This is a genomic window from Rubripirellula reticaptiva, assembly GCF_007860175.1.
Lineage (GTDB): Bacteria > Planctomycetota > Planctomycetia > Pirellulales > Pirellulaceae > Rubripirellula > Rubripirellula reticaptiva.
The window spans coordinates 173,015-230,685 of the sequence record NZ_SJPX01000004.1 but is presented as its reverse complement, the minus strand read 5'-3'; the positions used below and the strand labels follow the sequence as shown (position 1 = coordinate 230,685).

General features: G+C 54.8%; 34 protein-coding genes. 18 read left to right on the top strand and 16 right to left on the bottom strand.

Features of this window, described 5'->3' with window-relative positions:
- Positions 1 to 130 precede the first annotated feature (130 nt).
- The 3 genes from Poly59_RS17895 to Poly59_RS17885 all read left to right on the top strand — a co-directional run bounded on the left by Poly59_RS17895 (position 131) and on the right by Poly59_RS17885 (position 3,628).
- Positions 131 to 1,450, top strand: coding sequence for a CpaF family protein (locus Poly59_RS17895; RefSeq protein WP_146535495.1), 1,320 nt, complete (start codon positions 131 to 133; stop codon positions 1,448 to 1,450).
- A 124-nt stretch (positions 1,451 to 1,574) separates the two neighbouring features.
- The gene (locus Poly59_RS17890) at positions 1,575 to 2,543 is read left to right on the top strand and encodes a type II secretion system F family protein (RefSeq protein ID WP_146535494.1); all 969 of its coding nucleotides are present in this window, start codon (positions 1,575 to 1,577) and stop codon (positions 2,541 to 2,543) included.
- Positions 2,544 to 2,647: 104 nt separating this feature from the next.
- A complete protein-coding gene (locus Poly59_RS17885; RefSeq protein WP_146535493.1) occupies positions 2,648 to 3,628 on the top strand; it encodes a type II secretion system F family protein in 981 nt (326 codons plus the stop codon).
- Positions 3,629 to 3,675: 47 nt separating this feature from the next.
- On the opposite strand, the gene Poly59_RS17880 is transcribed toward Poly59_RS17885, so the two are convergent.
- Positions 3,676 to 4,581, bottom strand: coding sequence for an isoaspartyl peptidase/L-asparaginase family protein (locus tag Poly59_RS17880; protein WP_146535492.1), 906 nt, complete (start codon positions 4,579 to 4,581; stop codon positions 3,676 to 3,678).
- Complete coding sequence (locus tag Poly59_RS17875) at positions 4,574 to 5,803, bottom strand: GTPase (RefSeq protein ID WP_146535491.1); 1,230 nt, start codon at positions 5,801 to 5,803, stop codon at positions 4,574 to 4,576. The genes Poly59_RS17880 and Poly59_RS17875 overlap by 8 nt, the downstream gene beginning before the upstream one ends.
- A gap of 182 nt (positions 5,804 to 5,985) precedes the next feature.
- On the opposite strand from Poly59_RS17875, the gene Poly59_RS17870 reads away from it, so the two are divergent.
- From Poly59_RS17870 to Poly59_RS17855, 4 genes are read left to right on the top strand one after another with little or no spacing between them, the layout of a single operon-like run.
- On the top strand, positions 5,986 to 6,426 hold the full coding sequence (locus Poly59_RS17870; protein ID WP_146535490.1) for a GntR family transcriptional regulator: 441 nt from the start codon (positions 5,986 to 5,988) through the stop codon (positions 6,424 to 6,426).
- Between the two features lie 4 nt (positions 6,427 to 6,430).
- Positions 6,431 to 7,372 carry an ABC transporter ATP-binding protein gene (locus tag Poly59_RS17865; protein WP_146535489.1) on the top strand — a complete coding sequence of 314 codons (942 nt, stop codon included), beginning with the start codon at positions 6,431 to 6,433 and terminating at the stop codon, positions 7,370 to 7,372.
- Complete coding sequence (locus Poly59_RS17860; protein ID WP_146535488.1) at positions 7,369 to 9,840, top strand: hypothetical protein; 2,472 nt, start codon at positions 7,369 to 7,371, stop codon at positions 9,838 to 9,840. Before Poly59_RS17865 ends, Poly59_RS17860 begins: the two co-directional genes overlap by 4 nt.
- Positions 9,837 to 11,201: a hypothetical protein gene (locus tag Poly59_RS17855; protein WP_146535487.1), complete on the top strand. Its 1,365-nt coding sequence runs from the start codon at positions 9,837 to 9,839 to the stop codon at positions 11,199 to 11,201. Before Poly59_RS17860 ends, Poly59_RS17855 begins: the two co-directional genes overlap by 4 nt.
- A 117-nt stretch (positions 11,202 to 11,318) precedes the next feature.
- Here the strand turns inward: Poly59_RS17855 and Poly59_RS17850 are convergent, their stop codons facing one another.
- From Poly59_RS17850 to Poly59_RS17835, 4 genes are all read right to left on the bottom strand, one after another.
- Entirely contained in the window at positions 11,319 to 12,008 is a 690-nt protein-coding gene (locus Poly59_RS17850) for an FKBP-type peptidyl-prolyl cis-trans isomerase (protein ID WP_246151748.1), read from the bottom strand.
- Between the two features lie 175 nt (positions 12,009 to 12,183).
- Positions 12,184 to 13,218, bottom strand: a complete 1,035-nt coding sequence (locus Poly59_RS17845; RefSeq protein ID WP_146535486.1) for a serine/threonine protein kinase — start codon at positions 13,216 to 13,218, stop codon at positions 12,184 to 12,186.
- A gap of 229 nt (positions 13,219 to 13,447) precedes the next feature.
- Positions 13,448 to 13,762, bottom strand: coding sequence for a 50S ribosomal protein L21 (gene rplU, locus Poly59_RS17840; protein WP_146535485.1), 315 nt, complete (start codon positions 13,760 to 13,762; stop codon positions 13,448 to 13,450).
- 250 nt (positions 13,763 to 14,012) lie between these two features.
- The gene (locus Poly59_RS17835; protein WP_186776360.1) at positions 14,013 to 16,511 is read right to left on the bottom strand and encodes a S9 family peptidase; all 2,499 of its coding nucleotides are present in this window, start codon (positions 16,509 to 16,511) and stop codon (positions 14,013 to 14,015) included.
- 67 nt (positions 16,512 to 16,578) lie between these two features.
- Here Poly59_RS17835 and Poly59_RS17830 point away from each other — a divergent pair, with 67 nt between their 5' ends.
- Positions 16,579 to 18,480, top strand: coding sequence for a sulfatase family protein (locus tag Poly59_RS17830; protein ID WP_246151747.1), 1,902 nt, complete (start codon positions 16,579 to 16,581; stop codon positions 18,478 to 18,480).
- Positions 18,481 to 18,517: 37 nt separating this feature from the next.
- Positions 18,518 to 19,432 (top strand): DMT family transporter, encoded by a 915-nt coding sequence (locus Poly59_RS17825; protein WP_146535483.1) that lies wholly within the window; start codon positions 18,518 to 18,520, stop codon positions 19,430 to 19,432.
- A 60-nt stretch (positions 19,433 to 19,492) separates the two neighbouring features.
- On the opposite strand, the gene Poly59_RS17820 is transcribed toward Poly59_RS17825, so the two are convergent.
- From Poly59_RS17820 to Poly59_RS17810, 3 genes are all read right to left on the bottom strand, one after another.
- Positions 19,493 to 20,278, bottom strand: coding sequence for an enoyl-CoA hydratase/isomerase family protein (locus Poly59_RS17820; protein ID WP_146535482.1), 786 nt, complete (start codon positions 20,276 to 20,278; stop codon positions 19,493 to 19,495).
- A 231-nt stretch (positions 20,279 to 20,509) separates the two neighbouring features.
- On the bottom strand, positions 20,510 to 23,047 hold the full coding sequence (locus tag Poly59_RS17815; RefSeq protein ID WP_146536074.1) for a hypothetical protein: 2,538 nt from the start codon (positions 23,045 to 23,047) through the stop codon (positions 20,510 to 20,512).
- Between the two features lie 287 nt (positions 23,048 to 23,334).
- A complete protein-coding gene (locus Poly59_RS17810; protein WP_146535481.1) occupies positions 23,335 to 23,541 on the bottom strand; it encodes a hypothetical protein in 207 nt (68 codons plus the stop codon).
- A 728-nt stretch (positions 23,542 to 24,269) separates the two neighbouring features.
- Here Poly59_RS17810 and Poly59_RS17805 point away from each other — a divergent pair.
- Positions 24,270 to 26,063 carry a hybrid sensor histidine kinase/response regulator gene (locus Poly59_RS17805; protein WP_146535480.1) on the top strand — a complete coding sequence of 598 codons (1,794 nt, stop codon included), beginning with the start codon at positions 24,270 to 24,272 and terminating at the stop codon, positions 26,061 to 26,063.
- 66 nt (positions 26,064 to 26,129) lie between these two features.
- Here the strand turns inward: Poly59_RS17805 and Poly59_RS17800 are convergent, their stop codons facing one another.
- Both Poly59_RS17800 and Poly59_RS17795 read right to left on the bottom strand, forming a co-directional pair.
- Positions 26,130 to 26,558, bottom strand: coding sequence for a response regulator (locus Poly59_RS17800; protein ID WP_146535479.1), 429 nt, complete (start codon positions 26,556 to 26,558; stop codon positions 26,130 to 26,132).
- Positions 26,559 to 26,673: 115 nt separating this feature from the next.
- Positions 26,674 to 27,939: a serine hydroxymethyltransferase gene (locus tag Poly59_RS17795; RefSeq protein ID WP_146535478.1), complete on the bottom strand. Its 1,266-nt coding sequence runs from the start codon at positions 27,937 to 27,939 to the stop codon at positions 26,674 to 26,676.
- 361 nt (positions 27,940 to 28,300) lie between these two features.
- Between Poly59_RS17795 and Poly59_RS17790 the strand changes: the two genes are divergently transcribed.
- The 5 genes from Poly59_RS17790 to Poly59_RS17770 all read left to right on the top strand — a co-directional run bounded on the left by Poly59_RS17790 (position 28,301) and on the right by Poly59_RS17770 (position 36,960).
- A complete protein-coding gene (locus tag Poly59_RS17790; RefSeq protein WP_390621493.1) occupies positions 28,301 to 31,309 on the top strand; it encodes a zinc-dependent metalloprotease in 3,009 nt (1,002 codons plus the stop codon).
- A 616-nt stretch (positions 31,310 to 31,925) separates the two neighbouring features.
- Entirely contained in the window at positions 31,926 to 33,416 is a 1,491-nt protein-coding gene (locus Poly59_RS17785; protein WP_146535476.1) for an aldehyde dehydrogenase family protein, read from the top strand.
- Positions 33,417 to 33,521: 105 nt separating this feature from the next.
- Complete coding sequence (locus Poly59_RS17780; RefSeq protein WP_146535475.1) at positions 33,522 to 34,814, top strand: class II aldolase/adducin family protein; 1,293 nt, start codon at positions 33,522 to 33,524, stop codon at positions 34,812 to 34,814.
- Position 34,815: 1 nt separating this feature from the next.
- Complete coding sequence (mqo, locus tag Poly59_RS17775) at positions 34,816 to 36,306, top strand: malate dehydrogenase (quinone) (RefSeq protein ID WP_146535474.1); 1,491 nt, start codon at positions 34,816 to 34,818, stop codon at positions 36,304 to 36,306.
- Positions 36,307 to 36,711: 405 nt separating this feature from the next.
- Complete coding sequence (locus tag Poly59_RS17770) at positions 36,712 to 36,960, top strand: hypothetical protein (RefSeq protein ID WP_146535473.1); 249 nt, start codon at positions 36,712 to 36,714, stop codon at positions 36,958 to 36,960.
- A gap of 186 nt (positions 36,961 to 37,146) precedes the next feature.
- On the opposite strand, the gene Poly59_RS17765 is transcribed toward Poly59_RS17770, so the two are convergent.
- From Poly59_RS17765 to Poly59_RS17745, 5 genes are all read right to left on the bottom strand, one after another.
- Positions 37,147 to 43,332 (bottom strand): Calx-beta domain-containing protein, encoded by a 6,186-nt coding sequence (locus tag Poly59_RS17765; RefSeq protein ID WP_146535472.1) that lies wholly within the window; start codon positions 43,330 to 43,332, stop codon positions 37,147 to 37,149.
- Between the two features lie 437 nt (positions 43,333 to 43,769).
- Positions 43,770 to 47,078, bottom strand: a complete 3,309-nt coding sequence (locus Poly59_RS17760; RefSeq protein WP_146535471.1) for a protein kinase domain-containing protein — start codon at positions 47,076 to 47,078, stop codon at positions 43,770 to 43,772.
- Positions 47,068 to 47,667: an ECF-type sigma factor gene (locus Poly59_RS17755; RefSeq protein WP_146535470.1), complete on the bottom strand. Its 600-nt coding sequence runs from the start codon at positions 47,665 to 47,667 to the stop codon at positions 47,068 to 47,070. The genes Poly59_RS17760 and Poly59_RS17755 overlap by 11 nt, the downstream gene beginning before the upstream one ends.
- 897 nt (positions 47,668 to 48,564) lie before the next feature.
- The gene (locus tag Poly59_RS17750) at positions 48,565 to 52,929 is read right to left on the bottom strand and encodes a PVC-type heme-binding CxxCH protein (protein WP_246151745.1); all 4,365 of its coding nucleotides are present in this window, start codon (positions 52,927 to 52,929) and stop codon (positions 48,565 to 48,567) included.
- A gap of 115 nt (positions 52,930 to 53,044) precedes the next feature.
- On the bottom strand, positions 53,045 to 54,181 hold the full coding sequence (locus tag Poly59_RS17745; RefSeq protein ID WP_146535468.1) for a Gfo/Idh/MocA family protein: 1,137 nt from the start codon (positions 54,179 to 54,181) through the stop codon (positions 53,045 to 53,047).
- A gap of 186 nt (positions 54,182 to 54,367) precedes the next feature.
- Between Poly59_RS17745 and Poly59_RS17740 the strand changes: the two genes are divergently transcribed.
- From Poly59_RS17740 to Poly59_RS17735, 3 genes are all read left to right on the top strand, one after another.
- Positions 54,368 to 55,534 carry an AraC family transcriptional regulator gene (locus Poly59_RS17740; protein WP_146535467.1) on the top strand — a complete coding sequence of 389 codons (1,167 nt, stop codon included), beginning with the start codon at positions 54,368 to 54,370 and terminating at the stop codon, positions 55,532 to 55,534.
- A 477-nt stretch (positions 55,535 to 56,011) separates the two neighbouring features.
- Positions 56,012 to 56,173, top strand: coding sequence for a hypothetical protein (locus Poly59_RS29650; RefSeq protein ID WP_186776359.1), 162 nt, complete (start codon positions 56,012 to 56,014; stop codon positions 56,171 to 56,173).
- 79 nt (positions 56,174 to 56,252) lie between these two features.
- Entirely contained in the window at positions 56,253 to 57,497 is a 1,245-nt protein-coding gene (locus tag Poly59_RS17735) for a DUF1559 domain-containing protein (RefSeq protein ID WP_146535466.1), read from the top strand.
- Positions 57,498 to 57,671: the final 174 nt, after the last annotated feature.

Below are 57,671 nucleotides of genomic sequence, written 5' to 3'. Positions count from 1 at the left end.
TGTGGCGAGGAAACGCAGCATCCCAAGCGGTATGACCCGAAAAATCGCTCCGCCGCCATCATGTCGGTTTGGCAGCGAGCGAACCAATGCACGGGATTTAACGGTTATCACAACCAAGGGAAAAACTGCGATGCGAACTGGCACCCCACAAGCAAAACCTGACGCCGGCCGTCAACAACAATTCGAAGACATCAAGCGTCGCATCCACGGCAAGTTGGTTGACAAACTTGACCTGTCACGTGTCGGCGATTTGAAAGGCGATACGCTCAAACGCGAAATCCGCATGGTGGTCGAACACCTTTGCGACGCCGAAGACACTTTGCTTAACCGTCAAGAACGCGAACGAATCGTTGACGAAGTCATCGACGAAGTGCTGGGACTTGGCCCGCTCGAGTTGATTCTGAAAGACCCCTTGGTCAGCGATATTCTGATCAACGGTCCAAAGAACATCTACGTCGAAAAAGGCGGCCAGATGCAGAAGTCGGAAGTCGAATTCCGCGACAACAAACACTTGCTGCAAATCATCGACCGTATCGTCAGTAAAGTCGGCCGTCGTGTCGACGAAACCTCGCCGATGGTCGACGCGCGGTTGGAAGACGGTTCACGGGTCAACGCGATTATCCCGCCACTGGCTCTCGACGGGGCAGCCGTTTCGATTCGTCGATTCGGTTCGAACCCGCTGAAGCTAGAAGACCTGCTCAACTACAAAGCATTCACACCCGAAATGGTGATGTTGCTAGAAGGCTGTATTAAGGCACGATTGAACTGCATCATCGCTGGTGGTACGGGTTCGGGTAAAACGACCCTGCTGAACACCTTGTCTTCGTTCATCAATCACCATGACCGGATCGTAACGATCGAAGACGCGGCTGAATTGCAATTGCAACAAGATCACGTCGTTCGCTTGGAAACTCGGCCACCGAATATCGAAGGCAGTGGTGCCGTCACCGCAACGGACTTGGTCAAGAACGCCCTGCGAATGCGTCCCGAACGAATCATCATCGGCGAATGCCGTGGTGGTGAAACGTTGGACATGTTGCAGGCGATGAACACCGGTCACGACGGTTCGATGACAACGGTTCACGCCAATACGCCTCGTGACGCGATCGCTCGATTGGAAACGCTGGTCATGATGTCGGGTTTCGATCTTCCGGTGAAGGCGATTCGCCAACAAGTTTCTGGTGCAGTCGATGTGCTAATTCAAGCCAACCGTTTGCAAGGTGGTCCTCGCCGTGTGACCGCAATCACCGAAGTCGTCGGTATGGAACAAGACACCGTCATCCTGCAAGACATCTATCGCTATGTCCAAAAGGGCATCAACGAAGAAGGCAAGGCGTTCGGCCACTTTGAGTGCACCGGCGTCCGCCCGAGCTTCATGGAAAAACTAGAAGCTGCAGGCGTGCGTTTGCCCGCCAGCGCCTTCCGCGAACGAGTCATGATGCAAGCTTAGAGGCGTAAATCGCAGGTGTCAGGGATCAGGTTTCAGGTGTCCACCGAAACCAACCATGACACCTTCAAACTTGCCCCTTCGACTTACCTGAAACCTGTAACCTGCAAACTGAAACCTACCTGCCATGTCCGGATTAGTCATTGCCCTAGTGATCGGCATCGTTGTCGCTTCACTTGTCGCGTTCGCCGTGAACGTCTTGATGCCAGCGGATGATTCCACCGCCACCGAAGACCGTCTTGCTGCGATGGCGTCGCGCCGTCGAGGTGGCAAAACCGAGGAAGTCGCGCAAGCATCGTTGATGCGACTCGACGGCGACGATGGAACCAGCCTCATGTCGCGTTTGACGGCGGGAATGCCGGCGATTTCGGACTACTTGGAACAGGCGGACCTACCGCTAACACCGGCCAAGTTCGGATTCATTTGCGTTGGATTCTTTGGCGCTGGGGTGATGGCATGTGTGCTGTCTCCCATTCCCGTTCTACTCGCTCCCATCCTGGGCGCTCTGCTAATGGGATTGCCGATTGGTTGGCTGATGATGAAACGCAAGCGTCGCCTAAGCGCCTTCGGCAACCAAATGCCACAAGCATTGGAATTGCTAAGCCGTTCGCTCCGCGCCGGACACTCACTCAACGCTGGTTTCGGTTTGGTCGCATCTGAAATGGACGCGCCGCTGGCCACTGAGTTCCGTCGCTGCTTCGAAGAACAAAACTTGGGTATTCCCTTGGACGAAGCGATCGACGACATGGCCTTACGAATCCCAAATATGGACCTGCGATTCTTTGCCACCGCCGTCATTTTGCAACGACAAACCGGTGGTGACTTATCCGAAATCCTCGAAAAGATCGGTCACCTTGTTCGCGAACGCCTGATGATTTTGGGAACCATCCAAGCATTGACTGGCGAAGGTCGAATGAGTGGTGCCGTGTTGCTGGCGTTACCGCCTGTGTTGTTCGTGGTGATGCTGAAATTGAACTACGAGTACGTGATGATGTTGTTCACCGACGAAATTGGTCGCTACATGCTTGGCATCGCTTTAGTCACACAATTAATCGGTGCGTTGGTGATCAAGAAGATCATTACCATCAAAGTTTAACGCTCTGTTTGAACCTGTTTCATTTCGACGACTCCCCAACAATCATCACGCGAAACGCCCGTCACGCATTTGTCGACTAAAGACACTTGCAAGGAATAAACTTTATGATCACTTCGCTAACTCTTGTCGCCGCACTTGGCCCCGCCACCATCGCATCCATCGCTGTGTTTGTCGCCGTCACTGCAGGTGCGTGGTTCGCAATTTCACGTGTCAGCGGTGACGACAAACCGACCGCTGAAAGTCGACTCGATGCACTTCGCAGCGGCCGAACTTCAGGTGGAAACAATGAAGAATCAGAGAAAAACCGCAAAAAGGGCGAAGCCTTAGCCGCAGCTCTCGAAAAGGCCACCTCGCCGCTTGAAAAAACCGTTTCGGGTAACGAAAAGGAAATGAGCGACCTGCGTGAAAAGCTAGTGAACGCTGGCTTTCGACGCGAAACGGCACCCGTTGTCTTCAAAGGCATCCAGTTCATCCTAGCCGGTACGGGCTTATTCCTAGGCGGGGCAGTTGGCTTGATTTCGGACGGCTTCACCCAAGGAATGCTGATGAAACTTGCTGGCGGCGTTGTCGTCGGTTTTGGTTTGCCCACAGTCATTTTGGGGCACTTGGCAAAACGTCGACGCGAGAAAATCTTCTTGGGTCTTCCCGATGCGCTCGACTTGATGGTTGTCTGCGTGGAAGCCGGTCTGGGGATGGACCAAGCCCTGCGTAAAGTGGCCGAAGAAATGATGAAGAGCCACAAAGACATCGGTGAAGAATTTGGTATCGCCAACCAACAACTACAATTCGGACGAACTCGCAGCGAAGTGTTGCAAGCACTCGGTTTTCGCAGCGGTGTGGATGACTTGAAACAACTGGCATCGATTCTGATCCAAGCCGACAAGTTCGGATCGAGTGTTGCCAACGCACTTCGCGTGCAAAGTGATTCAATGCGAGTCAAACGACGTCAGATTGCCGAAGAAAAGGCGGCCAAGACAGCCGTCAAGATGATCTTTCCGCTTGTGTTGTTCATTTTCCCAGGCATCTTCGTGGTTCTGGTTGGACCTGCGGGCATCAATATGTATCGCAACATGCTGTCGAAGTAGTCACTCACCGGCCACTTGTCCCCAGACGATCATCTGGGAACAGACGGCTATTCGGGTCGGCCACCACCGGGAAGCGAAAACGCGGTCGTCATCCGACCGCTGCTGTCGGCCATGCCACAGTTCATTCCGGGTGTGTTGTGCTGCATCACAACTTGGCCGTCACGCGAAACCGCAATCAAGCCCCCGTCGTTGGGCTTCAGTCGCGCGGTCATGATTTCCGTCACGGCTTCGGTGAGCGATCGCCCCGCATACCGCATTTGAGCGACCACATCGTAGGCGACCGCCGCACGAATGTACTCTTCGCCAAGTCCGGTACATGAAACCGCACAGGCATCGTTGGCCGCAAACGTTCCGGCTCCGATGATGGGTGAATCACCCACGCGGCCCGGCAATTTCTTTGAGGTTCCACCCGTGCTGGTCCCAGCAGCAAGGTTTCCATGCGAATCTCGCACGACACATCCGACCGTTCCAAAGTGCGGAGGAGCGTTGTCGTCGGCCGACTGCTTTGTCAGAAAGTACTCCGGTGAAACCAGCTGCACCTTCTGTTGCTCGGCGAACAAGTCCGCACCTGGGCCGACCAACAAAACATGCGGCGTCTGGGTCATCACTAGTCGAGCTAGCGAAATAGGGTTTTTGACTTTGGTGACTCCCGCGATCGCCCCACAACCTAGCGTCTTTCCGTCCATGATCGACGCATCCAGTTCGGCGGTACCATTTTCGGTCAGCACAGCGCCGCGTCCCGCGTTGAAGTTGGCATCGTCTTCAAAAACAACGACCACGGCTTCAACGACATCAATCGCGTCGGCACCGTGTTTGAGCAATTCGATACCGGTTTGCAGGGCACGCTCGAGACCGTTTTTTCGCGCAGCCGCCTTACCCGCTTCCCATCGCTCGGGTCCGCCACCGGCACCGCCGTGAATCGCAATGGACCACTCGATCTTCGTTTCAATCATCAGATTCTCTTTGGTCAATGGACGGGAAATCAATCAAACTTTCCAGCAACCTGGTCGCTTGGTGTGCATCAACAGCTTCGGCAATCTCAGCCACACATTTCGCTTGTCGATTGTTGATCGCGACCGGCTGATCCACCGGTGGCATCACCCCAATCAACGACGCCGAAATCCGTCGCATCAGTTCGCCAACACCTTCGCCGGTTGTGGCGACCGTGCAAAGCACCTTGGTCGCCGATCGCTCAGTCTCACTTAAACGATCGGCCTTGTTCAGCACATCAATCAAAGCGGTCGCGGCAAATTTGTCGCTCGTAGGCACCCCAGGTTCAGAAACGCGAATCACCAGGTCTGCTTGACCAGCCGCATCATGGGCACGAGAGATACCTTCGCGTTCAATCGGTTCGTTGCTAACACGAATGCCCGCCGTGTCGCTGATTCGAATCGGCAACCCATCGATCACCGTTTCCGCATGCAACACATCTCGAGTCGTTCCTGCAATGTCCATGGTGATGCTGCGGTTATAGCCGACAATGGCATTGAGCAAGCTACTTTTCCCAACATTTGGTGGCCCCACCAAGACAACACGAAAAGGTTGATCCAAACGTGTTGTAACGTCAGCAAAACGATGAATCGCCGCTGCCTGTTGCTTGACTTCGTCGAGCTGGCAAGTGTTTTCACTTGCCAAATCTTTGCTTACAGAGTGTGCGTGTAGCCGCACGATCGCATCGCTGGCCCAATTGCAGAGCACGCCGCGCACTTGCGCCATGGCGATTGCCGCGGTCCGCGCGGTCACGCATCGCGTTAGAACTTCGGTGGCTTCCGCGACGATTCGAGACGACGAAGCCTGATCGCAATACTGCGACGAACTGATTTCGACGGCACCAGCCGCGGTCAGGTCGGCAAGAACTCGCATTGTCGCCGCACGTCCGCCATGACAATGGACTTCGAAGTCCAGCGAACCAATCGGGGTGACGACCACCGACTCACCGGCCGCGCCTGCGGTTCCGTTACCACGGGTCACCCCATGCCAAACGCCATAGCGAATCTGCCCCGGACAAAAGTCGCCGTTTGTCGCAGGACCAAAACACCGCTGGATGATCTCCGCGGCACGCGGGCCGCAAAGTGAAACAACTGCCACCGCGCTGCGTCCCACGCCTGTGATGACTGCGGCGACCGTAGCCTGCGGCGATCGTGTGCGTCCATCCGATAAAAATGCATTGTCCAAGAGCGTTTCCGAACCAGTAAATGATCGAGCGAATCAGCAGAACAGATTAACGACAAAGCACCCCGATCGAATACCGGCCAACGGATTCAGAAACATGGGCGAAATCGCTTGACGTCACCCACAGACCGAGTGTACTATCTAACTAGTGAACCAAGCGACCTAGTCTCTTGCCCGAGTGTGCCATGTTTTTATCGATCGATTTTCATTCCGACGTCGCGATCTATTTACAGATCGTACGACAAGTCAAAGCGGCGATTGCGGCCGGTTCGATGCGACCGGGGCAACTACTGCCAAGCGCCCGCGTCCTGTCGGGCCAATTAGCGATCAATCCCAACACAGTCGCTCGCGCGTTCACGGAACTGCAAAGCGCCGGTGTGATCGAATCGCTTCGTGGCCGTGGCATGGTGATCAGCACCGGGGCGGCGGCCCTTTGCCGACGGCACCGCGACGATGTGCTGGCCGAGCGGATCGGCGAGGTCCTGGGCGAAGCTTGGCACGCCGGTCTGGATCAATCCAAGATCCAAGCCATCGTCGACAGCGAACTTAAAAAATTGACCAAGACGACCCCCGCCGTTCACGTCGAATCCTCTGAAGATAACTCGTCTGCATCCACGAAAGGCTAGTGTCATGTCACCCGTGATTACCGCAAAAAACCTGACCATGCACTTCCGCCGCTGTGATGCGCTTCGGGGAGTCGACCTAGAGATCCAGCCCGGTACCGTGTTCGCTCTGTTGGGCGAAAACGGAGCAGGCAAGACCACACTGATCCGAATCCTCACAGGTTTTCAAAAACCATCGTCCGGAACGTGCCTCGTTTCAGGTATCGACCCGGGCAAAGATCCGTTGGCCGTGCGTCGTGGAATCGGTTACGTGTCGGATTCGCCTTCACTCTACGACTGGATGACCGTTGCTCAGATCGGCGGCTTTGCGGCATCATTTTATGATCGCGAATTTCTGACGCGATACGAAGAATCGATCCGACGTTATGAAATCACACCGGACCAAAAGATCCGTCATCTCAGCAAAGGGCAACGCGCCAAAGTGGCGCTTTCGCTAGCGTTGGCACACGACCCGGCGCTGCTGATCCTGGATGAACCGACGTCCGGTTTGGACCCTAAGGTTCGCCGCAGTTTTTTGGAAAGCATGATCGATCGAGCGGCGACCGGCCGGACGGTGTTTCTGTCGAGTCACCAGATCAACGAAGTCGAGCGGGTCGCCGACACGATCGCGATTTTGCACCGCGGCAAAATCGTTTTGCATGGGGCACTGGCCGAGATTCGGCAATCGATCTGGCAGGTCGTCTACGATGTTGATGATCCGCTGCGTGCGGTCGCGATGCTGCCTCGGCCGGCCGAAATCTTGAGCGAAGAAACATCAGGTTCGCAGCGACAGGTCTTTGTTCGCCATCTCGATTCATCGATGATCGATGACCTGCGACAAACGGCGGGCGTCGTCAACGTTCGGTATCGAATTGCGACACTCGAAGAAACCTTCGTGGCCTGCACCTCGGGCGAAGCGATCTTGCAAGAATCGCCGAGTGGTGAATCGAAAACGGAGGTGGTCCAATGAACGTGATCGATTCGTTCATCAGCCGCAATCGTTGGCTGTGGTGGAAAGAGTTTCGAATGCTGATGCCGCTGGTTGGACTGCTAGTCGGTGTTACGATCTTGTTGTTTTTCATCAGTTCGTTTGTTGACCGTTCGCTCTACACGATCACCTACAGCGACGATCTAAGGCGACTCGTTCCACTCGCGTTCCCATTGCTGTTTGCGGTCGGTTCGGGCGCGGTGTTGGTTGGACAAGAACGCGAGATGCGGACGATTGAATGGATGTCATCGCTACCGCTTACGCCTCGCCAGTGGGTCACGACAAAAACGGTTGTCGCCACGGTCGGGCTGGCCATCATGTGGGGCTTTGCGGCCTTATGTTTGTCGATGACAGACGGGGGCGGTGGGGTTGGATCACGATGGCGAATTTCGGGGGCTGCGGGCGTTTCGAGTTCGCCAATCGGCTATCCGCTGTGGTTTCTGTTCAGCATCTACTTAATGCTTTGCGGTTTTTACACGGCCTGGCGAGTCAAAGACCAATTTCACGCAATCGTGCTGCTGATTGCACTCGCGTGTGGACCGATCTTATTGACCGAAGCTTTCCGGTGGACATTCAACGTAGTGAACGATCGCAATCACGGCGCCGACGATTTACAAGGAGTGACGTTTATGTTCACGGCCATCTTGACGGGCCTGATCGGATGGCGGTCACAACGTGCTGCGATGACGACTTTGCTACCCAAAGTCGCGGACGATCGAGAAACGCTGGCTAACGAAACCACTGGCCACCCCGCTTCGTTTTGGTCATCGGCGCCGATGCTAGGCACTTCGTGGTCGTCGATGATCTGGCAATCCGCTCGCTCGGCACCCATTGCATTTGCAATCACGGCAACGATGGTGCTGGTCGGCTTAATCGTTCCGCTTACTTTGCCGCAAGGTGAAGCCAACAACATTGCGGCAACCTTTGCACCTCTGTTGATTTTGCTGGGGCCTTTAGCGATCGCTTGGCTAGGCGTCCTGGTATTTCAAAACGACGGATCGGCTGCGCGACTGCGATTCCTTGCTGATCGCGGAGTCTCGCCAACGAAAGTGTACTTGGCCCGCCATGCAGTGCCGCTTTCAACGTTCGCATTTTGCTTGATCGTCTACACGATCGTTTCAATCTGGCGAGCCGAGTCGGTCGAGACACAACATAGACCGTTTCTTGTGCCATCACTGTTGACGATCGCCATGATGGGCTGGGTGATGTATTCGGTATCACAGTGGACCAGCCAACTGTTTCGCACATTAGTGCTGTCCGTCATCGTCAGTCCAATTTTGGCCGCCATGGTATTGGGATGGCTCATTTGGTCATCCTTTGCGCTGCAAACTCCGGCTTGGATCCTGGCGACGGTGTCATTGGTTCCGATGCTTACCACGTGGTGTCTGATGCCGCGTTTCATGGACCAACGCGACCGCCCAATATCGTTCATCTGGGCAACCGCGGTCGCCGGGATCATCTTTGGCGCGCCGATCCTCCACGCGGCTTGGCAAATTGCCCAAGTGCCGGGCATGGCGACAGAAACAAGAAACCAATTACTGAGTGAAGGGCAGCGACTGCGCAAATCCGTCGCCGTACCGTATGTCTTGTCACTCAGCCCAAGAGACACCGACATTTTCACGTCAGCTCGCCTTGATTCACGCGTCCCGGTCGATCAGGTTATCCGATGGCTCGATAATGAGCCGCAAACACCAGTCGCGTTCATTCCTACTTTGGCAGAACTGCGCAACCGTAGAAATGTTCCGGCGACGGCGGACCAGTTCAACGTCGAGACAATCTTCAATCGTTTGATGCTCGAGCGAATGAACTTCCAATCAAGCGGAAACTGGGAAACGTTTTCCCCGTGGCTAGTCGCTGCATCGGAGATTTCACGTTCGCTGCGACTGAGCGTTTCCTGGCGTGACCAGGACGTTGCCGATGTGGTCGAGATCTGGATTGCTGACACCTTGCAATTGCCTACTGTCGCGGAACAGTCATCCAGCGAGGCGTATCAATTGACGCTGAAGAACTTGCCGAACAAAACGGCACGGGCAAAGTCACGACGAGGCGCCGTGCTTGGAAGCTGGGCGGCCCAGGAATTCAGCCGCCGTGTTACCAAGGCGAACGTGATCGACAGCGGACTGGACTTGCAACCACCGTACCTGGTCGACTGGATCCGAAAGCCGCGAGCCGAAGCGATCGTGGCAACGGCACTGCAGGCACTCGGCGGCGAATCGAAGTTTGGCACCATCAAAGGCGACTGGCTCGTCGAGATGCACCGGTTGCAAATGGCGTCGTCGACGCCATTTGAATATGGCCCCTACGCACCTCGCCTTCGCGACCGACCAGCGATTGAACTGATCCGGTCTAGCGCCGGTGCAGCCGCTCGATTCTGGGGTATGAAGTGGGAAGACGACATTGATCAAATGAAAACCGAATCCGGCAAACCAGCCTCGGAGACTCAGCAATGACCCAGCATCAACGAACCACCGCCGACGTCATGTACATGACCATCGTCGCGTTGCCGCTGCTCGCCCTTGGCGGCATGTTCACGGCCTCGGCGATCAAGTGGCGCAGCGAAAAAACGAAACTTCAAGACACCATTGAAGCCGTTTTGGGCAACCGCAACGCGATCGACTACACCACGTTGCCGCGGCGGTACGACGAACAGACGTCCGACAAATCGACGGCCACATGGAAAGCCGTTTTGTCAGCATCTGAAGCTCACAACTCGCGATTCGGTGGCCCGTTCGCTTGGTCGCATGAGGATGAAACATACGGCGACTTGGTTCCACCGGACCAACCGTGGCCGGTCGCGGACGTGATGGCTCGGTACGCGAAGGATGCCCAACCGATCCTGGACCAAATGCAGAAACTGTTAGGATCCGACGACACCATTTGGGTTCCGATCATCTTCCAATCGACGTGGACCAACCTCAACGAGATTCAACAAACTCGCAGCGTTTCACGTCTGGTCCATTACTCATTCCTGGATGCGATTCACCAGGGCGACAATGAACGCGCCATCCGAATGCTGCGTTTGTCGAACCGATTGTTCGGCAGCCATCACGACTCGGTCTACTTGGTTGACGAGCTGGTCCATATCGCCTGTCGTTCGATTTTTCTTGACGACCTGCGGCACTCGATTGCCGCTGACGTTTGGACGGATGCCGAACGAAAAGAAATCGAACCGTTCGTCTTCAATGCCACAAACTGGGACACCGAGTGGAGACAAATGATTGAATCCGAGATGCTCTCGATCCTGCCCGGGATGCTGCAAGACGATTTGAACTCGATGGGAATGCAAGATCGGTCGGGAGTCTCGAACATGCCGTTTCGATTCGCGCCCAGCATGATGCTGAAAGCCTTTGAGCGACAGCACGGCGTGGCTACGATCCGCGATGCGGGAACGACTCGCCACCGCGACCGAGTTGAGAAGACTGACCGATCGAAAATCGACAAAGACAAACAGATCGAAATCGACTGCTGGCTTCAGTTTCCATTCCTCGACAGCCAATGGGCCGAAGACATGTTCACACCGGCTTATGTCGCCGTCGCCGAAGCGATTCGCCGGATGGCGAATGAAGAACGCTTCACCCGAACCGTCTTCTCGCTTCGCGAGTACCATTCAAAGCTTGGCGAGTGGCCCGAAAGCCTTGACAAGCTTGCCGACATTGGGCTGCCGATCTCGGCAATCAAAGCTTTTGACGGAGGACCATTTCATTACGAGATCAAGGGCAAGGATGCGGTCATTTACGCCCAAGCCAACAAGGACGTTCGTTACGTCAACAACGGCGAAGCGGCCGAACCAATTGTGATGATCGGCAAATAGGTCCGCCGGAAGCAATAGCGGCCGGGCAGGGCCTCATACATAATCCTCTCCGGCCGCTACGGCGTCCGACTCTCCCAGAGGGAGAGCGATAACTCGAACTTATTTCCGCACGATCCCTTACTGGATTTCCAGCAGTTCGACTTCGAATACCAAGACTTCGTGTGGTCCGATCGCACCCGGGCTCCCACGTTCGCCGTAGGCCAAGTCCGACGGGATATAGAGCATCCACTTGTCGCCGACTTTCATTTCTTGAAGCGCCATTTGCCATCCCTTGATGACTTGGTTGACGCGGAATGTTGCCGGTTCGCCTCGCTTGACCGAACTGTCAAAAACAGATCCATCGATCAGCGTGCCGGTGTAATGAACCTTGACGGTGTCGGTTGCGGCTGGCGATTCTCCATCGCCCGCGTTCAGAACTTTGTATTGCAGTCCGCCTTCGAGTTCCTTCACGCCTTCTTTCTTGGCGTTGGCGGCCAGGTAATTGATTCCCTTGCCTCGTAGGCGGGTTTCAAGCAGCGTTTGAATTCGGGTCTGAGTCTCGCGTAATTCGTCATCACTCATCGAAGCTTCGGCTTTGTTGATGCCGTCTTTGAATCCGGCCAGCATGGCTTCGATATCGATATCACCAAGCTCGAATCCGTTTTGGCTCATTTGTTGGCCGACGGAAACGCCTAGAAAGTATCCGATGGATTGTGATTCGGTTCGTTCCACTTTAGCAGCATCTTTTTCTTGGGCATTTACGCAGGCGGGCACAATGAATAGTGATAACAGCATCACCACTGGGCCGATCAGGCATCGTTGGCACATCAGTTGATTCCTTTGGGAATTGGGGTTCGTCCGCCGGTACCGTTTCTCAATTGGAAGCAGGGGGCACCGGTGATCCGAGGGAAGCAGAATAGCAGCCAGCACGATTCCGTTCACGGCCCCCGAAAAATCGAGACTGGAATTCGAGACTGTCCCGAAATTGCAGGCGAAGCTTGTTTTACTTACTTAGTGCCGAAGCGATGGCAATTCCCGCCAAGATCAAGGCACCTAAAATGGCCAAACGCGACCAACTGACCGTTCGCTCGGGGGGGCCGTCAGACCGATTGCGAATCTGCTCGACCAGAATTTGTCTGCCTCGCGAAGCCACACCGTCGGCAGCCACATCACTGCCCGCCACATCACTGCCTGCCTGGGCCGCCAAGTCGTGGGTGTGATAAGTCTCGTCGAGCTGTAGCATCACGGCCTGCACTTTCCGAGCATTGAACGGCCGATCCTCAGGACGTTTCGCCAGCAATTCGTTGATGACTTCGTCTAGCTCGACAGGGCAGTCCGGCACCGATTCACGGGCGTGTGGCGGCGGCGTCCGCAGGTGCTGTTCGAACAACTGGGCGAAGTTCTCGCCATTGAACATTTTTCGCCCGACTAGCATCTCGTACAGACAACACCCCAGCGCGTACAAATCGGCTTTGCCCGATATCGACGCGTCGCCAGTGATCTGCTCGGGCGCCATGTAGGCGTGTGTGCCGACGGTCATTCCCGTCGAAGTCAGATCGGCATTTCGCAAGTCGCGAGCGATCCCAAAGTCACCCAGCTTTACTTCGCCTTCGCGAGTCAGAAACAGGTTGCCGGGCTTGAGATCGCGGTGGATGACGCCGTGATTGTGGGCGTACTGCAGCGCCGAGCAAATCTGCCTCGCCAACTCGACCACGACCGGCCAAGCGAACGCACCGCGACTTTCCAGCAGGTCCTTGACCGTGCCGCCACGAACCAACTCCATCGCGTAGAACAGTGTTCCATTATCATCGCCGCCGCCGTAATAGGCGATGATGTTGGGATGCCGAAGCCGAGACAGAATCAGCATTTCGCGTTCAAACCGAGCCCGAATCGTCGGGTCCTGGCTGACAGCGGGGTGCAATTTTTTGAGGGCCACTTGCTCGCCCGTAGCAATTTCGGTGGCGATATAGATCGTGCCGACCGTGCCAACGCCTAGCACATCGCCAAGCTCAAAGTCAGAAAGAGCATCAACGGACATGGCAAGCGAACCTCTAATTGTCCGCAGGCTAGCGGAGCAAAACATTGGGAAGACCGTTCTCTGGCCCATCCCGATCGCATGTCGCGCCAGCATGCCGCATGGTGCCGAGATTCCATCGGCAAGACGCGGTTGAACTAAACCACGTCACCGATTTGGCTAGCCCTCGCAAGGGCTGAATTTTGCTGAGCGGTTGTCACAAAACAACAGCCGCCCGTCGCTTACTCGCCGACTAAACGCCAGCGATCTTTTCGATCCGCACGCGAGTGTGCATTTGGCGGTGGCCAGTGCGTGACTTGCTGTGTTTGCGGCGACGGAACTTTTGGATGTAAATCTTCTTATCCATCTGCGTGCCGACGACCGAAGCCGTGACCGAAACGCCAGCGACCGTAGGAGCACCGAGCTTCAGACCGTCATCGCCGCTGACGGCCAAAACTTTCTCGAACGTCAGGTTTTCACCCTGAGCGATTTCGCGGTAATCAACATCCAATTCCATTCCTGGTTGGACGCGATACTGGCGACCACCGTCAACGATGATGGCGTACATAGGACCCTCTGGTTTATCGAATTTGTCAGACTGACTTGGTATCAAAATTGCTCGGCAGCTGGTACCGAGCCGCGTAGTCTAGCGATGGGGCCCGGTGGCGTACAGGGCTTCCCTCGCGATTTCCGGGCACAATTCAGCGGTATTTGACGGCGCGGAGCATCCCAGTGGGACGGCAAAATACGCGAGAACGCAATTGATGGCTTGGGCGTCCGAACTCGCACTTCCATCAACCTGAAAACGCACAGCCCCCCTATTTGCCGGAATCTAGCAACGATTCCAGCAAGAATCGATCTGTCATGACGGACATGTGCCAGACCTGAGACGGGCTTGAAACGGAATGGGCGGCGCCGGGGTAGATCATCAACCGAAAGTCTTTGCCTGCTTTTTGCAGGGCCTTCGCCATTCGCATCGAGTTTGCGGGGTGAACGTTATCATCGACTTCGCCGTGGATCATCAGCAGGCTGCCGCTCAAATCGGCGGCTTTTGCCAGTGGTGAGGCGGCCGTGTACCCCGCTTCATTTGACGCCGGCAGTCCCATGTAGCGTTCGGTATAGATCGAGTCATATTCGCGCCAATCGGTGACCGATCCGCCAGCGATTCCGGCCGCGAACGAGTCACTGTGCGTCATCGCGTAGAGAGTAAGGAATCCACCAAAGCTCCAACCACGAATGGCGAGCCGGTCCGTGTCGGCCCAGCTCTGGCCCCCCAACCAAGTGACCACGGTGCCGAGGTCCTTCATCTCGACTTCGCCGAACTGTCCACGAATCGACCAGGACTCTGCGATGCCTCGGCCGGCACTGGACCGATTGTCCACTACCAATGTCGCGATGCCTCGGCGAGCCAGCAGTTCACGGTATAACGTTTTGGTTCCGCCCCACTTGGCAGAAACGACCGGCGAACGTGGACCGCCGTAGACTTCAATGATGACCGGAAAACGGCCCGAGTCGCTTGGTTGACCGGCTGCCCCAACACCACCCGGCAAGTTTGGCTTGACCAGCATCGCAGGCAACGGAACTCCGTCATCAGTCACGATCGTGAACAGTTCGGGACCGACGATCGGCGTGGCCCACCGCGGCGTGGAATCCGCAAGAGCTTCGTCGACTGATCCATCGGCTGACCTTACGCCAAGTCGAGCCGGTCGATCGGGGGTGCTGAAACGATCAGTAAACTGCTGCCCATCCGGGCTGATGTCGACATCGTGCCATCCGGAACCACGCGTCACCTGCACCATCCCATCTAAAGTCATGGCACCAGCTGGGACGACGACATTGGACACCACACTTCTCGCAAACGCATCCGAAACGATCGCACCCGTTGCCGTGGAACCAGGCGTCACCGCATGCGGCGTCATCGCGACGGGCGCCGTCGAACTTGGTCCGGCTTCGGCGATGCCGGCCAAAGGAATTCGATAGACCTGCTGCTCGACCGTTCCCCGCAGGCGATCACCACAGATCAGAACATGCTTTTCATCTCGCGAAACCTTGAAGGCCGTGACGTCAAACGAATCGGGCGTTACGGGACGAACGATGCTGCCGTCGAGAGAAACCTGATACAGCCGACTGCGTCCGCTGGGCACTTCGCTTTGCCACAAGAAACTGCCGTCGTGCATCCATCCCGGCGCCGCTGGCGGTTCGACCCAGGCCGGACTTTGCTCGCGCAGCAACAGATCGCTGTCGTTCTTTCTTCCTTCTAAGAAATCTGTATCAATCGAACGAACTTCCCGCCATGTCTGCAATCGGTCACTGACCGAATACAGCATCCGAGATCGATTCGGATGCCACCAAACACCAGTGATCAAACGCTGGGCACTCGGTCGCTCGTCATCCGAGTCCGACGATTCGATCAACCGTGCCGCCGGAACTCGCCCGGCAGCCGATTGCCGCAGGTCCCAAACAAACAGCTTGGCTTGCGGAATGGCGTCACCCGCCTTGGAATAACGCCGGACAAGCCCGGCGCCTCGATCACTGGTCGAGTCCGGCAGTGTGTAGGGTTCGATACGGCTGATGTCGATCCTTAGCATCGCAAGCCAGTCGCCATCGGGGCTGAACCAGAACCCGCGATAATTTCCGCGTCCAAAGATTTCTTCTTGATAGGTCCAGTCCAAAATTCCATCCAACAAAGTATCGTCGGCGTCGTCAGTCAATCGCATGGTCAGCCCCGACGTAGTGTCGACCACAAACAAGTCGCCATCGACGGTGTAGGCCACTCGCCGCGCGGTCGAATCGATCGTTGCGTTTTTCCAAGTCGCACCGTCCCGTGTCAGCCATCGTGCTGGCTGATCGGGTGACGCGATCGCGAGTGCTTTCCCAATCTTGACCAGCACCGCATCGGTGGCTCGCGTCATTTTCGGAATCGATCGACTGGCGATCGCGGCGGCTTGCTCGGGACTGATCCCGTCAAGTTTTTGGATCTGAGACGCCAACCGATCCACGATCGGCCATGGCTTCTCGGTCGGCGAATGGTCGGCGTCTGGATTCGACGCATCGGGTATCTCGACCTGCGTCCAAGCCTTGTCCCGTTTGATCAACAAAGTCGATGGCCCACCAACCGCGTCCATCCAATGCGTTGCCGGAAGCTGGCCGTCAAAGTCCTGCTTGTCGTCGGGATGAAACAAAGTTCGCAGTGAAATCTGTGGCGATGGATTCTCGTCGGCCAATTTCTCTTCAGCCAATACCGCAGACATCGCAACCGGCGATACCACAAACTCCATCACCAATGCGACAACCGCGACGCTCGCCCAATCCGACACCGATCGCTTACAATTGCCGAACCAAGAACATCGCAACTCTAGAACTCGCATCGGCGGACCTTTAACCTTGAATAAAACACACAAAGCCGGATTCTACCCTCGATTCGTCTTCATGTTGGCGATGTCAACGGTTTGGATGGCGGGACTGCATTCAGTCGCCGAGGCCCAAAATCCGCCAGCGCCGACTCGGCCAAATGTCATTTGGATCATGTCCGAAGACAATTCGGCCGAGTACCTAAAACACTTCGACGCGGACGGTGCTCCTGCCCCCCACATCGAAGCACTCGCAAAACACGGCATCACCTTTGACCGTGCATTTTCCAACGCACCGGTTTGCTCGGTCGCCCGAACGACGTTGATTACATCCTGCTACGGACCGCGGATCGGTACCCAGTACCATCGCCGATCTCGCTTAGCCGCGATGCCCGAAGGAGTGCGGATGTTTCCTGCGTACCTTCGCGATGCTGGCTATTACACGACGAATCACTCCAAGGAAGACTACAACGCAACCGATCGTGACACCGCTACCGTCTGGAACGATTCGTCCAACCGTGCGTCATGGAAAAACCGGCCAAGCAAATCCACTCCGTTCTTTCATGTCGAAACAACGGCCGTATCGCATGAGAGCCGCTTGCATTTCCCCGAGTCCGATGTGGACAACAATTCGACAACGACAGACCCTGACTCGATCAAGCTTCAACCCTATTTTCCTGACACGCCGCTGCTTCGCTACACACGGGCTCGGTACCACGACAGGATGATGGACATCGACGAACACGTAGGCAAGGTCGTTGCTGATTTAACTCAAGCTGGTGAACTGGAAAACACTTTCATTTTTTACTTCGGCGACCACGGCGGCGTCCTGCCGCGATCCAAGGGCTACGTTTACGAGTCGGGGCTGCGCGTCCCGTTGGTGGTGAGAGTCCCCGAAAAATTCAAAACTGCAACCAGTCGCTCGCTGGGCGACCGGACGACCGGTTTTGTCGAGTTCGTTGACTTCGGCCCCACAGTTCTGGCACTTGCCGGAATCCAAACACCAGCAAACGTAGACGGCAAACCATTCATGGGGCTGGACGTTGACGCGAAAGAGGTCGACGGCCGCGACGAAACGTTTGGCTATGCAGATCGGTTTGACGAAAAATACGATTTAGTGCGGACGCTTCGAAAGGGCGACTGGAAATACATCCGCAACTTCGAATCGTTTCTGCCCGATGCGATGCAGAACAATTATCGCTACGAAATGGCGGCTTATCGCCAGTGGCGGGCACTGCACCACGAAGGCAAACTGAATGAAGTCCAGAACCAGTTCTTCTTACCTAAATCGTCCGAAGCCTTATACGATCTGAGCGTCGATCCCCACGAGATCCAAAACTTAGCGGGCGACCCGACGCATGCTGAAAAATTAAGTGAATTGCGGGCCAGATTGATCGAACGGCTAAAATCGATGCCCGATCTTAGCTTCATGCCCGAAGCCGTTTTGGTCGACGAAGCGATGAAGAACCCCGCTGCCTTTGGCCAAGCCCATCGTGCCGAAATTGCCAATCTGATCGACGTCGCCAACTTGTCATTGTTGCCTTGGGATCAAGCCAAGCCAAAACTGACCGCGGCCCTGAACAGCGATGACCCATGGACGTGCTATTGGGGGCTGATTGCGGCCTCCAGTTTCGGAAAAGCTGCCGCGAGTCTACTGCCCGATGCAACCAAGCAACTGCAGCACACCGAGCCTCTGGTCGCGGCACGTGCGGTCGAGTTTGTCGCAATCGCTGGCGACCAAGACCCGCGTCCGTTTCTTTATCGTTCGCTGCAGCGGGCCACTAGCGAAATTGAAGTACTGCCGATCTTGGGGACGGCGGTTTACTTGAATGACCACACCGACGGACGGTTTCCAATCGATCCGAACTTGATCCAGTTGTCGTTCAAAGCGAAACCAAAAGGCGAAGTCCAGCGACGACTGGACTACCTAAAATGATGCCGGACCGGACGCCAATTGAAGTCGCCAAGGCGTGATGGACTGGATCGCCCTCAGTGTCGTTTCGGCATTATTCTTAGGCCTCTACGACATTGCCAAAAAGTCGTCGGTCAAAGACAACGCGGTACCCGTGGTGCTGCTACTCAATGTGTTGACCGCAGCGATGATTTGGTTGCCAATGTTGGCTATTTCGGTCACGGATGATTGGCGAGGCGGGGACGGCAATACGTACGTAACGATCGCTGGCTTGACGGACTTGACGCTTCATCACCACCTCTTGTTGGCGATCAAATCGACACTTGTCGGTGCGTCTTGGACATTGGCTTTCTTTGCACTTAAAGAACTGCCAATTTCAATCGCATCGCCAATCCGCGCGACCAGCCCACTGTGGACGGTCGCGATTGCTGTTGTCGCAATGCACGAACGACCATCGCCACTGCAATGGGCGGGTATGGCAATCATTTTCGTCGCCTTCTTTGTGTTCTCGCGAATTGGAAAGCGCGAAGGCATTCACTTTCACCGCAGTCGCCCCGTCGCGATGATGGTGACGGCGACGTTGCTGGGTGCATTGAGCGCGATCTATGACAAGTACTTGCTGCAGTCGGTCGCCATTCCACCCGCCACGGTCCAGGCCTGGTTCTCGATCTACTTAGTACCTGTGATGCTGCCACTGGCGATTCGGTGGTACTTCGTTGACCGCAAGGCAAAACCGTTTGTTTGGCGCTGGTCGATACCGTTGATCGCGGTTTTCCTGCTAGCGGCCGACTTTGTCTATTTCACCGCCATGTCGAATCCCGAGGCTCTGATATCGGTCATTTCACCCGTCCGGCGAACATCGGTTGTCGTTTCGTTCCTTTTCGGAATTCTTCACTTAGGCGAACTGAACTGGAAAGCCAAATTGACCTGCATCGCAGGAATTCTGTGCGGTGTGCTGCTGATTAGTCTTGATTGACAACCGATCGCAAAAGCAAGCACTCATTAGCAAAACGCACGACGGCCAATCAATGTTGCCCTAAGGCCACTTTGGGGTTCGCTGTTCCAGGAAGGACTGGATGCCTTCGATGGCCGACTCAGTCGTGCACGCGGTGGCGCTGTCGGCGGCGCCCGCGGCGAGCTGGGTCATTAGGGTTTCGCCAATACTCTCGTTGAGCAGTCGCTTGGTTGCCTGAACTGCCTCGCGCGGGCCATGCGAGCACTTCTCGGCGACTTCCTTGGCGGTGACCCAGATTTGATCCGGCAAAACCGGTGACAGAGCCAGCCCCAATCGCCACGCCTCGTCGGCGTCGATCGCTTCACCGGTCAACGTCATACGAGCTGCCGTTGCGCCGCCGGCTCGGAAAGCCAGCAATGCAGCCGTTGCACCACCGACCAACCCGCGTCGAACAGCGTTTGCACCGAAACTGGCCCGCGTCGACGGCACGATAATGTCACAAGCCAAAGCCAGGCCAAGCCCCGCACCAATCGCAGCACCGTCAACGGCGGCAACAATGGGCTTTGGGAAACGCAGCATCGATTCGAAAAGTTCGGTCAAGTGCCCCCATGCAGCATGCCACTGGGCAAAGGACTCCTCCTCGGGCAACGCGACAATCTCACCAAAGACTCGCAGGTCCGTGCCGGCGCAAAAGTGGTCGCCACTTCCCGATAAAACCACTGCTCGCACGCGTTTCTCTTGATGGACATCCGAGAAAGCGGTTTGCAGATCTTCGATCAGCGTCGGGTGAAGCGAATTTCGCACAGACGCTCGATCCATCAAAATTGTGGCGACGTTGCCGTGGATTTTCACATCGACGTGTTGCATGGCGAGGCTTTCCGAAGGTGCGAGGTCGTAATTTTGCAGGCGATCAGAATAACAAACGAACGGAGCCAGCGTGATTTTAACACCGATGCACTCGCAGCGAACTATCCAGATTTGACAGTTTGCGTTCGGTGCAAAAGTAGATTCTGCGCATAAAAAAAGCCCCGGAGACTTTCGTTTCCGAGGCTTTCAAATTTTCAAGTTACCCTGCTATGGACAGAGCTTCTAACGAAATTACTGACAGTTGACGCAACCAGCACCGGTTGCCATCGGAGCAGCTTCCATGACGGGAGCCGATTGGATGACTTCACCACCGTAGCTGCCACCGTCCATGATGACTTCGCTGCTGCCGCCGCAATTGATGCAACCGCTGCCGGCTTCCATCATGACGCCGGTGCTCATCGCTGGAGCCGAGTTGTACACAGGAACGGTAACGGTCGCTGGGACCGAAACTTGCTTGCGAACTTGAACTGCCTTCATCGTGGTAACCGGGACGCAAACCGAGTAGGTTTCCGGAACTTGTTCGGTGACGTTTTCGTAAACGGTCACGTTGTAGTTACGGGTACGGGTTTGTGGCACGTTGACGGTGTAAGCAACTTCGCGGGTACGCTGTTGCGTTTCCATACGTTGCTTAGTGACCGTGTTGGTGCGGGTTTCCGTGGTGTAGGTCGTCTTAGGAACCATGCGAGTGCGGGTTTCCAAGCGAGTCTTAGTCACAGGAACGCTACGAGTACGGGTTTCGCTAACCATGGTGGTGTAAGGAACCGTACGGGTACGTTCTTCGCTGCGGTACTTAGTGATGTCGCGAGTACGTTCCTCTTGACGAGTACGTTGTTGCGAAACCATACGGGTACGAGTTTCAGTCGACATCTCGGTGTAGTTAACCGTACGGGTACGATCTTCCAAACGAGTCTTGGTCACAGGAACCATACGAGTACGAGTTTGAGTCGTCATCGTGGTCACAGGAACTTCGCGGGTGCGAGTTTCCATGCGAGTCTTCTGAACCGAAACCGTACGAGTACGATTTTCGGTGGTCATTGTGGTTACAGGAACTTCGCGGGTACGAGTTTCCAAGCGAGTGCGAGTCACAGGAACTTCGCGAGTCTTGGTTTCGCTGCGGTAGTTCGTGACAACGTAGTCACGAGTACGTTGCTCTTGACGGCACTTTTGCACTTGAACGCTTCGGCTGCGTTGCTCGGTGCGGTACTTGGTCACGTTGACCATGCGTTGACGAGTTTCGGTACGGCAACGTTGAACAGGAACCATGCGGGTTTGAGTCTGCGTGGTGTAGCTGGTCGTCGTGTAGCTGTAAGGAACTTGTTGTGACTGACGTTGGTAGCTAGTCGTTGGGACTTGCTCGGTGACCAAGTTAGGCACGTAAACTTGACGGTACGAAACCGCAGGTGCACAAGCGTTGCCAGCCGATCCGTAGGAAGCCGAAGCAACCGATCCGCCACCACAGCTGTCGCAGCCAGTGCTGCAGCCGCTGTTGCAAGCAGGAGCGGCACAACCGCAACCGCCGCCACAAGCCGATCCGCCACCGACAACACCACTGCCGTAAGATGCGCTACCGCCGGCAGCAACAGCTTGGCACTGATAGCTGCCCATGTCCTTGGTGACCGTTCGCATCGAAGTCACAGGAACGCACTTGGTTTCAGTACGGTAAGCAGTCTTGGTTTCTTGAACAGGAACACGCACCGTGTAGTTTTGTGCAACTTGTTCGGTGTAAGGAACCTGAACTGTGTAGCTTTGTGCAACTTGCTCGGTGTAAGGAACCGTTACGCTGTACGGTTGTTCGACCGTTTCAGTGTAAGGAACGTTGACCATGTAAGTCTGGGTCTTTGTTTCTTGGTAAGGAACTTGAACCGTGTAGGTTTGCGTGGTGGTTTCGGTGTAAGGAACCGAAACTTGATAGCTTTCCGTACGAGTCGAGGTCACAGGAACTTGAACCGTGTAGGTTTGCTCGAGTTGCTCGGTGTAAGGAACGCAAACTTGGTACGATTCGGTGCGAGTCGAAGTAACAGGAACCGAAACTTGGTACGACTGTTCAACTTGCTCGGTGTAAGGAACGCTAACTTGGTAGGTTTCTTCACGAGTCTTTTGAACTGGCACCGAAACTTGGTACGACTGTTCGACTTGCTCGGTGTAAGGAACCGAAACGGTGTACGCTTCTTGTTCAGTGTAAGGAACCGAGACCGTGTAAGTTTCCGTACGCTCTTCGGTCTTAGGAACCGAAACTTGATACGATTGCTCGATCGTTTCGGTGTAAGGAACCGACACTTGGTACGATTCTTCAACCTGAGTCGTCACAGGCACCGAAACGGTGTAAGGGACTTCTTCGGTGTAAGGAACGCAAACTTGAACGTCGTACGTTTCGGTACGTGTTTGAGTTTGTGGAACGTTGACGGTGTAGGTTTGCTGACGGGTTTGAACCTTAGCAACGCTACGTGTCACGTTACGCATGCGAGTTTGCGTTTGACGCTGATACGAGGTGGTCGGGACCATTTGGGTCTCGGTCACGTATTGCGACTGCATAACAGTTCGCGTTTCGTACGAAACGCTTGGGCCGCACGCGCCGCCCATCGATGCAGCGGCATCGCCACTGCTGTAGACGACGCTACCGCCGCCACTACCCATGGCGACTCCGCCACTTGTGACACAACCGGAGCCGCTCTCGCAGCCTCCACATTCGCCACATCCTGCTTGGGCGTTAACGGCGAACAACATCGCCGCAACGAGCCCGAAAACGGTCTTTAACACTTGTGCTCTCATCATGGGGAACCCTCCGGAAACGTCTCACAGCGCGTGAGGCCACAGAAGTAGGTACGAGGAAGTTTTTAACGGCTGCGTAAAATGGGCGACTCGCCCAGTGACCGCCAATCCTAAAGGCTGTACACCTAAAGTCAACGCGTCGCTCTCATCAAACTAGCGAAAAAGGGCAAATTGCCAGGCTGACAACTTTGCCCATGAGCCGGTTTGTCACACAAGGCCGTGACATTTTGGGGGTGATCTTGCCGAGGACGTGCAACTCAGCTTTCGCTGCCTTTTCTGTTTGATTCTTAGCACTCCAGACACGCCAGGGAAGCCCGCATGATCCAATTGTTGCCGTGGATGACGCCGTTCTCAACAGACGCCGGAAGTGTCAGGGGGATGTCGTATCCAGTAGCCAGATAGTGAACGCTCGAGCCAGTGAACACCAAGCGAAACGACAACCCACACCACTTGGGGGGACCCAGCTTTCCGCAGCCGCTGAATTTCGCAGACATCCGCATTATTTCGTTGTTCACCACTTTCCAACCAACTTCGGCCTACCGTTTCAAGAACAAACCCGGCAGCAAGACAGGAAGACTGGGCAGCTTGCGGGCCCGCCGTCTCGACGATCGCCTTCAAGATGTCACGACCTGGTGCGCCTCCGTAGCACGCCCCGCCTCTGCTCCCACGAACGTTCCCAACGGCAAGATTTGATTTTCGAATTTCGAGTTTTGTCAGCTGGCCACTTAGGTGAAGTGATTTATCGCGATCCGATTCGAAATCCTTCGGCGGACTCGCAAGCGATTGGCGGTCGTTCTGCCGCCATGCCCGGGTCTGGGGTGCCGACTCGAATAGTTTCTTGATTCGCCGCGGAATGTTGACCAGTTCGCTGTGACAGAATCACAACTGCCGCGTATGATACGACGTTAGTACAAATGGACAGAGCAGATGCAGTCGGCTTGGTGCGTTTGCAAAATCAAGTGACAGCGGCGTGATGACTAGATTGCTCGAAATTCGAGTTGCCGCGGTCGCTGGCTCGGTAGATGTTCGATGGTTTCAATCCTGCGTAGCAATAAGTAAGAATAAAGCGAAGAGCGTTGCACCAAGGGTCTGTTCCTTTCACTCACGTTGAAGGAGATTGGCACGCGGGACAAGTAAGTTGTGGGATGGCGTCCAAATCGCCGAGCAAGATTGGCAGGCGAAGGAATTGACGGGACAATAGCGTGGTGGTGGGAGAAGAGCGATGAATCGATCGCCTCAGGCGACACAGACTACCAGCAGTCCACGCAAACTCATCTGCGTTGGAGATCCACAGACGTTGCCCAGCGAAATCGACCGCGACCTTGTGATCGTCGTGGATACGTCGGTTGCCGTGCTCGACGAATTACAGGAACCCGAAATTGACGGCGTCTGGATCGCTCGGGACCAACTGCCCCAATTGAGCGAACTTCGTGGTCTGACGCAGAGCGGTTTGATGCTGCGTGATATGCCCGAAGGCGTCGCGCTGCTTGATTCCGACATCCGCTTGCTGTGGGGAAACCGCCGACTGGCACAGTGGTCGGGTAAGCCCGAAGGCTCGGTTGCCGGTATGAACTTCTATGAACTGCTGTCGAACCCTGAAATCATGGGGCCGGACTTCTGCCCGTTCCACACGGCACTTGCCACCGGTGAAGAGAGCAACAGCACACTGCACACCGAGCAGAATCGGTACTTCCAAGTTCACGCCGCGCCGCTGGTCCTGCCTCACCATTCACGCCAATTGATCGTCACGGTCAGCGACATCACCGAAGAGATCCTGCAACAACAAAAACTCGAAGCGATCCATAAAGCAGGCCGCGAGCTTGCCGATCTTCGCCCGACCGAAATCTTCATGATGGAAGTCGACGAGCGAATTGACCTGTTGAAAGAGAACATTCGCCATTACCTGAGTGACCTATTGAATTTCGAAGTCATCGAGATTCGCCTGCTCGAACACGCGACCGGCAATTTGGTGCCACTGCTTAGCGTTGGCATCGACCAAGACGCCGCCGACCGCCAACTGTTTGCTCACCCGCAAGGCAACGGAGTCACTGGCTATGTCGCCGCCAGCGGCACGCCCTACGTTTGCCAGGACGTTGAAAACGATCCTCTATTCATTCCCGGCGTCGCGACGTCGCGAAGCTCGATCACCGCGCCGCTGATTCTGCACGATCAAGTACTCGGCACAATCAATGTCGAAAGCCCTGAATCGAACGCGTTCAGCGACAGTGATCTGCAGTTCCTAGAAATCTTTGCTCGCGACGTAGCCTTCGCACTCAACACGCTTGAATTGCTGGTTGCTCAAAAAGCCAACACGGCACAACAGAGCTGTGACGCAATCCACAGCGCGGTGGCTATGCCGGTCGATGAAATTCTGAACGACGCCGTCAATGTGATGGAGGGCTACATCGGCCACAGTCCCGAAGTCGTTGAACGATTGCAGCGTATCCTGCATAACGCTCGCGACATCAAGCAAACGATCCAGCAGGTCGGTCAAAAGATGACGCCGCTCGAAGCGGTACCGGTCGGCATCGAATCGTCACAGCATGTCGCACTTCGCGGCAAACGCATCCTGGTCGTCGATGCGGACGGCCCGGTTCGCGAAGACGCCCACCGATTGCTAGAACGCTACGGCTGCATTGTCGAAACCGCGCACAAAGGCGACGAAGCTGTCTGGATGGTTCGTAGCAGCGGCGGCGCGAAGAGCTATGACGTCATCATCAGCGACATTCGGCTGCCCGATTACAGCGGATACCAGTTGATGCTGCGATTAGGCGAGATTATGGAACGAGTTCCAATGGTCTTGATGACGGGTTTTGGATACGACCCGGGACACTCGATCGTCAAAGCACGCCAAAACGGCCTGCATCCCAAGTGCGTGCTATCGAAGCCATTTCGGCTCGACCAATTGGTGGACGTTGTGAAAACGACGCTCGAGATCAACGCTGAAAACCCGATCAAGCCAAAAGAAGACGACGTTGATCGGCCCGCCGGCGATTCCCAGCCTGGCGACGCTTAACTCTTGCTGGCAGCGGCAGATGGAGTCTTCACTGCCAGAACCGAGCCGCCACGCTGCGGCAACCGACTATCGCCGCTCTTCCATTTCTTGGATATACTGACGCAGCCGCTCTAGCTCGTCTTCGGTGCCCTTCAATTTCAGCATGATCTCGACACGCTTTAGCAGCTCGATCTTGTTGACGGGCTTGCTTAAAAAGTCGTCGGTGCCTGCCGCAACCGCTCGTTCGTGATCACCCAGTTCATTCAACGCCGTCACCATCAGGATCATGACACGGCTTGTTTCGGGCGAATCCTTCAATCGCTTGCAGACTTCAAAGCCACTTAGCTTTGGCATCATCACGTCAAGCAACACCAAGTCAGGCTTAAACGACGCGACTTTGTCGAGCGTGTCCTGCCCATCCTCGGCGGTTTCCAGTTCACACTCGACGCCAACCAAATAGGCCTCCAGCAGTTCGCGGTTCGCGTCGTTGTCGTCGGCAATTAGGATTCGGTGCATTTCAGAACAATCGTTGAACGCCCAGCCGCAGGCGCCGGCTCGTTTTAAATGAACGGAGATTCAAGCCTAGCCGGCGCCTGCGGCTAGGCGTTCAACGAGAACGCAATTGCTGCGATCAGTTAGCCGGCATCAGCGCCGAGTTACGACCCGCCGGAACAGGAAACTGCTCGCACATGTCTTTGATTTCACCACGAATGCCTTCTAGCATCGCCGCATCATCAGGACTACGCAGCGCCGACGCAATCCATCCGCCGACGCGTTTCATTTCTTCGATGCCCATTCCGCGAGTCGTCAAAGCGGGCGTTCCGATTCGGATGCCCGACGGATCGGCTGGTCTTCGCTGATCGAATGGGATCATGTTCATGTTGACTGTGATGCCGCAGCGATCCAGTGCTTCTTCGGCTTTCTTGCCACCCAAATCCACTGCCGTAACGTCCACCAACATCAAGTGATTGTCGGTTCCGCCACTGACCAAACGCAAGCCAGCCGATAACAGAGTTTCGGCCAGAGTCTTGGCGTTATCAACAACTGCTTGACCGTACATTTTGTATTCAGGCTGCATCGCTTCGTCAAAGCAAATTGCTTTGGCAGCCACCATGTGCATCAGCGGCCCACCTTGGGTGCCCGGAAAAACATTGCGATTGACCAACTTTAAGTGCTCTTCCTTGCACATGATCAATCCGCTGCGAGGGCCGCGAAGGGTCTTGTGAGTCGTTGTGGTGACGTAATCCGCGAATGGAATCGGGCTATTGTGGACTCCGGCGGCAACCAGACCGGCATAGTGAGCCATATCGACCATCAACTTGGCGCCGACTTCATTGGCAATTTCGGCGAATCGGTCGTGAGGAATTTCACGGGGATAGGCACTCGCACCAGCGACGATCAATTTTGGCTTGTGCTCGCGAGCCAGTTTCGCGATCTGGTCAAAGTCCAGACGGTGGTTTTCTTTGTCGACGCCGTAGCTAATGAAGTTGTAAAGTCGGCCGCTGATATTCAGCTTCATTCCGTGAGTCAGGTGACCACCTTGAGCGAGGTCCAATCCCAGCACCGTGTCGCCCACTTCCAAACACGACAAGTAGACGGCCGTGTTGGCTTGGGATCCGGCATGCGGCTGGACGTTAGCGGCTTCGGCACCGAACAGTTTCTTGGCTCGATCGATCGCGATCGTTTCAACGACGTCGACGTGTTCGCAACCGCCGTAATAACGCTTGCCGGGATAGCCCTCAGCGTACTTGTTGGTCAGAACACTGCCGGCTGCCTGCATGATTGGCAGACTGGTGTAATTCTCGCTAGCGATCATCTCGAGCCCCTCCTGCTGGCGGCGGCCTTCGGCTTCGATCGCGTCCCAGATGGCAGGGTCTTGTTGGGCCAACGGGTTCATCAGGCGAGTCTCTTGGATCATGAAACTTGGTCGAGAAAGAGGAGAGGGATAGGATCGCGGCGGTCCGTCACCTGAACGTGATTGTCCATCTATCACCGAAAACCGTCAATGTCGTCGCATTCGTCATCTGCCAGAATCGTTTTTTTCGCCCTCGGGGAAGCTACTCGCCGCCGCTTGCCGGGCTGATGTAAGATTAGGCGGTTCAGATTTGGCAAACTTTATCGGATAAACCGGCGAAGGTCGGCCAACCGTAACCCGCTTGGGCGCGTTCCAATAGACGCCACCGTCTGGCACCTGCGGATACCGACAGTCCAGCCATCAAATTCTCACCCTGAAAAACCGAGTGTTCGGAATGAAATATATGCCCCGCCTCGCTTCGGCCGTTCTGGCTCTAGCATCACTCGGCCAAGCTTCGCTGGCCAGCGCCGCCGACTTGCCGGCCTTCGACAAAGTGTCCGAGGGCTACGAGAAGGTTGAAATATCAGACCAACAAGCGACCAAAAGCCTGTTCAACGTTTGGAAACGCGACAAAGATTCCCAACTGATCGGCGAATTACCCAAGAATTTCGCCGGCAAAAATTACTTCATCGCGCTGACGGTTAGCAGTGGCGATCTGTATGCCGGTTTACAGTCGGGTGACTGGGTCGTGCAGTGGCGTCGTTACGACGACCGTTTGGCATTGATCGCGCCGAACTTGTCGACTCGTGCCACGGGCGACGCGGAAAGCAAAGCGTCCGTCAAACGACTATTCACCGATACCGTGCTGCTTGACGTGCCAATCATGGCGATCGGCCCCAGCGGCGGACCAGTGATTGACTTGGATGCCTTGCTAGTCGGGCACGCCAGCAAGTTTTTCGGATCGTCGGTACGGGTCAGCAATTCGCGCATCAACGAACTGAAGTCGGCGAAAGTCTTCCCTGAAAACGTCGAAATCGCGTTTGACATCGTCAATGGCGGACGCAGCACCGATGGCAGCGGCAAACTGCAAACGATCCACTATTCGTTCAGCGAAGTGCCAAGCACATCGAGCGGCTATAAGCCTCGCAAAGCGGATGAACGCGTGGGGTACTTCACGACCAGCTTTACGGACTTGTCAAAGTACAAAGATGATGAGACCGATATTCGCTTCATCAACCGATGGAAGCTTGAAAAGCGAGACTCAAAACTTTCGCTTAGTCCGCCCAAAGAGCCGATCCGTTTCTACGTCGAACACACCGCACCAGTCCGCTATCGCCGCTGGATCAAAGCGGGCGTCGATTACTGGAACAAAGCATTTGAAAAAGTCGGCATCGTTGATGCGATCGTGATCGAATATCAAGACGCCGAAAGCGGCGCGCACATGGAGAAAGATCCCGAAGACGTTCGATACAACTTCATCCGTTGGCTCAACAACAACATTGGCACCGCGATCGGCCCTAGCCGAGTCCACCCTGAAACGGGCGAGATCTTGGACGCCGACATTGTGCTGACCGATGGCTGGATTCGTCACTTCAACTACAACTACGAAGACCTGATGCCAAAACTGGCAATGGAAGGCTTCTCGGCCGAAACGTTGGCGTGGCTGGGAACGCACCCGAGCTGGGATCCTCGCGTTCGCATGGCGCCGGCTGAAAAAGCAAACTCATTGCGAGCCAAGTTTGCTCGCCAGGCCCAGAAACCAATGGCCGGTTTCGCGATGGCCGCCGCAGACCCCACATTGATGGGCGACGATGAATATGACGGACTGTTCGGAAGCATCAGCCAAAAGAACGGCTTGTGCATGGCCGCGTCCGGTCGCAGCATCGACCTGGCATTCGCTCGCATGGACTGGGGATTGACCCTGCTGGCCGACGAAGTCGTCGCGAAGAAGAAAAAAGAAGAAGAGGACAAGGCAACCGCCGAAGCCAAGGACAACGCTAAAGAATCCGGGACAAAAGCCGACGACGCCAAAAATGACGAAGAAGCGGACGACGAAAAGGACGATGACAAAAAAGACGACGACAAAGACAAAGTCGCTGACACCGATAAGAAGGATGACGACGCCAAAGACAAAGACGACGAGCACTTGCTCGACGGCATGCCCGAATGGTTCGTCGGTCCGCTGCTAGCGGATCTTGTGTCTCACGAAGTCGGGCACACGCTCGGCCTGCGCCACAACTTCAAAGCTTCGTCGCTTCGCACACTCGCCGAAATCAATAGCGAAGACGTGAAAGGCAAGAAAACCTTCTCGTCGTCAGTGATGGACTACACCCCCATCAACTATCGATACGATGCCGGCAGCGTCCAAGGCGATTACGCGATGATCGACATCGGCCCTTACGATTTCTGGGCGATCGAATATGGCTACACCCTGACGGACAAGGACCTTCCCGGCATCCTGAAACGCTGTACCGAACCGGAATTGCAATACGCAACTGACGAAGACACGACAGGTCCGGACCCACTGGCCCGTCGCTATGACTTCTCGAAAGACCCGCTGGACTTTGCCACCGAACAAATGAAGCTGGTCAAGCTTTACCGCGAACGCATCTTGGACAAGTTCGTCAAAGATGGTGACTCGTGGGCCAAGGCTCGCCGAGGCTACGAACTGACGCTCGGACTACAAACCCGATCAGCCAACATGATGGCCAACTGGATTGGCGGTGCGTTTGTGTATCGCGACAAGAAAGGTGACCCGGGCGATCGCCCACCAGTGGAAGTTGTGCCTGCCGCCCAACAGCGCGCTGCACTGAAGTTCGTGATCGACACATCTTTTTATGACGATGCCTATGGACTGACACCGAAGTTGCTCGAACGCATGAGCGTCGACAAGTGGCTTGGCGGCGGTTCGCATGGATCAATGTCGGCCGAAGGCACTTGGCCGATTCACGATCGGATCCTTGGCGTCCAAGCATCAGCGATGACGTGGTTGATGAACCCGACCACCTTGCGCCGCGTGTACGACAACGAACTGCGTCTACCCGAAGACGAAGACGCAATCACTCTGCCGGAATTGCTGGCGACGATCAACACGGCCGTCTGGAGCGAACTGAAGAAAGAATGCCCCGAAGGCCGAAACGATCGCAAGCCGATGATCTCGAGCCTGCGTCGGAACCTGCAACGCGAACATATGCAGCGTTTGCTGGACCTGGTTTTGGAATCGTCCGATGACACGGCCGCTTACAAGCCGATCAGCAACTTGGCCCGCATGGAACTTCGCACGTTGTCCGCGGACATCGAATCCTCACTTAAAAAGTGTGGTGACAAGATGGACGCCTACACGACCGCTCACCTATCGGAAACGAAAGAGCGAATCGACCGCGCCCTCGAAGCCGGCTACACCTACAACGCCGCTGCTGCCGGGCAACCGACGATGATGTTCATGCTGGGCAAAGAGCCTCAGCAACAGTAGACCTGATGATCCCCGGGTGCTCCCGAACTGAATGATCAGTTCGGGAGCCGATGGGCCTCTGGTCACTTCTACTCATTGCCACGACTCATCGCCATATCCAGGCGTTGTGCACTGCCCGAACCGACGCTGCATAAAAACCGAGCCTCTCGCGGGACTCGGTGCCGCCACGCTTTTTCGTCACCTCGCTAATCGCCAGCATTGTGCCGAACCAATGCATCGAGCCTGAGTTGAACAAGGTGACGCAATTCCTTACTCTACCGCCGGGATTTCGCATTCCTATGGTATCGTCGGTCGACCAAGATGGCTCGCTTACCATTGTGATTGTCACTTGAACTTCAATCGTGAACTGCTCAGTCCGAACCATGGTATGCGTGGATTTGAACGAGATATCGTTGATTCGCCTGCGGTAACCTAGTCCGCTGCTGACGAACCGCCCCTCAACAACTCAGCAACCAAGCCGGTTTGCTGGGACGTTACAATAGCGGAAACGACCCTGACGAAATTCCATACTATGCGAGCCGTTGATTGACACGCTTCGCCAAAGGGTCATTAAAACCTAGAACGCGGCCATCACGCTCGCCCCGACCAGTCTCTCTCGTTAGAAAAGGCCTCACTCATGTCCATCGCATCGAACGTTCAATTGCTTCCCGAAGTCGAAGCTTTCCTCAATCGCAATTCCTTGGCTTCTTATGTGGGCGGCAAGGCATTTCCAGCCGCCAGCGGCGCGACCATTGCCACGATTGATCCAGGTTCGGGAAACAAGCTCGCGGAAATCCATGATCTTGATGCCTCCGAAGTCGATCGTGCGGTCGATATCGCAAACGATGCCTTCCCCGCCTGGGCAGCGCTGCCAGTCGATCAACGCAGCAAGATCCTGTTGCAATTGGCCGACGCAGTCGAAAAGCACAAAGCCATCATTGGTCAAATCGAAGCCCTCGACGCTGGCAAGATCGAAGCTCAAGCGCAGGGCGACGTCCAGAATTTTGTCGACACACTGCGTTACTTTGTGGGGCTGTCCCAACAAGTCAACCCTCGCACCAAACTGGACGTTCCCGGCCACGACGCGTGGACCTACAAACAGCCTTGGGGCGCGTGCGCGTTCATCTTTCCGTGGAACTTCCCTTTCCTGTTGATCGGTTGGGGAATCTCACCGGCATTGGCGGCCGGCAACACCGTCGTGATCAAACCGGCCGAAGACACCTCGCTGTCGGCTATCTATCTCGCCGAACTTGCAACCCAAGTCGGCGTCCCCGACGGAGTCATCAACGTGGTCACCGGCCGCGGCGCCACTGCCGGTGCGGCATTGTCGAACAACAAAAAAATCAAACGCATGTCGTTCACCGGATCCCCCGAAGTTGGCCAGATGGTCGGTGAATCGTGTGGACGCAACCTTGTTCCCGTCAAATTGGAACTCGGCGGCAAAGGGGCCGCTGTCGTATTCGATGACGTGGACGTCAAGGCAACCGCCGAAGCCCTCGTCGGCGCGATCACGTTCCACGCTGGCCAAGTTTGCTGCGACGCAACTCGCTGGTTGATCCACGAGAACATTTATGACGAGTTCGAAGGCTATTGCGTTGATCTGATGAAAGACATTCGCATCGGCCATCCGCTTGATCCGAACAGCCAAATGGGACCAGTCGTAAACCCGAAGCAACGCGAACGAGTGCTCGGCTACTTGGAAAAAGGGCAAGCCCAAGGTGCAAAATGCCTCGTCGGCGGCGGAGCTGCCACCGTCGATGGCTTCCAAGGCAACTACATCCAACCGGCGCTACTAAGCGGTTCGCTGGACAACACCGCGGCGCGAGAAGAGATCTTCGGACCAGTCGCCTACCTGACCAAGTTCTCCGGCGAAGCCGAGGCGATCGGAATGGTCAACGATACCGAATATGGTCTTGCCAACAGCGTTTGGACCAAGGACAAAGACCGCGCCAACCGCGTTGCCGAATCGATGACCGCTGGTAACAGCTGGATCAACGCCCACAACGTATTCGCACAAGGCGTGCCGTACGGTGGTGTCAACAAGAGCGGCATGGGCGGCGGTGTCTTGTCGGTCGAAACATTGATGGACTATTACCGCAGCACATCAGTCGTCCGGCCGCTGGGCTAAACTGTCCTCCGTTTTCCGCTGAATGACTCGCTCGGCTTGGCGAGCGAGTCATTTCGAAGACCGCCTGCGAAACACACACGACCAAACTACCCCATCAAGTTATCCATGAATCCCCTTCGCAATCTTGTCCACCCTCGCGACGAAATCATGCAAACGATGGATCGAATCTATCGCTATCGCATGACGACCACGTCCGGCGGCAACCTTTCGATCCGCGATGACGAAGGCAACATTTGGATCTCGCCAGCGCGAGTCGACAAAGGCGCTCTGACACGCCAAGACATCGTTTGCGTACGAGCCGATGGAACCGTTGACGGCCTGCATCCCCCGTCGTCTGAATTCCCATTCCACAAAGCGATCTACCAAGCTCGCCCAGACATCCGTTCGATCGTCCACGCGCACCCGGTCGCACTGGTTGCCTTCAGCATTTGCCGGCAAACGCCCAACACACGGCTGTTCCATCAAGCTCATTCGGTTTGCGGCAAGCTTGGATTTGCACCCTACGCTTGTCCAGGCAGCGAACAATTAGGCAGCAACATCGCGGCGACTTTCGCCGAAGGCTGCGATAGCGTGATTCTCGAAAACCACGGCGTTGTCGTCGGCGGCGAGTCGCTCGCTAGCGCGTTCAAGCGATTCGAAGCTTTTGAATTTGCTGGCAAGACACTCGTCAAAGCCAGCCAACTCGGCAACGTCCGATTCCTTGAAGACAAGAAACTGCAACAAGCCGCCAACCGAGGCGTCGATTTCGATTCCTATGACCCGATGGCCGCCACACCGACCGAACAAGAACTTCGCCGCCAATTGTGCCAATTCGTGCGTCGCGGTTGCCGACAACGACTGCTGATCAGCACCGAAGGCAGCTTTTCGGCTCGCGTCGACGCCGAATCATTCTTGATCACGCCAACTCAGAAAGATCGCGAGCTAATCGAAATCGACGACATCGTGTTGGTCAGCGGCAATAACCGCGAGTACGGCAAACTGGCTAGCCGAGCCGCCCGCGCCCACCAAGCGATCTACCGAAAACATCCTTCGGTCCAAGCAATTGTCTTTGCCCATCCGGTCAACGCGACTGCGTTCAGCGTAACGGATTCTACTTTTGACGTTCGAACGATCCCTGAAAGCTATGTCTTCCTTCGAGATGTCAAACGAGTCCCGTATGGCACTCAGTATCGCGACGAAAACGAATTGGCGAGCTACGTTTCCGAATCGTCGCCAGCAGCAATCCTCGAAAACGACGGCGTCATCGTGACCGGGCGAAGTGTGCTGGATACCTTTGATCGACTCGAAGTCCTAGAATCAACGGCCGAGGCTGTGATCAACGCCAAATCAATCGGCGAAGTGGCTACCATGCCAGATGCTGTGATTGACGAACTAAAATCTGCTTTTAACCTAAACTGATATGTCTATCGAAACCACCGACGTCATCTTGGTCGGCAGCGGCATCATGTCCGCGAATCTCGGCGCGATGCTGAAATGCTTGCAGCCGGATTTGAAGATTCAACTTTTCGAAGTGTCCAAAGAACTGACTCGCGAAAGTTCCAACGCATGGAACAATGCGGGCACCGGACACGCTGGAATCTGCGAACTCAGCTACACGCCGAACCAGAACGCTGACGGAACCGTCGACGCGTCGAACGCAATTTCGATCTTTGAACAATTCGAACAGTCGCGTCAGTTTTGGGCCTACGCCGTTTCGTCAGGGATGATCGACACCCCACGCGACTTCATCAACCCGGTCCCGCACATCAGTTTTGTGCACGGCCAAAAGCAAGTCGATTTCTTGAAGGCTCGCCACGCTGCGATGTCCAAGCATCACTTCTTTGAAGAGATGCAGTACTCGACCGACCCTGAACAGATTCGCCAGTGGGCGCCGCTGTTGGTTGAAGAACGCGGCGAAGGCCCGATCAGTGCAACCCACATGACGGGCGGCACCGATGTGAACTTCGGCTCGCTGTCCCGCAAACTGATCGGCTGGATGGCACAGCAAGATGGTTGCGGTGTCGCAACCGGTCACCGTGTCGTTGGCCTAAAACGAACGTCGCAGGGCTGGGACGTTACCGCGAAAGACATTGCAACTGGAAAGCAAACCACGACGTCGGCCAAGTTCGTCTTTATCGGCGCCGGTGGTGGCAGCTTGACCCTGTTGCAAAAGTCAGGCATCGACGAAAGCAAGGGCTTCGGTGGATTTCCGATCGGTGGCCAATGGATGGTTTGCGATGACCCAACCATCGTCGCCAAACACCAAGCAAAGGTGTACGGCCAAGCACAAGAAGAAGCGCCAACGATGGCGGTGCCACACTTGGACACTCGCGTGATCGACGGTAAGAAGGCATTGTTGTTTGGTCCGTTCGCAGCGTGGACGACGAGGTTCTTAAAAGAAGAAGGCAGCCTGACCGATTTGCCATTCTCGATTCGCCCCGACAACATCGCATCGCTACTGAAAGTGGGTGCGTACAACTTGCCGCTGGTGAAGTACCTGATTCAACAAGGTACGCAAAGCATGGCCAGTCGCATCAAGTTGCTGCGAACGTTCTATCCGGCCGCCGATGCAAAGGATTGGCGACTGATGGACGCCGGCATCCGCGTCCAAGCGATCAAACGCGAAGACGGCGAAGCAGGCATCGTCCACTACGGCACCGAAATCGTCACCGACAAGGACAAGAGCATCGCGGCACTGTTGGGCGCATCGCCGGGTGCGTCGGTATCGGTGGCGCTAATGCTAAAAGTCATTCAAGACTGTCTGCCCGACTTGATCGCGCCCGCAGACGCCGCCGCACGGATGAAAGAAATGATTCCTACCTACGACGTCCCGATTCAAGACTCAGCCACCGCCGACCAGTTCCGCGAAATTCACCGTCACTGTGACGAAGTCTTGCAGTTGCAAGTCTAGGGGCAATCAGTCGACCGAGTGCTCTGCTTGCGACGCTGCGAAAATGAGGAACGGCAAATACGTATCCGTCCCCGAAGAACAAGCTGAAGTACCTACGCGCAAACCGAGTGTTCTCGATGCAGTTTTTTCTTTGCTGAAAAAGTAAACGTCCTACGGTTGAACTGAACCGCCGATTGCAATCAGAGCAACTGGAACCAGAACTCTGCTCGCGGGTGGGTGCTGTCCGAACAAATCGATGAACACTACAGCGCCGAGTCTGCCATCGCCGAATTTCTGGACACAAATGGCAATCTGGCGAGTTTATCAGTGCACAGCAGTCGGTTGCCAACGCTCCATCGGCGTCGGCTCCAATTCATTCGCGCTGCGCGATCGACCTGTGAAACCATCAAAGCAAACACTACAAAGATGTTACGACCAGCATCCTTTTTGGCTGAAGTTGGTGACACCGATCCGATCAAATCCGACTACTGTGACGGAAGAAATGTCCCGGATAACGACGGCTACGTTCACGCCAACCGCGACGACGTCGCGCCGTCGAATGATCTTGCACTGAGCGGCACAGACCTCATTACACCGACGCCAACTTCTGATGACCAAGCCGAAGCGGCTAGAGGTCGTGTCGACAGCTCGCCCAAAGTGACTCGTTTCGGATAGGCCAAGGCGCCGAGATCGTCGCCGACGATGGAATGGTCCGATCCGTCGCAGAAAGAATCACCGCTGTTGGTCGTTTTTGGTCCAGACAAACTCGAAACATTGTCTTGTTACGACCCGATGCACCCTTGGACGAAGACGGCTACGACGCTGCAAATCCTTGGTCCGCTCGCCAGGTGCAAGAATCGGCTACCTGGCGAACCCGACAAGAATTAGATCAACAAATGACTCGTCACTCATCAGCTGGTCAACCGAGAGAGCAATCGCGTCAATTTCGCTATCGTCAGTAGTAGGTTCCTGCACAACCCACTCGGGCGTGATGACCGACGCAACAGTAGTTAGCTGCGTTTCACCGATCAACCGCACACGATTTTTTAGCGTGCCGTCAAAAGCTGATCTGTCGAGAGCTGAAAAACTGACAGACTCTATCGCAATTTTGGGTAGAGCGAACGCCTCGCCCGCAGCGGATTGTCCAGTTGAGTTTCGATTTCGAGCCAAATCATTGATCACCCGCAAGGCATCCAACGCCGTGACACTATCATCGCCATTGTGATCAAAATACACGCCGGGCCACGCACCGATCGACAACGGATCCCGCAGGAATTGCGTGTCTCGATCTGAATGTGCTCGCCGTCCCAATTCGTTGATGATTCGAAGTGCGTCGGATGCCGTAATCGAGCCGTCATTGTTGACGTCACCGGGCTGCAGAAAGTTCTGCCAAGGATGCGGCAATTCGGCTTCAATACGTTCGCTTCCCGCCGTAGGCTGATTCGCAGTCAGCAAGAACTTGCCAGCCCTGGTCACAGGTTCGGACATTCGCCAGCTCTCAACGCCAGCGACCGTAATTCTATCTTCCTGTCCCGCCAAAATGGTAAGCAAAAGCTCAGTAGGTGATTGACTCGCCACAAAATTCGCGTCGATCACGATTGTGTCGGCACCCGAACTCGAAAGATCCAAATGGGAAAAGCGACTCACGTTCAAACCGGGATCGGTAAGGTCGATTGTTCCACCATTCCCCTTGATGATTAGAGTGTTGACCCCAAGACCACCGCGAATCTGCAGACCACCGCCGGGAATACCAATTCCACTTCCAATATCAAGCGTCAAAGACTCGTCCGCCGAGGTCCCCTCAATGAGCAGCGAGCCCGCGTTGACCACCGGAACGCTCAGCAACTCCGTTGAATTGGATCGGAAAAGGATGTTTCCGGATGCAATACTGAGGTACGCCGAGTCGTCGACGATCAATGCCGAGACATCGGGCGAGGCTCCACCGTCAAGGATCGCGATTGCATAGTCTTCCACTTCACCGTCGGCAGCCTCTCCCGTCGGTGCTAATCCACCCAGGGAAGAAAGCCGGAACCGTGCCACGGATGTGCCGGGTGTCGCGCCAGCCGGAATTGTGAACCCGATTCGGTTCTGGCCCGCGTTTACATCAAGCGAGGTCAGGATTTGTTCGCCCGCATCGTTCCAGTCACCGTCAAGATTAAAATCGATCCAGCCATCGAGCTTACCTGGTCCAGAGGAAAAAATCGCGAAGCTGGACTTGGTCGCAACGTCGCTTGAAACCAAATTGGCAATGACAAGCATGGAATCATCGCCAAAGTCGGCTTCAGCGTCCAAGCTGGATTGCCCGTCCACTTCCGACGTCACGCCACTGCCGAGGAATAGCGAGCCCACTGAATGCCGGGCGCCATCGCGAGCAAGTGTCACAGGATAAGTTGCCGGAGCGTCACCAAAATCAAGCAGGGTTAGCGGCGGCGTGTTCATCGCCCAAGAAACGCTGGCATCCATGTTGAGCGGGTTTCCTCCGAAATCCTGAATTCCGGAACCTGCACTGGACAGCAATAATGTGTAGTTTCCCGGTGATGCAGTCACATCCAGTAGACTTAATGAATAGCTATTTGATGATTCGTTGGTCAAAGTGAGACTCGTCAAAGGAATTGCAATTCCATCAAGCCTTAGGTCGAAATCGTTAATGTCGACACCCACCACAGCTTCACTAAAGACGACTTGCACTTTGTCGACCGCGGTCTGTCGAGGGTTGGGGCTGATAGCGGAAATCCTGGCCGTTGGTGGTGTGGTATCACCATCGTTATTTGCACGAAAATTATCGATCCCCAAATCCCGGAAACCATTCCCCGAGATACGAACAGACGTTGTGTAAACATCCGCCACGGTTTCGGCAAAGCTTGGCGTGAAGGGCTCTTGGATCCAACCAGCCGCTTTGGCTTGCGAATCGGTCCAGTTCGGATCGAACGTGACCGAAACTGTCCGCCATTGTAGAAGCGGAAAATCGGAAGTTAAGGGGAACATCCAGCCATTGTGGCTGCTGTCCTTGTATCGTAGACGCAACCAAATGGCATCAAAAGAACCAGATTCAAATCGAACGTCCAAAGAAATTGTCGATACTCGAGCTCCGAGATTTCCTGTCAATTCCGATGACTGATAAAGGATGCTGCTATCAGACGAACCATATGACCTCAGGTATCCGCCTGGATTTCCGCCCGAATTTACAACTTCAATCTCCGCTCCAGCAAGGTTTTCTGTCCAGCCGGCGGTATCGTCAGGCGTTTCCCAATCCTCAAAATACTCAGCCGAAGCCGACTGATCATTTTGGCTGATTGTTAGTGTATGCACCTTGGTTGAGCCGAGCGTTGCCCCAGTAGGCGTGCCCATCGTCAAGACAACTGTCTCGTTACCTTCCGGATCAGTATCGTCAATTACGTTAACCGCAACCTCGGCGGTCGCGTCACCCGCTTTAATCGTGATTTGACTTGCAGGAATCGTAAAGTCGCTCGCACTCTCCGCTGTCCCACCGACAGTAAAGGGGACAATTACATCACTTGTTGATACAGCAGACAACTCTGCTGTGACCGTGACTACTCCAACGTTCTCCGAAGCAACTTGACCAGCGGTAGTCCATACCACAGTAGGTTCGATCACAGTCGAGTCGTCATTCTTGATGATCCCGATCGCAGTATCATTCGCAATGCTCACACCGCCTGATGCATTCGATAAGACAACAACAAAGAATTCGTCACTTTCTTCATTCAAATCACCCTGGATTTCTACCGCAAGCGTTTTGCTTGATTCATTTGCGAGAAATGAGATCGCTCCAACGGGGAAACCGCCTACGAAATCAATTGCAGTTGCTGGCGTAGTCCCCGTTCCCAAAACGATATACTCAACCGAGAAGGCGGCATTCGAGTCTCCCATTCGCGAAATGGTGAAGTCAAATAGTGTTGAGCCAGTGTCACCCTCGTCGATTGATTGGGAAGTACTGAAGATGCTGACGCTCGGCTGATCATTTTGGCTAATCGTGAGTGTGTGCACCTTGGTTGAGCCGAGCGTTGCCCCAGTAGGCGTTCCCATCGTCAACACAACCGTCTCGTTATCTTCCGAGTCAGTGTCGTCGATCACGTTAACCTCAATTTCGGCGGTCGTGTCACCCGCTTTAATCGTGATTTGGCTAGCAGAAATCGTGAAGTCGCTCGAACTTGCCGCCGAACCAGCGACTGTAAATGGGACAATTACATCGCTTGTTGAGACCGCAGACAACTCCGCTGTGACCGTGATTGCTCCTGCGCTCTCGGCAAAAACTTGACCAGCGGTTGTCCATACCACAGTTGGTTCTATCACGACCGTGTCGTCATTCAAAATGACGCCGGTCGCAGTATCATTCGCAATACTCGTACCGCCTGATGCATTCGATAAGACAACAACGAAGGATTCGTCACTCTCTTCGTTCAAATCACCCTGGATTTCTACCGCAAGAGTTTTGCTTGATTCATTTGCGAGAAAAGAGGTCGTTCCGGTGGGGAAACCGCCAACGAAGTCATTTGCGGTTGCCGGCGTTGTCCCTGTTCCCACAACAAGATAATCAACCGATAAGGCGGAACTCAAGTCTCCCATTCGCGAAATGGTGAAGTCAAATATTGTTGAGCCAGTGTCACCCTCGTCGATTGATTGCGGAGTACTGACGATGCTGACACTTGACGCTTCTAAAGAGTTACTGTCCTCGACGGTGATCGGTATCGACGCACTTTGAAAACCAGGAGCGAACGCCGTTATCGTTACCAACTTATCACCATCGACGACTCCGTCGGCGATCGCATCAATTGAAACTGGAGCAGTCAGCGAGCCAATTGGGATTTCAACGCTTCCCAGGACTCTAAGTTCAGTAACATCCGAGCTATGAAAATTGACGACTAACGGTGACGCAGTAGAACCGCTCCGACCTACTGTCACTGTCCCGGCATTTGACCCATCGCTTTCATTCACTGATTGCGTCAAAGTAGACAAGCTCAGCACATTGCTTGAATTCGGTGGTTCGATGGTCAGGGTGTAGTCTGCGTTGGCATTGCCGACGACCCTGGCGAAGTAGACTCCGGCGGGCTTACCCGACAGGGAAATGTCCTCAAAGTTTGAGGAGTTGTTGTATGAGAAAGCCAAGCGAACGTTGTCGTCGTTCCAAAGTTCGAGCTCAAGGTTGCCATTGCCGTGCACAAAGTCGATGCGGACTTCATGCGCCGTGGTGCCTGTGGCAGTAGTCTCGAACCGGAACCAGTCCTGCGAATCCTCCAGTCGCAAGTCGGTGATGATTCTCTTGCTGCCTAGAACACCGAGGTTTGGTGATGCAACAGGATCAGGCGACTGAAGCGAGACCTGGAGGTGCGAGTCATTCGGTTCGTACGGGTCATCAACACTGTTGCCCGGAGGATCGATCGTTAGCGTGTAGTCTGGATTGGCATTGCCGACGACCCTCGCGAAGTAGACACCGGCAGGCCTGCCTACCAGGGAAATGTTTTCAAAATTTGAGGAGTTGTTGTATGAGAAAGCTGATCGATTGTTGTTGTCGTCCCAGAGTTCTAATGAAAGATTTCCGTTGGCATGGGCAAAGTCGATGCGCAACCAATCGTGTGTCGTTCCCGTCTCCATCGTCTCGAACCGAAACCAATCCTGCGTATCGTCAAGGCTCAGGTGCTGGATGCGTCGTGTTTGTGTCAGGACGCCGAAATTCGGTGAGTTGGGGGCGCCGGGTGGCAACAGGGTGACATCAAAATAGTTGTCGTTATCCTCGAAAATATCACCGCTGTCAGTGTCCGTCGTTGGTGTGATGGTTCCTTCAACTGCGAAGTTGAAAATGTTCTCATCACTGTCGTTTGTTGCAAACGAAACCTCGCCAAAGTGTGTGCCTGGAACCGTTGAATCAAGCCTGATCGAGAAAGTATCGAACGAGCCCACGGGTATGCTTTCGCTGAGCGCACCGACGAGCGAAAACCCTTCAGGAATGCGTAGGTCACTTGTACGTAGTGGTGAACTACCACTGTTTGCAACGCGAATCGCCGTGACTGGTCCGGTCTGATTCAATCCTGCGCTACCAATGAAAAGTGTCTCCGTGCTGCCGTCAACAATAGCTCCACCGTCTGAGCTCACTTCCAATTCCGGTTGTGAAGTACCCGCGACTGTCGGTGGTTCGATGGTCAGGGTGTAGTCTGCGTTGGCATTGCCGACGACCCTGGCGAAGTAGACTCCGGCGGGCTTACCCGACAGGGAAATGTCCTCAAAGTTTGAGGAGTTGTTGTATGAGAAAGCCAAGCGAACGTTGTCGTCGTTCCAAAGTTCGAGCTCAAGGTTGCCATTGCCGTGCACAAAGTCGATGCGGACTTCATGCGCCGTGGTGCCTGTGGCAGTAGTCTCGAACCGGAACCAGTCCTGCGAATCCTCCAGTCGCAAGTCGGTGATGATTCTCTTGCTGCCTAGAACACCGAGGTTTGGTGATGCAACAGGATCAGGCGACTGAAGCGAGACCTGGAGGTGCGAGTCATTCGGTTCGTACGGGTCATCAACACTGTTGCCCGGAGGATCGATCGTTAGCGTGTAGTCTGGATTGGCATTGCCGACGACCCTCGCGAAGTAGACACCGGCAGGCCTGCCTACCAGGGAAATGTTTTCAAAATTTGAGGAGTTGTTGTATGAGAAAGCTGATCGATTGTTGTTGTCGTCCCAGAGTTCTAATGAAAGATTTCCGTTGGCATGGGCAAAGTCGATGCGCAACCAATCGTGTGTCGTTCCCGTCTCCATCGTCTCGAACCGAAACCAATCCTGCGTATCGTCAAGGCTCAGGTGCTGGATGCGTCGTGTTTGTGTCAGGACGCCGAAATTCGGTGAGTTGAGTGTGCCCGCGGTCGCCGCGCCAACTTGCGCGGCGTTATCGTTGGGTTCAAACGGATCAGACGCAAGGAGAAGACGCGGTTCGCAACGCTCAAACGTGGCAAGACGATTTCCCAAACGGCGGCGTCGATTGACTTTCGATCGCTTCTTGCTCGAGCCCGTGTGGCTATCTACTTCGTTTAACGAATCATTGAAATTCATTCACTGGGCTCATTGCTGGAAGGCATTGTGAAAATTGTTTCGCAAAATACGCAACTGCGGTACGTTGACGGAGACTAGACTTAGTGCTCACAAGTCGCTTACGGAGTGATCCGTGGTTGAGCAGTTTAGTTAAACCGAGAGTGACTTGCTGGAGGATGGTTTTTTGGCGCGAGTCTACATCGGCGCCGGGGCATGAGACTCCGTGGAGCGACATCCGAACCTTGCCATCTTTCGCCGACTAACAACTGGAGTACTGGACGATATTGGTGGACGCAGGCATTGATGCCTCGCTCGTAGGACGCGTGTTTCGTAGCGAGATTAACCGCTCTGTGAATCGAAACAGCGATTGGGCGACCGATCCGGACTCAAAATAAGGAAACAGATGAAATAGTCGTGAGTTTCAGTGCGTTCGATCGAAGTGACGACACACTTACGACTTATTGCCAAAGAAGGTCGTAAAGAAAAATCATTGGCTCAACTTGCGAACCCGAGGGACTCCAACATGAAACGGCTAGTTTGGTTTTATCGGGAGAAACGGCGATGGCGTTGTGGCCTGAGATTTCGGGCAAGCGCAGTAGCGCCGTCGGCTTGAGCGTGACGATATCGCGAAAAACGACTCGGCCATCACGATGATAAGTCGCGAAGGATTGATGATTGGGAAAGGCCACCATCGCGCGAACGCTCGATGGAAAGGGTTCCGCGGTCAGCCCGTTATTCGCTCCGCGATACGATGCAAGACGGGTGCCTCCGACCAATAAGATCGGCGTCCGCTGACCAGCGTCTGTGACGACGAGTAATCTCCCAATGGGATCTCGTGTGGCGATGGGACGCGTGACTTGCATCTTTGCGGCATCGACACTCCAAACTTGCTCGCGACCGACGCTATTGATAATTAAAGTTTCATCGTTGTAGCAGACAAGATCCGTACTGGTGTCGTACATATATCCGTGAATGTCATATTCCAAATTTGGCATCTGATAACGGATGACGAAACCATCCGACCCAGTGCTCACAAGCGTTTGACCATCGCCCGTGAACGCCATGCAGGTGACGTCGCCGTTGTGGCGGTGCTGCTGTGAAATTGACTTCTCATCCTTCGCGTCATAGCGAGTGAGATTGCCGCGTCCGTCTCCCGCAATGAACTGGTCGGGAGAGCCCGGTACCGTGACGAGGCAATTGACACGCAACTTCGAAGGTGTGAATTGACGTACTTGCTTGGCCGTCGCGACGTCCCAGAGTCGGATGGTCGCATCGGCAGAACCGCTCAAAAGACGACTGTCGTCTAAGAACAACAGTGTTAGGATGTGGTTTTGATGGCCTTGTAATTCTCTCGCATCCGTGTCGATTTCAAGTGGGAACGCTTCTTCGATTTTCGAATAGTCACCGACCGCGATCCCGTCGGACCATGCATCGCTGAGCAGATTGTCCGAACGCACGTTTCGATCGAACAGATTGGACAAGCCCGTCAGGTAGTTGGCAATTTGCCGGTGGGTGTCCATGTCTGCCGAAACAACGATCGCCTGATGACTGGGAATCTGTGTTGCGGCACAGGGTCCACCAAGATGTTCCCACAAGTGGGGCGAAACGTTATTCATCAATAACTGACAGAGCTGGGTGGGCGTCGACTGAACACGCAAGGATTCGAGTGAGTAGATGGCGCGAAACAGCGTTCGCTCCGAATTCTCAACCGACGTTACCAACCAATTCGTTCCCTCGGAGGAAGTTTGTGCAACCATCGTCAAGCCGTGCGGCTGAAGAGACTCAAACAGATCAGCCAGCGAAATCGCGACGAACGTTAGCTTGAGCGTTTTTGGGTTTACGCGAATCGCTTTTAACGCTGACTGATTGATGGTGACCGGAAGCCCGCTAAGGGTTGATATGCGAGTGGTCAGTTCGTCTAGCGAGATTCCATCAAAACGAATGGGGTCAGCAAACGGCTGGGAAAGTTCCGCCAATCGCTCCGCCATGATCGGCGATCCCAATTCAGGCGGAAACCGCGATTCGAGTTTAACGGTTGCGATCGTTGCCGATTTTCCAGCCTTGGGGATTCGGATTTCTTGCGAGACTTTGTTGAACAGCGGTTTCTCGATCGAGAGAATCGCATCTCCGCTGGGCAGTTCGGGCGAGCGAAAGGGTGTTCGTCCCTTGGCGATTCTCTCGCCGGTCGGCGAGCGAATCACGACTTCCGCACCCAGCGGGATGGAATCAACTTCAAGGCGACCCATCAACCGAACCAGTTGAACGTTGCTCGTGACAGTCGACGATGTGCCTCGTCGTAACGCAACCGTTTCCTGAAAAGGTTCGTATCCGTCAGCCTCAATCCGCAGCACCCTGTCGCCGGGGTCGCCGGACGATGTAGCCATTCCGTCGATCAATGAGAGCGGTTGTTGATCAAGGGTGACCGTGGCGATGGCGGGCGTGATTTGAAGGACAAGGTTGGCGGGTCGGGTCAGGTATAAGAACGTCGACAAAACGATGAACGAAGTCGTCAAAGCAATCGCTGCGGTGCGAATGCGGTTGCGGCGTGCCCAGCGGTAGGCTTTTCCGAATGCACTTGTTCGGCGCGAACGAATCGGCAGTCCATTGATCTCGCGATTGAGTTCGTCGGCGAACTCCTCCGCGGTGTTGAAACGATCTGCGGGATCCTTCTCTAACGCCTTGTGGCAAATGGTTTCGAGATCCTCCGAGACGTTGCGATTGACACTACGCAGCAGCGGAAGAGACTCGTTTTGAACGCGGTATAGCACTTCGGGAAAACTGCTCGATCCGAACGGAATTGTCCCCGTGAGTGCGGCATAGAGCGTTGCGCCCAATCCGTAGATATCCGCGCGGTGGTCCGCTCTACTCGAGCCGACGAGCTGTTCCGGCGCTGCGAAATTGGGCGTCCCGACAACGGCCCCACTCATCGTTAGATCGGAGGTATCGTCGAGGCGTTTTACCAAACCGAAATCAGTCAGCATCGCGAATTGGTCTGAACGCCTGATCAAAATATTCGAGGGTTTGATATCGCGATGCAAAAAGCCGCAATGATGCGCGTGTTCTACCGCCCGGGCGACCCTCTCAACAATACGAGTGCGGGAAAGCACCTCGCCACGATCGGGAACCGCTCTGGATGACTCTCGAATGCACTTCGACAAATCATCCGCGTCCACCAATTGCATCGCGTAAAACGGTGTATCGTCGAAAACGCCGACTTCATAGATCCTGACGACGGCGGGATGGTCCAACGCCGCGACGGCTCTGGCCTCGTTCAGGAACCGGCGTTTTGATTCAGGATTTTCCCGTTTAAGTGGGTGAATCAGCTTCAGTGCAACTTCTCGCTGGAGTTTGCTATCCAACGCGTGATAAACGACTCCCATTCCACCTTGCCCGAGTCGCGAAACGATTTCAAAGTGACTGAAATAGCGAGGGTCCGTACCAAGTAGTGTCGAATCGCTTGAGTGCAGCGAATTTGATGATCCACCGGCAGGGCTATCGACCGTGACAGTAAGTGTATTGGCGTTTAACTTCGCCGATCCATGATCGTCGGGATCAAGATCGGCGATAAAGTCAAAGCCTTCGGTCATGCTGCGGACGAGTGCGCGCAACTTCGCGTGATTCAGATCACTGTTGTCGGGAAAGAAATCAAACAGAATGCGTTCATACGAACTGGGGCCAGCACCGAGAATTGCGTCGAGACATTGCTCCAGTCGCGAAGGCTCGATCGGGGTACCATTGCTGCGATTCGAGCCGATGTCACTGGTCACTCGAAATCTCCCGTTCAGCCCATCGCAGCGACTTCGCGACGCGATAATCCACTTGATCGACGGTCATCCCAAGGGCCCTGGCAATTTCGAGATGCTGCAAACGGGATCGGTATTTCATGTCGAGGATCAAAGCGATTTCGGGATCTGCGTCGGTGAGGCGCGCGATCGTTTCTTCCGCAACGATTTTGGCTTGCAAGTCTTGGCCATGAGGATCGCGCACATCCGATCCCGAAAGAAACGTGATTCTTGCCTGACCGCCTCGCTTAATCGACCGTTTGCGTTTTTGATGATTGCTAATGCGCCATCCAATGCTTTGCGCGGCGCAGTTCAGAATGTGCGTGCGATCGTTCCAAGACTCAGGGTCTTGTTCAAGCAATTTCAAGAATACGCGATAGGGGATAAAGTCGCCCTCGAGCGAGTCGCCGGCACCAAGCTGTTTGCGTTTTGCGTCCGTTTTGCGAAGTAGTCTTTTGCGAAGCATCATGTACAGGCGGTTGGCCAGTTCGCTGTCGGCACCCGCAGAACGCATCATTTCCGTGATCGGATGCATAGCGAGTGAATCATCATCTTCTTGGAATTCGTTTGTCATCGGGGCCGTTAGGATGTGATTACCTGATTCGCGATCGATTCAACCAATGATCAACCAATGATCAACCAATGATCAACCAATGATCAACCAATGATCAACCAATGATCAAGCAATGGTCAAGCAATGGTCAAGCAATGGTCAAGCAATGGTCAAGCAATGGTTGGCCTAAAAGATTGCGACTCTTCTAGATAGCCAAGAACATTGCCGCGAGATCTACTCGGTTCGGCCAATATAATCGTCGCAACCGCCATGGTGGGGATCTTGCGAAACTTGGTGGAGCAGCGTCCAGGGGCGAGTGACAGATTCGTCCTCCAGGAGAGAAAGAAATCGAACGGGAGGTTACACAGCCACACCGCAGATGCAGTTAGCATCACCGATTCATGAGCGGGACAGGCACCGACTTGCCCATCAAATCAGGCCCCTGACAATCTATGCAGTGACCGCCGGCGACAATCATTTCGCCGTCACCGTTTACATCACCAATGCGTCAAAAACCTGGCAGCCAAGGGACTGTGACAGAAGCTCGTGCCCGCCTTGGCGGTGACAGATTCACTTTGAATCTCCAGCAGACTAAACCCTGACCAACTCGAACACTGTCCGCTTACCTGCCCAATACAAAGACGACAACGTCGTTGCGAACGGAGACACCACGCTGCAGCAAATCATCGAGAAGAGTGAAAGTGGCGAACTTAATGAAACGCCTGCATCAGCAGTACGATGAACAACCGCGGAGCGGTTGGTGATTAATTGACGGCAAGAATCTTTTCATGACTCGGTGCCTCGTCACCTACAAACAGTTTCAAGACAAAAGACGTAATGTCTTAGGACCGACTCAATGACGGCACCGCAACAGTCGCGATTCGCGACTGTTGCGTAATGCTCCAATACTATGCCGATTTATTCGGCAGTGATCGCCATCACGACTGGCGACACGACGCCCGGCCCGGTGACGAAATCGATCTTGGTGATCGATTCTTGTCGTTTTGGGTGAATGGCGAGGTAGCGGATTTGTTGGCCTCGCAAATCAAATGCAAATTGCGAATCCGGAACGTCGACGCGGCGGATGTAGTCGGCGAACTCTTTTCCGTTGCGTAGGTCGTGATCTTCGCGCTCGCCATCGGCATAGTGCAATCGAACGGTCAACGCGACCACGTCTTTCGCTCCATACGGAAACGCCCAACCGCCGACTCCGCTGAGCAAATGGATCGCCTTGGCTGGTCCGTTAAAGGCAACCGATACCGATTTCGGCAACGCCCGACTGATTTCACCATTCGGACTAAACAAGACGATCACGTTGGGAACCGATCCATCACGAGGATCGATCAATTGAAACGGCACACCGGCAACGGTCTTGGGCGACCAGTCGGCAAACACCAAACGTTCCGCGCGATTGTTTCGGTCGGCAAACAGACTCCGATCACTCGGCAGTGTTGCCGACTTGCTCAAGTCGATCGGAACGAACTTGCCACGTTTGACGAGAAACTCCAACAAGTCCGTCAGCTCGTCGGGCGTCATCGTCTTTTCAAATCCCTCGGGCATGATCGACTTGGTCGACATTCGAAATTCATCAATGTCGTCCCGCAAGACGCTTACCTTCTTGCCTTCGGTATCAAACAGTTCAATCGAAGTCTTTGACTCGGATGCCAACATCCCATTGATGATGACGCCGTCCAAAGTCAGCACGCTGTAGGCACGAAAGTTGCCTTCAACGTTGCGGTTGGGGTCAAGGATATGAGTCAACAACTCCTCCTTGGGGTGAACCGCCATGCCAGTCAAATCAGGCCCGACCGTCGCTCCCTCGCCGGAATGCATGTGGCATTTCGAACAATGCTTCGTAAAGGCAAGTTTTCCTTTGACCGTATCGCCTTTGGTATTGGCAACGAACGATAATTCTTCCAAAACTTGCATGCGGTCCGCACTCGGCAGCGAACCACCCTGTTTGAGCAACTTGGTCGCCAGATCACGAATCGTTCGATCCGAGTGCGATGCGAGAGCCTGTTTTTGGTCCAGCGCAAGATCGGCGAACGTGGCCGTGCCCGTTTCGATCCCACGCAACAATGCGAGTGTCGAGGCGGGACGCTTCAGCAACAGCACGATCGCTGACTTTTTCAGCGTCGGCGTCATACCCGAGAACCGATCGACGATTTCGTCGCCAAGCGAGTCCGAACGACTAGCCCCCATCGATTCAATGATCCCCATCGCAACCGCCGGTGGCGTGCGGGGATTCACTTCATCTAACAGCGAAACCATGACGCCGGCATCGCCGGGCATAAACTCAACCAGTTGCCGTGCCGCGTTGATCCGATCTTGATCTGCGGCCGATTCGTCACGAACCACGGCGAGCATTGAATCAGCAATCTCTTGGCCGTATTTTGCAAATCGCTTGCTGCCCCAACGGGTCGCCAGCTTGACCATCATTCCACGCGTTCCCGATTCAACTCTCGGCAAAGCTTCTTCCAAACGAGTTTCGACAGCGTCGGTCAACTGAACCTGTCCGGAATCATTTCCGGCCGAGCCAAAACCGACCGCGAAACCCTGGACGACTGCATCTAGCAAACGCGGATCAGCTTCGGCGGCACTGGCCAACAAGCCAGCCGCGTCCTGGACATCATCACCACGAGCATAGTGGTCCGCCGCCCGGCCGACGATTTCAATCGCACGCGGCGACGGGTCAACGACACTGGCCAATGACGTCAATAGACTGCCGCTGTTGCGAGCCGCTGCACTGGTTGCCGCGTCTGGGATCCAGCGATCTGCCATCGCACTTGGATCGCTAATCACGTCAAGCACGAGCTTGGCACCACGATCACTCGCAGGCAAATCAGCGATCGCCAAAACCGCAGCCAAACGAACCTGAGTGTTGGCGTCGCGCTGGACGTTTGCAGCACTGATCGCTTCGATCGATGCCCCGATCGGCGGCAGCACCTGCAACGCATTGCGACGAACACCGGCCGACGGGTGCCGTAGAGCAGCGAACACCACTTCGTTCACATCATCGCGAGATCCATCGACCAATCCCAAACCATGCAACGTCCACAGCGCATGAATAGCGCCCACGTTCAGTCCGATTTCGTCAACTGATTTGGATTGAATCAGAGCAAACAAAGACTCAGCCACGTCGGCTTCGCCACGTTCAACCAGTAATCGCTGGGCATGCTTGCGAACGATCATGGTCGGATCGGCAAGTCCACTGACCAGTTCCTCGGGCGTTGCCTTGGATAAGTCTGGTGTCCGACCTTGCTTAGAATCATTGGCGACTAAACGATAGATTCGTCCGTGTTTCTTATCTCGCAGCTCCGTTTCATAAGCCGCTCCCTTGCCCGTTTTGAACCCTTTAGGCGTCGGATTGTGCTGGACGATGTAGTTGTACCAATCGATCACCCAAACCTGTCCGTCAGGCCCGACTTCGGCCATGATTGGCGCGGTCCATTCGTCGTCACTGGCGAACAAGTTGAACGGACTTGTCGAGCTGAAGTCACTACCTTTGGCGTCCAACACAAACGAGCCAACCAAGTGACCAGTCGGTCCGCAAACAAATCCGACTCGGTTCCAATACTCCTGGGGATATTCACGGGCGGTATAGAGCGAATGCCCAGCCGCCGCGGTGTAGCCACCGTGGTGATCCACTTGGCGCACTTTGTCAGTGATCGGATGGAAGTCGTTCGTGTCGGCAATCGACGACAAAGTCAGCGATGTCGCCCAACCGCGAACCTGTTCGTAATAGCGGTTGGCGATCGGCATATAGATACTGGGGTTGCCGTTAGCGGTCGACCCAAAGATCAGCCCCTCTTCACTTATCCCAAGGCCCCAGGTGTTATTGTTGGTCGACCGAATGAATTCGACTTCACTGCCATCCGGCTTCATGCGAAAAAAGCCCATGCGAAAATTCTGTTGCTGCTTTCCATCCGCGATTGGCTGCGACTGGTTGTAGCCCTGCATCGCCCAGATCCAATTATCCAACCCGTACTGGAAATTGCTGACACCACCGTGAGTGTCGCCGAGTTGCCAGTTCGAAATCAAAACTCGGCGTTCGTCTGCCTTGTCATCGCCATCGGTGTCTTTCAGGTACAGCGTCTCGGTAGCGTTCTGAACAATCACGCCGCCTCGGGAAAAAGCAATACTGGTTGGAATGCTCAGCTCTTCTGCGAAGACAGTAAACTTGTCAGCCTTGCCGTCGCCGGTCGTGTCTTCACAAATCCGGATCCGGTCACGTGCGGTTTCGCGAGGCTGCAATTCATTGGGGTAGTCGACCGTTTCGGCGACCCATAATCGCCCTCGTTCGTCCCACGCCATGCAGATCGGCTTGCCACCTAAATCAGGCTCGGACGCAAACAGTTCCACATGCAAGCCTTCGGGAACAACGATGTGCTTGAGCGACTCGGTCGGTTCAACCGGTTTCTGCATCGTGCTGAGCGGTTCGCCTTGGACGCCCCAGTCTTTCGATGGCGTGTAATTGGGAATTTGCCCGCCAACATCAACGTACTCAAAAGGCTTTAAGTCCTTGGGCATCTCGGTTGTGTTCGGTACGTCGAACGGACGGTCCGAAAGATAGTCACCGGCGGCTTGTGGATCGTTGCCCGTGGCCCAACGGATGCCGCGTTCTACCAAGTTTTGAAAACCAGGATTTGTCCACGTCCGGCCGTCGTGTCCCCATGCGGTATAGAAGACGCGGCCATCGCCTTCAGTGCGAACCCAGGTCCACGGTTCACGCCCTTCGGCGTCGACTCGGTACTCCAGCACGGTTCGATCTTTTTCGTTGTGCAAGTGATGCACATAAGTCTCATCCCAACTCTTAAAGCCACCAAACCCCGACATCAATTCGTGACCTGACTTTGAATCTTCAGCGCGAAAGACTCCTGTCCCGTGACGCTGAAACTGGGCTCCCATCAAGGCCACCAACTCAGGCTGATTACGGAAACAGAACGTTGCACAGTGCAGTGGAACAAAACCGCCACCACCAGCAACGTAGTCAAGCAACGCATCGGCGCTGCCCTTATCGATCTCGTCGATATTTGCGTAGAGCGCAAATGCATCAAACTGTTTCAGCTTTGCCAAGTTCACGTCCGCGACCTGGTCGGTGTACGTCATCTTAATGCCGCGAGCGTTGAGAATCGGCTGCAATTCGTCGAAACGAACTTTCGGCTGGTGCGAACCGCTGTCACCCAAGAACAAAACACGAATGTCTTCGCAATGACCGACCGATGGCGAAAGAGCCATCAGCAAACCAGACAATGCGAACACGATGGCAACAAGAAACTTCATGGTGAGCTGACTTTTCATAGAGAATCAAACAAATGAACGGGCGCACTAACTTCGCGTCAACCAGAAAACTGGCTGAACAACGAGGCCAATCAAATACAGAGGACGAGCCCGTTAATTAAACCCGCACACTCGGCTTCAACGTAAACTCAGGCAGTCGCACGATTTGACCACCGTTTATCGCGGACTCGTGCGCACAGATACCGACGCAGGTCCAATTGGCAGACGTAACCGCATCGGGTCGGGGTGCTCGATCATCCAGCACCGCACGAACAAACTCGTTGACCAAGTGAGGATGCGACCCTCCGTGTCCGCCGCCTTGCACGAACGAAAGATGATCGGCATCGTGGATCTCTTGCGCCTGCGTGAAGCGGCGAATCGACTCAGGCAATCGGTCAGCAAAGTCAGGCACTTCGATCGGCTGAGCAATCTCAGATTCGGGCTCTTTGGCAGTGTGCAAGACGTGAGGCTGGTTTTCGATCAGCGTCCACTCGAAACTCTTTTTCGTTCCGTATACGTCAAAACTTTCACGATACTGACGCGCGACGTCATACAGCGCTCGCCAAACATGCGCCGTCAAATCCGTGTCTTGAATCTTGATATGACAGGTTTCGACTGCGAACTGACAACCTGATTTTTCTGCAATGTCATCTCGAACAGCCCCCGAACCAAAACAACTGACATATTCGGCGAGACCATCGACCAAACCAAGGCAGGGACTGACGACATGGGTCGCGTAGTGCATCGGCACCATCTTTTGCCAGTAGTCGGGCCATCCATCCATATCTTGCGGATGTGAGGCCGCCAAGTGCTGGATCTTGCCAAGCTCGCCTCGATCGTACATGTCCTTGATGAACAGAAATTCGCGACTGTAGACGACCGTTTCGGCCATCATGTACTTCAGCCCTGTGTCTTCAACCTTCTCGACAATCTGGCGGCATTCTTCAACCGTCGTTGCCATCGGCACTGTACACATCACGTGCTTACCCGCATCGAGCGCACGCAGTGACATCCAAGCGTGGTCACCGATCGGACTGTTGATATGCACGGCGTCGATATCAGGATCAGCCAACAACGCTTCAAAGTCCGTGTACCGACGTTCGATACCGAACTGATCCGCCGTCTTATTCATTTCGGCTTCGTTGCGACGGCACACCGCAATCACCTCTGCGTCTGGGTGAGCGTGATAGATAGGAATAAATTCAGATCCAAACCCCAAACCCACCATCGCCATTCTGACTTTTCGATCGTTCATTCTTCTTGCGTTCCACTTCTGAAAAGACTGCGGGTCTGTAATTTCGTGCATTTCGCACGAAGCAATTGTGACTTGTATTGTTACCGGAGTATAGATTTGCCGACCAGGAAAAAAATGCGAAAACGCGAATGCTTTATGTGAAATTTTACACAGTCGATGAGCTTAACTCAGGTAAACTCCGAAATCATGACAAAGCAGAAATCCGTCGCGTTACTCATTGAAACATCGAACGCCTACGCGCGAGGCTTGCTCAGCGGTATCGCATCGTACATCCACGAGCACGAACTCTGGTCGATCCACTTGATCGAACAAGAACGCGGCGCCCCGCCGCCTTCGTGGTTAAAAAACTGGGACGGAGACGGCCTGATCGCACGCATCGAGAATGACGAGATTGCGAGTGTGGTTAGCAAACTAAAGATTCCATTGGTTGACGTCAGTGCGGCCCGCAAGGTTCCCAACATTCCCTGGGTCGAAACCGACGACACCGCGGTGGCGAAAATGGCATTCGAGCATTTTCGCGAACGAGGGTTCGAACAGTTTGCCTTCTGCGGTGAGTTGGAATTTCAGTGGTCAACCCAACGACAACAGGCATTCGAAAACTGCGTCAAAACGGCAGGCTATTCGTGCAGCATTTTTACGCCGAAGACCAGCCCAACAAGATTACTCTCACTCAAACGCGAGCGTAATCGAATGGCGAATTGGCTGCTTTCGCTGCCACGCCCCACCGGGATCCTCGCTTGCTATGACATCAAGGCGCAGCAAGTCTTGGACGTTTGCCGTGAATTCGGCATCAAGGTTCCAATGGAACTCGCGCTGCTTGGTGTCGACAATGATGAACTTCTTTGTGATCTGTGCACACCGCCACTCTCAAGCGTGATTCCGGCGGCTTACCAAACAGGCCGTGAAGCCGCTGCGATGTTGGACATTCTGATGAAAGGCGGAACGGTAAAACCGTTAGCGAAACTCCTGGAACCGCTTGGCGTCGCCACGCGTCAATCGACAGATGTTTTAGCGATTGAAGATCCTCATATCGCGAGCGCGGTTCGATTCATCCGCGACCATTGCTGCGAAGGAATCAATGTTCAAGATGTATTGAAGTCGATCCCGCTCTCTCGCCGCGTTTTCGAAAATCGTTTTCAGGCAATCGTTGGCCGCACACCCCACCAAGAAATCGTTCGCCGACGAATCGACCGTGTGCGACAGTTGTTGATCGAAACGGAACTAACCTTGCTGCAGATCGCCGAGCGATGCGGATTCCAAAACCACGAATACATGAGCGTTGCGTTTCGACGCGAAATGGACGTGCCGCCGGCGACCTACCGCCGAAACGCCCGCAAGCACTACGAGAACTGAGCGGCACACGCTCTTCGTTGCAGCTCGTCTTGTCCCATCGCCGAGAAGAAATGTGGCTAGAAAAGTGGCTGGTGGCCTGGGTCTATTTCACAAACGACTCGACACTGCACTTCCGCGACTTCCGCTGGCAAAATCATCTCCGGTCCATTGCCGTGTATCGCATGCAACGTCGCCCCTTGCCAGCGGCCAGCCATCGATGACCAGCCGCCAACAACACACCTCGTATCTGCGAACCACGAATTCGTGGCACAACCGACAACGTGGGTAGTCTCGGCAATCTCGTCCGGCAACCAACCAAAACCGCTCTCAAAGGTATCGGCGAAAATCTCAATTTTCTCGAAAAATCCGTTTTTCTCAGCCGCATCTCTTGCATTTCGGTTGTTTCTGAAAAACTGAACCCCCATAGTGAGAGGGCTATGTCGACCGGCGTGTCGACCTTTTCAGCGATTTTCACTGCACTTTTCTCGAGGAATTTTCATGAGATCCTTTTGCATGCTGACTCTATTTTTGGTTGGCTTCGCCTGCTCGACCGGATGCGAAACCTCGAACGAGCCGGTACCGGTTACGACCAGCGAAGACGACATCGCTGCGTACGAAGCTTCGCTGGAAGAGACCGATGGCGGGAACGAAGAACAGTAGCCATCGGCTACGGAGTGAAAATTTCCGGACGAAGATTACTTCGTCCGACTCTGTTCGTACTTTTCTTAGGAGACAGATCATGGCTAGACGACGTTCAGGTTTCACGCTGGTGGAACTATTGGTGGTCATTGCAATCATTGGCGTTTTAGTGGGACTACTTTTACCCGCGGTCCAAGCGGCACGCGAAGCGGCTCGCCGAATGAGCTGCAGCAACAACTTCAAGCAAGTGGGATTGGCAATTCACAATTACCACTCGGCCTACAAGCAGATGCCGATGCAGGGCACCGGTGGGACGAACGAGACAGCAGATGCGTGGGCAGATGCAGACAATCCCGGACCGACAGCAGGCCCTCCGCAGGGATACTCGCGTCACATGCTCAGCTACTTGGTTGGCATTTTGCCATTCATGGAACAGCAAGCCGTTTGGGAAAACATCTCGAATCCATCTGTCGACGAAGAAGGCGAATCGTGGCCAGCGAGCGGACCAGCTCCCTACGCAATCCGCTACAAACCCTGGGCCAGCGACATCCCGATGTACCGTTGCCCAAGCGATCCAGGTAGCGGACTGCCGACCGTCGGCCGAACCAACTACGCTGCCTGCACCGGCGATGCCACCAGCCGCAGCCAACTTGGCGTTTCACGTTTCAACGGCGGCCAAGGTCGCTGGCGCTACCAAGACGAGGCCTGGTTGGTGAGGCAATGCCGAGCTTCACTGCGTGGCGCATTCGTGCCAAGAAAGTCGTCGAAGTTTCGCGACATTCTTGATGGGCTGTCCAACACGATCGCGGCGGGCGAGATCTGCACCGACTTGGGCGACCGAGACATCCGAACTGCGGCTGCCCAGAACCAAGGCGGCTTGAATAACGCGGCGGGTTGGGGCCAGGGCACAATGTTGAACCCCAAGACCTGCGAAGACGCTGGTCTGATCGATCCGCTTCGTCCTCGGTTTTGGGCTACCGGTACAACCGTTACCGCAAACGCCGTGACTCGTGGCGGTCGCTGGGCGGACTACCGTCCGCTCTACACTCAGTTCAACACAATCCTGACGCCAAACAGCGAGGTGTGCTTGGGGGGAAACCACGGAACTCAGGGAATCATTCCCGCAAGTAGTCGTCACCAAGGTGGTGCGCACATCTTGATGTGTGACGGTGCGGTGACTTTCATCACGGACTCAATTGACGCGGGCAATTCACGTGCAGAAACGGTGTGGTACCAAAACAACACCACCGAAAGCTCCAATCCGCCAGGCAGCGCAAGCCCGTACGGATTGTGGGGAGCACTGGGATCGAAAGATTCAAGCGAAACGATCGACGAATCCTTCTAGAGATTGACCGCAACGGCAAATTCGCTTGCCAACTGTTTCACAATCGAAAAGCCTCGCATGAAAATTTTATGCGAGGCTTTTTACTAAACGGCCATCACGCTTGCCTTTGACGGTGCCTGCAATAATCACAGATCCAAACAAGTGCTCTATCGGATCACCGAATCCGTAAGAAAA

Bases quoted from the DNA above. Each gene is read 5' to 3' on its own strand.
- Poly59_RS17895 (WP_146535495.1), top strand. From the start codon at position 131: ATGCGAACTGGCACCCCACAAGCAAAACCTGACGCCGGCCGTCAACAA.
- Poly59_RS17890 (WP_146535494.1), top strand. From the start codon at position 1,575: ATGTCCGGATTAGTCATTGCCCTAGTGATCGGCATCGTTGTCGCTTCA.
- Poly59_RS17885 (WP_146535493.1), top strand. From the start codon at position 2,648: ATGATCACTTCGCTAACTCTTGTCGCCGCACTTGGCCCCGCCACCATC.
- Poly59_RS17880 (WP_146535492.1), bottom strand. From the start codon at position 4,581: ATGATTGAAACGAAGATCGAGTGGTCCATTGCGATTCACGGCGGTGCC.
- Poly59_RS17870 (WP_146535490.1), top strand. From the start codon at position 5,986: ATGTTTTTATCGATCGATTTTCATTCCGACGTCGCGATCTATTTACAG.
- Poly59_RS17865 (WP_146535489.1), top strand. From the start codon at position 6,431: ATGTCACCCGTGATTACCGCAAAAAACCTGACCATGCACTTCCGCCGC.
- Poly59_RS17860 (WP_146535488.1), top strand. From the start codon at position 7,369: ATGAACGTGATCGATTCGTTCATCAGCCGCAATCGTTGGCTGTGGTGG.
- Poly59_RS17855 (WP_146535487.1), top strand. From the start codon at position 9,837: ATGACCCAGCATCAACGAACCACCGCCGACGTCATGTACATGACCATC.
- Poly59_RS17850 (WP_246151748.1), bottom strand. From the start codon at position 12,008: ATGTGCCAACGATGCCTGATCGGCCCAGTGGTGATGCTGTTATCACTA.
- Poly59_RS17845 (WP_146535486.1), bottom strand. From the start codon at position 13,218: ATGTCCGTTGATGCTCTTTCTGACTTTGAGCTTGGCGATGTGCTAGGC.
- rplU (WP_146535485.1), bottom strand. From the start codon at position 13,762: ATGTACGCCATCATCGTTGACGGTGGTCGCCAGTATCGCGTCCAACCA.
- Poly59_RS17825 (WP_146535483.1), top strand. From the start codon at position 18,518: ATGGACTGGATCGCCCTCAGTGTCGTTTCGGCATTATTCTTAGGCCTC.
- Poly59_RS17820 (WP_146535482.1), bottom strand. From the start codon at position 20,278: ATGCAACACGTCGATGTGAAAATCCACGGCAACGTCGCCACAATTTTG.
- Poly59_RS17815 (WP_146536074.1), bottom strand. From the start codon at position 23,047: ATGAGAGCACAAGTGTTAAAGACCGTTTTCGGGCTCGTTGCGGCGATG.
- Poly59_RS17810 (WP_146535481.1), bottom strand. From the start codon at position 23,541: ATGTCTGCGAAATTCAGCGGCTGCGGAAAGCTGGGTCCCCCCAAGTGG.
- Poly59_RS17805 (WP_146535480.1), top strand. From the start codon at position 24,270: ATGAATCGATCGCCTCAGGCGACACAGACTACCAGCAGTCCACGCAAA.
- Poly59_RS17800 (WP_146535479.1), bottom strand. From the start codon at position 26,558: ATGCACCGAATCCTAATTGCCGACGACAACGACGCGAACCGCGAACTG.
- Poly59_RS17795 (WP_146535478.1), bottom strand. From the start codon at position 27,939: ATGAACCCGTTGGCCCAACAAGACCCTGCCATCTGGGACGCGATCGAA.
- Poly59_RS17790 (WP_390621493.1), top strand. From the start codon at position 28,301: ATGCCCCGCCTCGCTTCGGCCGTTCTGGCTCTAGCATCACTCGGCCAA.
- Poly59_RS17785 (WP_146535476.1), top strand. From the start codon at position 31,926: ATGTCCATCGCATCGAACGTTCAATTGCTTCCCGAAGTCGAAGCTTTC.
- Poly59_RS17780 (WP_146535475.1), top strand. From the start codon at position 33,522: ATGAATCCCCTTCGCAATCTTGTCCACCCTCGCGACGAAATCATGCAA.
- mqo (WP_146535474.1), top strand. From the start codon at position 34,816: ATGTCTATCGAAACCACCGACGTCATCTTGGTCGGCAGCGGCATCATG.
- Poly59_RS17770 (WP_146535473.1), top strand. From the start codon at position 36,712: ATGTTACGACCAGCATCCTTTTTGGCTGAAGTTGGTGACACCGATCCG.
- Poly59_RS17765 (WP_146535472.1), bottom strand. From the start codon at position 43,332: ATGAATTTCAATGATTCGTTAAACGAAGTAGATAGCCACACGGGCTCG.
- Poly59_RS17755 (WP_146535470.1), bottom strand. From the start codon at position 47,667: ATGACAAACGAATTCCAAGAAGATGATGATTCACTCGCTATGCATCCG.
- Poly59_RS17750 (WP_246151745.1), bottom strand. From the start codon at position 52,929: ATGAAGTTTCTTGTTGCCATCGTGTTCGCATTGTCTGGTTTGCTGATG.
- Poly59_RS17745 (WP_146535468.1), bottom strand. From the start codon at position 54,181: ATGAACGATCGAAAAGTCAGAATGGCGATGGTGGGTTTGGGGTTTGGA.
- Poly59_RS17740 (WP_146535467.1), top strand. From the start codon at position 54,368: ATGACAAAGCAGAAATCCGTCGCGTTACTCATTGAAACATCGAACGCC.
- Poly59_RS29650 (WP_186776359.1), top strand. From the start codon at position 56,012: ATGAGATCCTTTTGCATGCTGACTCTATTTTTGGTTGGCTTCGCCTGC.
- Poly59_RS17735 (WP_146535466.1), top strand. From the start codon at position 56,253: ATGGCTAGACGACGTTCAGGTTTCACGCTGGTGGAACTATTGGTGGTC.